The following is a 57,671-nucleotide window of genomic DNA, read 5'->3' as shown; positions in this document are numbered from 1 at the left end:
CCTCGACGGTGCCACGGCGGTCGCCGTCAGTGCCGACGATGCCCACGTCTACGTCGCCTCGCGAGTCGATTCGGCGGTGGCGGTATTCGGCCGCGATGGCTCCACCGGTGAGCTCACGGCTATCGAGTTCCAGAGCCTCGCCGGCGGCCCCATCACCGGCCTCGGCGGCACCAGCTCGGTGGCGGTCTCCGGCGATGGCGAGTTCGTCTACGCCACCGGTGCTTCGGAAGACGGCCTGGTGGTCTTCCGGCGCGACGACGCCAGCGGCGCCTTGACTTGGCTGCAGACCTTGCTCGACGACGTCAACGGCGCCGACGGACTCGACGGCGCCACCGAGGTGGTGGTGTCCTTCGACACCCGGGTGGTGTTCACGGCGGCCCTCGAAGACGATGCCCTGGGAGTCTTCCTGCGCGATCCGTCGACCGGCTCGCTGTCGCCCATCGAGTTCCACTTCGATGGCTCCGGCGGTGAGGACGGCCTCGATCGAGCGCTCCATCTGGCGGTCTCGGCCAACGACTCGAGCATCTACCTGGTGGGCAGCAACGACGACGCGGTGGCGGTCTACCTGCGCGACTCGATCCAGCCGACGGATCCGGTCACCCTGGAGAGCACCAGCCACACGGAGAACGTCTGGTCGAACCTGTCGCAGATCGTCATGGAGTGGTCCGGGGCGGTGGACAACGCCGGCGGCACCGGCGTGCTCGGCTACTCCTTCCTGTTCGATCTCGAAGCGGTGACCATGCCGGACCTGATCCTCGATCTCACCCACACCGTCGACGCCCATACGACCCAAAGCGTGGCGTTGCCGGACGACGACGGCTTCTACTTCCACATCCGGACCTGTGATTTCAGCGCCAACTGCACCTCGGCGATTCATCGCGGGCCCTATCGCATCGATGCCACCGCGCCGGCGGCGCCGGCGGACCTCGCGTCGCCGAGCCACGGCAGCGGTGCTCCGGAGGCGGACGACACCATCGACGTCACCTGGACGGCGGCGAGCGACAATCTGAGCGGCGTGGCCGGCTATTCGGCGGTCTTCGACCGCCTGTCGGACAACACCTGCGGCGAGTCCGAGAATCTCGGTCCGGTGGTTTCCTGGACCAGCCCGGTGCTCGCCGACGGCACCTGGTACTTCCACCTCTGCGCCGTCGACGAGGCGGGCAACTGGAGCGATCCGATGACCCTCGGGCCGCTGGTGGTCGAAGCCTCGGCGCCGCGCTTGGTGAACGTCGACACGGTGGCCGGTACCGGCGACGGTGAGCTTTCCGACGGCGAGATGGTCGACACCTACTCGATCACCCAGCTCCTGCTGGCCTACAGCGAGGAGATGGAAAACGGTGGCGGTGGCACCGGCGGTGCCGACGTCACCAACCCGGACAACTATCTGCTGGTCCACGGTGGCCCCGATGGTGTCCTCCAGACCCTCGGATGCGGTCCGCTGGCCGGTGACGACCTGCAGGTGCCGGTCGACAGCGTCGCCTTCGACAGCATCACCTTCGGCGCCGTCGCCGGGATCAACGGTGGAATCCCGCTGCCGGCCGGTGCCTATGGCCTGTACTCGTGCTCCGCCCTGACCGATCTCTTCGGCACCGCCCTCGATGGCGATGGCGATGGCAGCGGTGGGGATGACGCCGCCCTGGGCTTCAGCGTCGGCATCGACAATCTGCTCGCCAATCCCAACCTCGACGGCGATCTCTCGCCCTGGGTGCGCTTCCCGGACACCTCTTCGGTGGTCGACTTCGCGGCCGATGACGCCGACGAGGCGGCCTCCTCGGGCTCGGCGGAAGTCACCTTCTCGGGGCTCGATCCGGTGGCTTACGTCAGCCAGTGCGTCGCCATCGACGCCGCCCTTCCGCACGAGCTGCGCGGCCGGGCGCGGATCGACGGCGGCAGCGGCAGCCTGCCGATCGTGTCCGCCCTGGTGCGTTACTTCGCCTCGCCGAACTGCACCATCGACCAGCTCGATGAGGAGTCCTCGGCGGCGCTGGCGGGCGATACGCTGGGGGTATGGGAATCGTTCGAGCTTCCGGCCCTGACCATTCCGGCGACCGCTCAGTCGGCGCGCGTCTTCTTCCTGGTGGACGGCACCGGGGCGACGACCTACGAAGCCTTCCTCGACAACCTGGTGTTGGCGGCGCGGCCGAACGGCGAAATCTTCACCGACGGCTTCGAGTCGGGCAACGTCTCGGCCTGGTCGGCGGCGGTGGAGTAGGAACCATGAGGATCCTTCTGGGCGGCCTGCTGCTGGTGCTGGCCGCCTGCAGTAGCGGTGCCCCGCCGGCGCCGGAGACGCCGGTGACGGCGTCGGCAGCGGCTCCGGCGCCGACGGTCGAGGAAAAGCCGACGAGTGCGCAGATCGCCTCCAATCCGGAGGTCTTGGCGGTGGTCGAAGGCACTGCCATCACCCTCGAAGACTTTCGCCTGGCGATGGAGCTGCGCGGAGGGGCGGCGCGCTACCCGGACCGCGAACGCCGCCAGGCTCTCCTCGATGAGCTGATCCAGAACCGCATCTTGCTGGTCAAGGCCCTCGACGAGGGCTACGACCACCGCGAAGATGTCGTGCGGTCCTTCGAAAAGATTCTGGTCAATCTCTACCGGCGCGAGAACCTCGAGGAGTCGGCGGCCGTCGAAGTCACCCCGGAGGACATCGCCGCCTACTACGAGGCTCATCCGGAGCGCTTCATGAGACCGGCCCGGTCGCGTTTGGCGATGCTCCTCATCGAGCGCTCGCCGCGGCTCGACGACGAAGGCAAGGCGCGCCTGAAGGCGCGCGCCGCGGAGGTCTACGAGCAAGCCGCTGCCCTCGGCGACGATGTCAAGGGCTTCGGTCCGCTGGCGCGCAAGTACTCGGACGATGCCGCCACCAAGTACGTCGGGGGCGTCGTCGGCTGGCTCTATCCCCGCCGGGTGGAAAGCTACAAGTGGGCCGCCGAGGTGCTGGCCCCGGCCTTCGCCCTCGAGGAGCCCGGCGACATGAGCACGCTGATCGAAGGTGAGGATGGCTACTACTTGTGGCGTCTTCTCGAGCGTGAGCAGGCCGAGCCGCGTCCCCTCGAGCGGGTGCAGGACGGTATTGCCGGGATCTTGCGCAAGGAGAGGCAGGACGAGCGTCGCCGCGCTTTCGCCGCCGAGCAGCGCGAGGGCGTCGATCTGTGGACCGGCTACGAGCGCCTCGAGGCGCTGCCGGAGGTGGCTGCGGAGGACAAGTCCGCCGGCCCACCGCCGCTCCCCGGTGGCTAGGACCGGCCCCCCACCCCTCGCCACCGCCGAAGCCCTGACCCTGCCGGCCCGGCGATCGGCGCCGGCGGCGGAGAGCTGGAGCCTGTGGCGCTATCGCCATGCCGTCTCTTGGCTGCGCCGCCAAAGTCCCCGGCCACGCACTCTGATCGACCTGGGCTGTGGCACCGGCAACGGCACCTGCCATCTGATCGCCGAGCTCGGACTGCGCCGCGCCCTCGGAATCGAGGAGGATCCAGTGCAGCTCCGGGCGGCTCGCGCTCGCGGGTTGGCGGTGCGCGCCGGCTCACTACTCGACGTGTCGCTCGCGACGGATCTCGAAGAGCGTTTCGACGTCGTCCTGCTGGGTGACGTGCTGCATCACCTGACCGGCCCCGGAGCCGAGTCCCGTCGTTCTCTCGCTCGGCGCGCCTTGGTGACGGCGCGCCGGTTGGTGGCGCCGGGCGGCTCGCTGGTGGTTCTCGAGCCGGTCTACCGCTCGCGCCTCCTGCGCGCCGGTTCTTTCCAGCTCAAGCGACTCACCTCGCGCTGGCTGCGGCGCCGTTGCGAGCTCGGGGCTTCGTGGCTCAACGTTGGCCCGCCGGTGGTGAGGTTCTTCGATCGCGCCGAGCTCGTCGCCCTGCTCGCCGAGGCCGGCTGGGAGATCGCAGCGCTGATCGAGAGCGACCAGGACCGCCTCGGCGGGATTTGGCGGCGCGGCCGGTTGACCGCGTTGGCCCGGCCTCAGTCGAAGCGCTCGACGTCGACCGCGATCAGGTCGCCGGAAAGGCGATGAAAGTTCTCCGACGGATGCTCGCGACCCACGACCTGGAACAGGGTCGGCGCTTGATCGTGTCCGAAGAGGGCCATCAGCGCTCCGCTCTCGGGGTCGGCGATGGCGGCGCGCAGAGCGTAGGTGCCGCCGAGCAGCGGCAGGCGGGGCACCCGGCAAGAGAACGTGCCGGCGCCGGCGGCGAGGCAGAAGGCCGGGCCTTCGCCGGCATGGAGCAGGCCCGAGGTGATCTGCACCATCAGGTCGGCGGTGGCGACGCGGAAACCCCAGAAGACCTCGCCGCTGCTCTCCAAGGAGCGGTAGTGCAGGTCCACCCGGGCGGCCTCGCCGGTGCGCAGCGGCCCGCCGTCCTCGGCCCGGATCTCCACCTGGTCGATGATCAGGGGCTCCTCCTGGCTCAGCGGGCGCTGGGTGGGGCCGGAGGGGGACTCCTCGCTCGTCGCGTCCTCGGTAGCGTCGCGGCGGGTGGCGAGGTAGGCCTTCACCACCCGGTCGCTGGGGCCGTAGTCGACCACCTGGCCGGCTTCGAGGTAGAGACTTCGCTGGCAGAGGTTCTGGACCGTGTAGAGGTCGTGGGACACCAGCAAAAGGCCGGTGCCTTTCTGCATCAATCCCATCATGTGACGCACGCACTGGCGCCGGAAGTGCAGGTCGCCGACCGCCAGCAGCTCGTCGAGCAGCAGGATGTCGGGCTCGAGGTGGGCGGCGATGGCGAAGCCCAGGCGAGCCCGCATGCCGGTGGAGTAGGTGAGCAGGGGGGCGTCGACGAAGTCGCCGATGCCGGCGAAGGCCAGAATCGCCTCGAGTCGCTCCGCTGTCTCCTCCCGGGTCAGGCCGAGGAGGGCCGCCTCGTGCTCGATGTTCTCGCGGCCGGTGAGCACCGGATCGAAGCCCACCCCGAGCTCCGAGATGGCCCGCAGCCGGCCCTCGACGACGATGCGACCGCCATCGAGGGGAAGGCGGCCGTTGAGCAATTTGAGGAGGGTGCTCTTGCCGGCGCCGTTGGGGCCGATGACGCCGAGACATTCGCCCCGCTGGAGGGCGAAAGAGACCTCCTCGAGGGCCCAGAATTCACCCGCTCGCAGGGCGTCGCGGCGCTTCGGCCGGCCCCAGGCGCTGCGCCACAGATCCTGCACGCCGTAGCGCAGCGAGCGGTCGAGGCGGCGGCAGAATTTCTTGCTCACCCCGGTGGCTTCGAGGAGAGCGGTTTCGGAGGCTTCGGGCACGGCGGAAATCTATCAAGGCCGAGGGCGGATTCCGGATCTGGACGCTTGCCCGTCGCCGAGGTGCCCCGGTGTTGAGCTGGTGGCGGCGGTGGCGACAGAAGGGGGCTCCGCCTGTGCCGCCTTCCGCCCTCTCGCCGCAGGCCGTCAGCGACTACTACGACCGCTGGACGGAGCGCTATGAGGCCGCTTTCGGCGACACCTTCCAGTCGAACCGGACGGCGGATCTCGACGTTCTCTTCGAGCACATCGCCGGCCAGGCGGAGCTCGCCCCGGGGCAGCGGGTGCTGGATGCGGGCTGCGGTGTCGGCGGTCCTGCCCTCTGGCTGGTGCGGCGCCATGGCGTCGCGGTCGATGGCGTCACCATTTCGGTGCTGCAGGCGGAGAAGGCCCGCCGCAAGGCGAAAGCGACCGGCTTGGGCGACCGGGCGAGGTTTTTCAGCGGCGATTTTCACGATCTCGCCGCCCTGAACGGCGAGCTGGCCCCTGCCGAGGGCTACGATGCCGTGCTGTTCCTCGAGTCCCTGGTCCACTCCCATCGCCCCGAGATTGCCCTCGGCGAGGCGGCGCGGATGCTGCGTCCCGGCGGGGTGCTCTACGTCAAAGACCTGTTCCGTCGGCGCGAGCCGCTCCATGGCGAGGAAGAGCGGCGGGTGGAGCGGGCGGTGCGCAACACCAACCGCCACTTTCGTCTCGAAGTCCAGTCGACCGGTCGCATCGAGCGAGGACTGCGGCAGGCTGGTCTCGAGCTCGAGTCCTTCGGCGAGCTACCGATCGCGACCCAGCACGATCTCGGCAACGCCTTCTGCCAGGAGCACGCCATCGACATTTACGAGGGCGAGCCGGTGACCTATCTCGACTGGCTCGAGCTCAAAGCGAGGAAACCGCGATGAACCGGCGCCGGAGCGCTATTCGGAGGACGACATGCTGAAGGATGCGGCGGCCCGCGAGCAGCTCGAGCGCGATGGCTGGGTGGTGATCGAGTTCTTCACCGACGCCGAGTTCGACCGCTTGGTGGCGATCCACGACAACCTCCATCAGGATGCGGTGGACGAGGGCATTTTCTTTTCCAACCGCAGCCCGGACGAGGCCTACAAGGCCCGCGTCCAGGAGCTCTTCCGTGAGCACTACCGGTCGAAGCTCGACGAGCTGTTCGTCGATGCCGAGTGGATCGATGGTGTCTTCATCATCAAGGCCCCGGGAGCCGGCGAGTTCTCGAATCATCAGGACTGGTCCCTGGTCGACGAGGCCGAGCACCGCAGCCTCGGGATCTGGGCCCCGCTGCTCGACGTCGACGCCAAGAACGGCACCTTCTGCGTCCTCTCTGGCAGCCATCGCTTTCACGAGACCTACCGCAGCCCCACCATTCCGTCAATCTATGCCCGCGACGACCTCGACGCGCTGATCGCCGAGCATCGCCAGGTGCTTGAGGTGCGCCGCGGTCAGGCGGTGATCTTCGACCACGCCCTGATCCACGCCACCACCCCCAATCGTTCCGATCGGCGGCGCAGCGCCGCCTTCTGCGGCATCAAGCCGCGCCGCGCCGAGATGCGCTTCTTCTGGCTCGACCCGCAGGCCGAGCGGGTCGAGGCCTTCCGTATCGAGCGCGATTTTCTCTATCGCTACGACTACCAGTCGCGCCCCGAAGCGGAGAGCCTGGGGCACCTGCCTTGGGAACCGCCGGAGGTCACCGTAGAGGGGCTCGAGGACGCCATCCTGCGGCACGGCTCCCCGGAGGCGAGCTTCGCGGCGGCGGACCTGGTCGCCGACCAGGCGGCACCTCGCAGGCCCTGGTGGCGCCGGTTGTTCGGCTAGCCCGGGTTAGCGGTACAGGGCGTCGCGGATCTCTTCGCCGCGGGCGAGGAGGGCGGCGAACTCACCCTCGTCGATCTGGCGATTGCGGTTCGGGACGAAGCCGCGGCTCGGTAGCTTGGGACGACCGGCAAAGAGCCCCGGGCCGACCTCGACATAGAAATCGGAATCGGCCGCCAGTACCTCGAAACGGTCCGGCGCCGCCGGGTCGAGCCAGTGGATCACCGTTTCCGCCTCGCGCGGCACCAGCTCGATCTGGATCGCCACCCGCGGCGCGGCGCTGCGATTGTCGGCCGAGTAGTGGAGCAGGCTGTCGTCGAACAGCACCGCTTCGCCGGCGGCCATGGTCAAGGGCTCGAAATAGCGCTCCTTGAGGGTGTCCTCGAAGTCGGCGAAGTAGGGGCGGCTGGCGAAGTTGGCGACCTCCGGCAGCAGCTTGTGGCTGCCGTCGATCACCTGCAGCGCGCCGTTGCCCTCGTCGACATCGATCAGCGGGCACCAGGCGGTGATGGTGGTGTCCGCCAGGCTCGCCGTCGTCGGCCAGTTCTGGTGGATCATCAACGCTCCCTGCCCCGGCGGCTTGACGTGGATGTTGCTGGTCAGAATCCGGTAGTCGGCGAGCAACCGCGCCAGCGGCGCGGCGAAGAACTCCCGCACCAGGGCATCCGAAGCCCGGCGATACTCCACCTTGGGATCGAGGTAAGTGCAGTGGTAGGTCGGCTGCGCCGGGTCCTGCGCCTCCGGCGCGAAGCCATCGGAAGGCTGCAGCCCTTCCACCCGAGATCGCAACGCCGCGACCCCCGATTCATCGAGCAATGGCGTACGAATCCAGCCGCGCCGGCGGAGGATCTGGTCTTGGTCCGGCTGCTGAAGGATGGGGCGCATGGTGGGACCCGCAGGAGGTCATTTTGGAGGGCCCAAAGATAGCACGGGATCGATCTCCGGTCGCTCCTTCTTCGGCTGCCGAAACCGGCTCCCGAGAAGTGTCGTCATGGCTATTTGACAAACCCTCGGCCACTTAAGAGAGTTCCCAAAATCGCAACTGGCCAAGGTGATTTCGGGGCATCCCGAAGACGTGGGGAGTTTCGCTATGTCGTTGCCTAAGTTCGAGTCCGAAGAGCTGCTTCGTCAGGTCCTGGCGAAGCTGTTCATGCGAATGCCGGAGATCTCCGAAGTCCAGATCCTCCATGGACAGATGGAGTACGGCAAGGACATCGTCTTCTGGACCAAGGGGGCACTTGGGGAGCCAGTGGCCTGCGCCTGCGTCGTCAAGAACTCGAGAGTGAGCGGGTCCGTCGGCAAGGCCGGTGGACTCAGAGCCGTCTTCGATCAGATCGAGCAGGCCTTGGATACTCCTTTTCTGGATCAGTATGGCCAGGAACAGCGGATTCACCATGTCTACGTGATCTCACCCGAAGTCATCACTCAGGCGGCGATCGCGTCGTTGCAGGGAAAGCTGGCTTCTCGTGCCGGCCAGGTGGTCTTCGTGCCGGGAGAGAAGCTGTTCGATCTCCTGAGAACCTATTGGATGGATTTTTTCGTTGATGAGTTCACTCAGCTCGAAGAGAGCCTTCGTCTTCTCGAAGAGGAGGGGCAGAAAGATGATCTTCGGGAAGTCGCAGCCAACTACGGACTGAAGCCTCCGGACGACTTCGAGCGAACAATCTATGTCCTCCGTAGTCTGCATCTCGAAGTCGGTCGCTGGGATGTCTCGTTTCTTCGAACGCCGGTGCCAGAGTTTAAGACCGACGGAGATGAGGAAGATCTCGAACCGGCTCTTCAGTTTCTGAAGGCTCTACGCCGCAACTTGCCGCATCTCCATCGCTGGCGTCTCATTGACGCCGACCATTTCTCGAGCGCGAATCGCGACGACGGCGTCGAAGCTCTCGCGAGTGAAATCGGTTCCTTCGTCGGTGAGGTTGAGCGAGCGTTGCGAAGCCGTCGAAGCTCGGTGGAGCAGCTTGCCGGTAAGGCTGATCGCCTGCGCCCTCGAATCTTCCTGGCGGTCAGTCCGATGAGGGCCGCTGCTCGCACGAGCTCCGAGATCGGAGATCTCGAGTCAGCCTCGCTCGAGGATTTCCGAAGCCAGTCGGCACAAATGGCTCAATGTCTGACCGATTGCTTGTCTTCGGCTCCCTACGCGATGCTCGATCGGGTGGGAGTCGCCGGCCTTGGGACCCAGGAATCGCAGGTCCGGGAGTCTCGACAATCATGGATGATCTTGGGGCCTGCCGGTTACGGCAAGACCTCTTTCTGTCGTTGGAATGCGCTGATCGATACGGAGAGATACCGGTCCCGTGCCTCCGAGGTCTTCCCGGTCTTCATTCCGCTCAATGTTCTTGCTCGCAGAGCGTTTTCTAATTATCGAGATGCGTTTCTCAAGGGCATCGGCCGTTCGGCCCTGCTTCCGGAAGGACCAACCGTTGACGGGGGCAAGGGCATGTCGGTACGCCTCTATCTCGATGGTTTGGACGAAGTTTCTTCTCTGGAGACTCGTCGCCAGATCTGCGCCGCAGCTCGTGACGCACACGAAAACGGTCTGCAGGTGATCTTGACCGCACGCGACTACGTTCGCATGCCCGAGCTCGCCTGGTTGCCAAAGCTCCAGCTGAGTCTCTTGGATCGAGAGTCGCAGAGAGATCTAGCCTTTCGCGTTCTCGGTTCCGAGGCCGAATGCGGGCGGTTTTTCGAGCAATTGAATTCGACCGCAGCGCTGAGGGATCTGTTCGGTGTTCCGCTATTGGCCCGTTTGATCTTGCTGACTTACAAAGAGACCCGGGAGGTACCTGAGAATCGCTCTGGGCTCTATAGAACCTTTGCCGATCTCCTTGCGGGTGGCTGGGACTTTGCAAAAAGAGTGGCGCGCGATTCGCAGTTCAGTCGACGAGAGAAGAAGAATGTACTTTGTCGACTCGCGCGGACCGCCCAGGAGACTCGTGTGCGTCATTTCAAGGTCGACCTGGTGAAAGAGGCCGTCCAGAGGTCCGCAGGCGTGTTCTCCGACGACGAAGTCGAACAGATCTGTGTCGAGCTGGTTCGGGATGGCCTGCTCGCCCATTCGGCGAACGTCCTCTACTTTCCGCACCTGTCTTTTCAGGAATTCTTCTGCGCGTCCTACTTCATGGGGATGCCGGCGCAGGCGGTCGATCCCTCCTACCTTGAGCTCTCGAGGAGGTCGGATTCGAAGCCCGGAAACTCGTCGGTATCGATGGCACTGAGAGAGTACTTGAAGGGCGATGACTGGTGGCGAGAAGTTCTTGCTTTCTACATCGGACTCTCCGAGAGCCCGGAGGAGATGGCTGAGTGGTTGGTCAAGTCCATCGCCGGCAACGACCGTGGAGATCGTCTCCTGCGTGACTTCGTCGATGCCTTCCCTCGCTACGACCTGGCGGCCTCTTTTCCAACCCTGAGACATCACTCGGTTCTGCGCTGACTCCCTAGTAATTCCCGCGCCGGTTTCTACATCTTCTTGACCTTTGCCAGCACTGAGAAGTCCGGGTTGAGTTCGACCTTTTTGGGCTTTTCCGCCAGCGGCACGGTGAGGGTGACCTGTGGGGCGTCGACTTTGGCGAGGTAGGAGCCGGTGCGGTTGCCGCCGTAGTCGAAGCGGATGGGGATGAGGGAGAAGAAGTCCTCCGGGACGTCTTCCTGGTGGATCTCGACGATCATTTGGAAGGGTGTCGCGGAGCCCGCCGGGGCGGCTTCGATACGGTGCTGCCAGCGGTAGGTGGGGATGTCGTTGCTGCACAGCCACTGGTCGAAGAACCACTGCCAGTCGCCCGGGGCGTGGCGGTTGACGGTGGCGATGAAGTCGGCGGTGCTGGGGGCGGAGCCGCGGTGGGTGCGCACGAAGTCGCGCAGGATCTCGATGAAGAGGTCCTGGTCGGGGCTGATCAAGCGCAGCAGCGAGTGCAGGCTGTGCAGCACCAGGGGGCCGCGGTGATAGACCTGGATCTGGTAGCCGCGCGGGATCTCGACCGTCGAAGCGCGGTAGCCGAGGCAGATCGGGCCCATGCGGCGGCGGTCGGCGAGGTTGGTCTCGACCAGCCAGGGACGGGCGAAGCGGCCGAAGGCGCCCTTGCGCGAGCCGTTCACCAGGTTGGTGTAGGCGGTGAGCACCTCGTCGTAGAGCTTGTCGCCGTTCTTCAGGGTGTTCTTGATGAACAGCATCGCCGAGTACTCGGCCAGGGCCTCGCTGAGCCACTGATCGCGGTAGCTTTGCCAGCCGACTTCATGGCCCCACCACTGGTGCGCTGCTTCGTGGGCGCGGAACATCTCGGTCGGTCCCGATGATTCGTTGCGGTAGGTCGACTCGCTCATGTGGATGAAGCCGTCGAAGGCTTGTCCATGGAAGGCGGCGATGCCGGTGAGCTGGATCTCGTCGACCGGGAGCGGCGCATCGAGCAGCCACTGGAAGTAGCGCAGGCTGTTGGCGACGTCGATTCCGACGTTGCGGATCATCTCGCCGCCGGCACCGCCGCGCAGGCGCGGTCCGAAGGAGTGGACCTTCGGTACCCCTTCGACCTCGAGGGTGGCTTCGCGGAACTTCTCGCCGTAGGAGAAGCTCACCATCTTGGTGGGATCGTCGACGGCCCAGGTCTCCTGCAGATCCTCGGCGGCGCGGCGGGTGCCGCAAGCGCGCACCTCCTGGCGCTTGCCGCGGGTGAAGGTCATGGTGGCGGTGTGCAGGTCCTCGAACTGGTCCTGGACCCCCGGATACCAGCCCCGGCCGGGGGCGTAGTTGGCGATCTGCAACTCGTAGTCGAAGGCCAAGGTGCGGGTCTCGCCCGCCACCAGCGGCCTGGACAGGGCGACCAGAACCTGACCGTCCCAGGTGTTGTTGCGCACGTCGTTGGTCCAGGCGCTGATCTCTTCCCGGGCGAAGGCCAGGATGTCACCGTCTGGGGCGCCACCGTCCGGGGCGCGAACGGCGCTCAGGCGGGCCGTCGAGGTGAGCCCGAAGAGTAGGGCCCCGGCGCCACCGGTTTGCGCCGTGAAGCGCACCTCGGCGGTGACCGGCACCCAGCGAACCGGCGTCTGGGAGAAACCGACGTTGCGGCCCTGACGCGGTCCGGTGAGGTCGATCTCGAGGTCGACGTGCTCGATGTCGATGAGCGCCTCGCGACCGCCGCTCGGTTTGCCCTCGGCGTCGCGGGTCTCCGGGCGGTCGAGGCTGACCCAGGTCTCGGCCCAGCGGTTCAGGGGCACCGTCGAGAGGGTGATCTCCTCGCGCGCGAAGGGATCGTACTGATAGGCCAGCCAGCCGAAGGCCTCGGTATCGAACTCCACCCACAGGTAGTCGGCGGCGGGGGTGGCGAGGGCGGCGGCGATCACCGCATCGACGTCGAAGGCGCGCTTCTTGAGATAGTGCTCGTGGCGGTTCTTGGCCAGTGGAAAGGAGGTGTGCGTCGGGCATTCCCCGGGTGTCGCGCCGGCGAAGGCCGTGGTGAGATCTTCGGAGGTGCGCAGCACGGCGCGACGAAAGGTGACGTCCACCGGCGCCTCGGCGCCGGACATGCGCTGCCACTGACGCCGCTCGCCGACGTCCGGCAGGGTCATCTCGAACCGCCCGGCGCCCTCGAACACCAGGCCGGTGGGATGCCCTTCGGGGGTCGCCTTCTGCCAGCGGAAAGTGCCCGACTCGAAATGCCAGCGAGCGGTGTCCCGGGTCAGGTTCACGCCGCCTGCGGGGAGGGGCACCGGGCAGACCGAAAACTGCCAGCGGTGGATCTCTTCGTAGATCTCGGGGCCAGCCGCCGTGGTGGCCAGCCCAGCGCCGGTGGAGGCGGTGATCAGGGTGGCCAAGGCGAGAGTCGAAAGAACGGGTCGAGCGGAACCCATGGACAGGCCTCCTCGCAAGCGATGAATGCGCGAAACTCCAGATGCGCAGTGCCGGCTGGTTCTTGAAGGGTTTACGAATCAGCCGAGAAAGTTGTTCTGCGGCTGCTTTTCATCGCTGGTCGAGGAGGGAGTTGGAGGCCCGGCTGGCGGTTGGATAGCATGCCGGGATGAGCCTTCCCGTCTTTCGTCGCTATGTCGCCCTCGGCGATAGCTCGACCGAGGGCCTCAACGATCCCGATGGCCAAGGTGGTTTTCGCGGCTGGGCCGATCGGCTGGCGGATCGGCTGGCGGACCATCTGTGGCAGCAGCATGGGGAGCCTCTGCGCTACGCCAACCTGGCGATTCGGGGTCGGCGGGCTGGTCCGATTCGGGCCGAGCAGCTCGCCCCGGCCCTCGCCATGGAGCCGGATCTGGCGACGGTCTTCGCCGGTACCAACGACGCCATCGGCCGCGAGTTCGACGTCGAGGCGGTCGCCGGCGAGGTGCGCGCCATGCAGCGGGCGTTGATCGACCGCGGAGCGACGGTGCTGACCTTCACGATGCCGGATCTGACCGCGGTGATGCCGCTGGCTCGTCGCTTCGCGCCGCGTCTCGAGGTCCTCAACCAGGCGTTGCGGCAGGTGGCCGGCGAGACCGGTGCTCTGCTGGTGGACTTCGCGCACTTTCCCACGACTGGTGATCGGCGCTTCTGGAGCGACGATCGCATGCACGCCAATGCCCTCGGCCACGAGCGCATGGCGGCCGCCCTCGCCGACGCCCTCGGCCTGCCCGGCAGCGATCGATCCTGGGCCGATCCCCTGCCGCCGTCACCGCCGACGGGTGCCGTCGAGCGCTGGACCGACGACGCGCGCTGGGCACGCGATCACCTTTTGCCCTGGGCCTGGCGCCGCGCCCGCGGCCGCTCGCGCGGTGACGGACGTGGACCGAAGCGGCCCGAGCTGCAGTCTCTCGCCCCTCCGATCGCCGATTGATCCTGAGGCTTCGCCGAGCCCGGGTGTGCGGAGCGTCTTCCTGGTGGCGGCGGCTAACTGGCGCCGTCAGTAATGGACGACGGTTGCCAGGAAACTGGTGAGAAGCCCGGTCTGACTCCGGCTCTCGTCGCGAAGTGGCATCGGAGATCGCCGATGCTCGGTTGATCCATTCTGCAGGAAGTTGCCGCCTCCAGAAATGAGTCAGCCGCGTGCAAGGTCAACATTCTCCACTTGGATTGCGTAGCTTCCTTGACGGCTGATCTCGGTCACGAATCCTGGGTTCGCGCCGGGGACGGAATGCGGGCCCTGCGAAAGGAGAGGTCATGAAGATCAGAAAGACCTGGGGAAGGCCGATCATCATCGTCGGATGTCTCGTGTTGGTCGCCTTGGCGGTGGTGCCGACGACCCTGTCGGTGCCGATGCACGACACGGTTCAGGATTGGCTGGTGACGCCCGAATCGCAATTGCGATCGGATCTGGGACTCGAAGACTGTCCGGCTCTCACCGTGTGCATGGAGCTTTGCATCATCAGCGACAGCGGTTCGGTGAGGGGCCTCGGAATCTTCGACTGCCGTACGAAATGAGGAGCTCGGCCCGCTCCCTGGCGGGTGGCTTGGGCTGAGCCCGATGGAGTGCTCGGCGGCGGCGGATCTGGGCGACTCTCCAGGCTGCCGCCGCGGTGGTTTCGAGGGTCCGATTCGTAGAGGGGCCATGCTGGGAACGGACGCCTACAACATCACGGGCCTGCTGCTGGCCTGGCGCCAGGGCGACGACGACGCCCTGAGCGAGCTCATGCCGCTCGTCTACCGCGAGCTCAAGGGGCTCGCCGGGAGACTGCTGCGGGGCGAGGAGCGGGGCCGGGCCTTGCAGCCGACGGAGCTGGTTCACGAGGTCTACCTGCGGGTCCTCGAGCTCGAACGCATCGACTGGAAGGATCGGGCCCACTTCTTCGCCATGTGCGCTCGTCTGATGCGGCGAATTTTGGTGGATCACGCTCGACACCGCCGGCGGCTGAAGCGCGGTGGTGACCAGCAGCAGGTCACCACCGGGGTGATCCGGCGGGTCCCGGTCGAGCGCTCTCGGGAGCTGATCGCTCTCGACGAGGCACTCACCGAGCTGGCGGCCAAGGATCGTGAAATGGCGCGGCTCGTCGAGCTGCGTTTCTTCGGCGGGCTCAACCGGGAAGAGATCGCTGAGGTCTTGGAGCTGTCGAGCGCCACGGTCACTCGGCGTTGGCGTACCGCCCGCGCTTGGCTGATTCGCTACACGAGGGTCGAACAGTCGTGAGCCACGATGCCTGGAGCCGTGCCTGGGAAATCTTCGAACAGGCGGTTGGCCGGCCCGCCGGTGAGATCGAGGCCTTTCTGGACAAGGCCTGCGCTGGTGACCCGGGGCTCCGCCGCACGGTGGAGGAGCTGATCGCCGCCGATCGCGAAGAGGGCGCCTTCATCGATCAGTCGCTCGGGCTCTCGGTGGGGGTGGATGGTCTCACCGAGCGTTTGGGCTCGCAGCCGCTTCGGCGCTCCCTCGAAAAGGGCTCGCGGGTGGGACCGTACCGGATCCTGCGGCGGGTCGGCGAGGGCGGCATGAGTATCGCCTATCTCGCGGTGCGCGCCGACGACACCTTTGAGCGCCGCGTCGTGCTCAAGCTGCTGCGACCGGGAATGGACTCGCAGTCCATTCAGCAGCGTCTGCGGACCGAGCGCCAGATTCTCGCCAGCCTCGAGCATCCCTATATCGCCCGTCTCTACGACGGTGGCACCACCGAGGACGGCTTGCCCTACTTCGTGCTCGAGTTCGTCGAGGGCGTGCCCCTGGACGACTACTGCGATCAGAGCCGGCTTTCCGTCGACGAGCGGCTGGTTCTCTTTCGCAAGGTCTGCTCGGCGGTGCACTATGCCCATCAGAATCTGGTGGTGCATCGTGACCTCAAGCCATCGAACATCCTGGTGACGGCCGACGGTGAGCCCCGCCTGCTCGACTTCGGGATCGCCAAGCTGCTCAATCCGGAGCTGCAGAGCGGGGCGGTGGAGGCAACCGCGACCTGGCATCAGGCCTTGACTCCCAACTACGCCAGTCCAGAGCAGGTGCGAGGCAAGCTGATCACCACGGCGAGCGACGTCTACTCGCTCGGTGTCCTTCTCTACAAGCTACTCACCGGCCATCTGCCGCATCAGCTCGCGGGGCTGACGGCCGCCGAGATCGAGCAGGTTCTCGACCAGGAAGAGCCGCTGCCGCCGAGCGTTGCGGTCACTCGCCGGACGCTGTCCAGCGGGCCGGCCGGTGATGACGGTACCGACGAGGGAGCAGTGGACCAAGATCCGCGCCGGCAGCGGCAGAGGCTGCGTCGCAGCCGGCAGCTCGGTGGCGATCTCGACGCCATCGTGCTCAAGGCCCTGCGCAGCACGCCCCATCGGCGATATGGCTCGGTGGAGCAGATGGCCACCGATATCGAGCGATTTCAAGACGGTCGCCCGGTGCTGGCGCGGGCCGGCTCCTGGCGCTATCGGCTGGGTAAGTTCGTGCGCCGGCACCGACGAGCCGTGACCGCCGCGGCAGCGGCCGCACTGGTGTTGGTGAGCTTCGCCGTGGCCCTCGCCTTGCAGTCCGCTCGGGTGACCCGGGAACGGGATCAGGTGCAGCGTGAGAGGGACAAAAAGGCCCAGGTGCTGGCCTTGATTCTCGAGGTCTTCGAGTACAGCAATCCATTCAAAGTGCCGGGGAGCGACCTCACCGTGCGCCAGGCCCTCGAGCGCAGTCTCCCCAGGCTCGACGAGGGACTGCGGGAAGAGGCCGAGGCGCGGGCCGAGCTGCTACACACCACCGGCTCGATTCTCGGTGTGCTGGGGCATCATGATGTGGCGCGGGCGCAGCTCGAGGAGGCCTACGAGATCCGTCGCCAGCGCCATGGCGAGGATCATCCGGAGTCGGCGGCTTCGCTCGCTGCCTTGGCTGCCGCCAACAAAGAGCTGGGAGATTTCGACCTCGCCGAGGAACAGGCTCGAAAGGCGGTCGACATCAGTCGCCGGCTGCAGGCCGAGGGCCATCCCGCGAGCGCTGCCGGGGCGCTGGTCGAGTCCCTCAATCATCTGGTGTCGGTGTTGTGTTTCCGCAATGAATTCGAGGCCGCCGACGAGCCGGCCCGCGAGGCTCTTCAGTTGGCGCGCGCGTTGCCGGGCGGTAGCCTCCAGGAGTTGGCGGCGCTCGAGCACCTGGCGCGGATTCGCAGTGCCGAAGGGAGCTACCGCGAGGCGATCCAGCTCAATCGCGCCGCGCTCGAGCGCCGACGGCGGCGTGATGGCGAAGACCATCCGGGGCAGATTCCGACCCTCAACAACCTCGGCCTCAGTCTGCGGCGCCTGGACGATCTGGAAGAGGCCGAACGGGCCTACCAGCGGGCGCTCGATCTGACCATCGAGAATTTCGGTCGCGAGAACCTCAATCCCTACGTCCTCAACAACCTTGCCAGCGTGCGCTTGCTACGCGGCGAGTTCGAAGGAGCGGAAGAGCTCTTCCGCCAGGCTCGGCAGGTGATTCTCGACATCGACTCGCAGCACTGGATGGTGTTTCACTTCGAGGTGCGCATCGCCATGGCCCTGATTCCCCAGGGACAGGCGGTAACGGCCGAGTTGCGCCTGCGTTCGCTTCTGGAACGCTGGCGGCCCCGTCTCGGAGACCACTGGCGCTTCGCCGAGGGGCGCGGCGTGCTGGGCGAGAGCCTGAGCGTGCAAGGCAAATGCACGGCGGCGGAAGCCATCCTCGTCGACAGCTTCGACTCGCTGTTGGCCGTGGCGAAGGAGCGCACCAGGCAGGACGCTCTGTCGCGGTTGCGCGGTCACTTCGGTCGCTGTGGGGACGTCGCCGCGATCACCCCCTTCGAAGCTCGCCTCCGCGAAAATTCTTGATCCCCTTTTCTCCTCGACGTCGCCGCTCAGGGTAGAGGCGCTCGGGGCCGCCGAGATTCGTCGATGGAATGCCCTCTCGGACCGGCTGCCGCGAGCTCATCAATCACTGCTCTGAGCAAGGAGAAGTCGAGATGAAAACCAGAAACATCCTCCTCGCCGTCGGACTCTTCGCGCTGGTCGCCGGGATTGCGGTCTTCGGCCCTGGCGAAACCGATGCGCTGCCTTCGGTCGAAACCGACATCATCTGGCTGGATGCCAACGGTAACGAGGTTGGTACCTACTTCCGGGGTTGCGACGGTCAGCGGATCACCACCGGCACGCAGTCGGCCTACAAGATCCGCAACGTCACTCCCTGCACCTCAGGTACCGGCAGCTCGGGCTGTTACATCAATGCCTCGCCGGCGGACTGCAACAGTCTGCCGTTCCGCTGTATCTTCTTTCGTGACGGCCTTTACTGCAGCTGACGCGCAGCGCTGAAGCGATCCGGCGGGGTGGAGAAGAGGATTCGATTCTTCCCTCCGTCGGTTTCGCCGGCAGGGGCTCTGGTCGCCCTCTCGCAGGGCCTCGGGGCGCTCCCGGGTGGCGAGACCGACACCATTTCCAAGGTGTCGAGATCAGCGGTCGCTGGGTCTGTGAAGGAGCCGATTGGCGACCTCCGAGCTTCGATCGCGAGTCTCGGAGGTCGCGAACCGTCAGAACGGGTTGGTGGCGAAGACCGAAAACTCCGGAATGAAGCCGCGATGGTCGATCTTCAGGGCGCCGACGATGGCGTCGGCGATCTCCTGGGCGCGCAGCTTCTTCTCCGAGGGCTGCTGCTCAAAGCCGGCGGTGGCGGCGAAGTCGGTGAGCACCTCGCTCGGATTGACCAGCATCACCCGCACGTTCGACCGTCGCAGCTCGTCGCGCCAACACTCGGTCATGCCGCGCAAGGCGAACTTCGACGACGAGTAGGCGGTGCTGCCGCGGCCGCCCTTTAGGCCCGAGGTCGAGGAGATGTTGATCAGCTCGCCGGACTCCTGGCGCACGAAGTGGCGCGCCGCTTCGCGAGCCATCAGGAAGGCGCCGAAGACGTTGGTGCGGTAAACGCGCTCGAAGTCGGCCAGCTCCATCTCGACCAGCGGCGCGAAGTGGCCGAATCCGGCGTTGTTGACCAGGATGTCGATACGACCGTGGCGCTCGACGAACTCGGCGACGGTGCGTACCGCGTCCGCCTCGACGCCGACGTCCGCCTGGATCCAGTCGACTCCGAGCTCGGCGGCGGTGGCTTCGAGGCTCTCCTGTCGCCGGCCGGTGATGGTGACGGTCGATCCTGCGGCGACCAGGGCGGCGGCGATGCCCTTGCCGATGCCGCCGGATCCGCCGGTGATGAGGGCTTTGGCTCCGGATAGCTCCATGAGAGATTTTCTCCTCTAGCTGGCGCGCCAGCGTGATGCGGTCTTGGTCGATTGCCGAGCCCCTCGGGGGGTCTTTCGGTCAAGCTCTATACATTTCCTGGAAGGCGAAAATTCCCGCCGCCGAGGATCGCTATGATCACCGGCGATGGGTGCTCCCGAGGACCGCGCCGCCGTTCGCATTCCGCCGCCGCTGGTGTTCGTGGCGGTGGCGGGCCTCGGTGTTCTGCTGGGGCGGGTGCTGCCGCTGCCCGGGCGATTTCCCTTCGCCGGCTGGCTGTGTCTCGCCGGGGGAATCGTCTTGCTGGCGGCGAGCCTGACGTCGCTGCTGCGCTCGGGCCAAGACCCGGAGCCCTGGAAGCCGAGCCCGAGCCTGGTGGCGCGGGGGATCTATCGCTGGTCGCGCAACCCGATGTACGTCGGGATGGCCCTGCTGCAGGCAGCCGGCGGATTGATCAAGGGCTATGGCTGGCTGGTGGTGCTGGTGCCGCTATCCCTCGGCCTGGTCTACCGCACGGCGGTGCGCCACGAGGAGGCCTACCTCGAGCGCAAATTTGGAGACGCCTACCGCGACTACTGCGCCCGGGTCCGCCGCTGGCTGTGAGCGCGGCGACGGACCCCGAGGACAAGGTGTCCGGGAGGGGCTGAGGCTCAGCGCGGCAGGCGCCGCAGGCGGAGCTCGGCCTCGATGCCGTCGCCCAGGGTGAGGGCCACGGTGCGCTGCTCGTCGGAGCCGTGCACCAGCCGCCAGTGCTGGATCTCGCCATCGGCGGTCTCGACCATGACGCCGCGGCCGCTGCGCCGCCAGTCGAAGGCACCGACCTGCGGCAGCGATTGTCCGCCGAGCTCGACCGAGTAGCTCGAAAGGCCGCGGCCATCGGCGTAGAGGAGGACGCGGCCGGAGGCACGCAACGGCTGCTCGCCGAAGCGCGCCGACTCCACTTGCCAGCCGCCGACCCAGGGATTGCCGGCGACGGCGGCGGGAATCTCGAGCGCCTCTTCGGCGATCTCGCGACTCGCCGCGGCGACCTCGCCGAGGGTGCCGGCGAGGGCTTCGAGGCCGCGTTCGAGGTCGCCGAGAGATCCTCCGAGATCGCCTCTGGATCCTCCGCCATAGGTTGGTGTCGCGCCGGCCGCCACCGAAGTGTCCGCCGAGCTGCCCGTGACGCTGCTCTTGGCGCCGCCGGCCCAGCGCGCCCCGGAGTTGCCGCCGCCGTCGAGCAGGCGCGCCGGGCCGTCGGCCTCGATGGCACCGCGCAGCTCGCTGCCGGCGACGTGCACGGTGGCGCCGTCGGCGAGGCCGAGGCGGCCGCGCACCACCGAGTTACGAATCCGCAGGCTGCCGTCGTCGCGCACCTCGATGGCGGCCGAGGCGGCGAGTTGGCTGTCCGAGAGCAGCACCTGACACTCGTCCTCGATGAGCAGCGGTTGGCTCAAGTCCTGACCCACCAGGTCGAGGGTCTGGCGGCCCGCACAGCGCGTCGGCTCGTCCTCACGCGGTGCCGCGCTGCTTCCGGGGATCGTTTCCACGGTGTTGCCACCGCGGTCGAGGAGGTCGCCGATGCCGGGGACCTGGAGGCCGCCGCGCAGGGTGCTGCCGGAGTAGGCGACGTCACCGTTGCCCTCGATGCGAACCGCTCCGCGGTCGCCTTGGACGAAGCTGTCGACGATGGTGACGTCGGCGTTCGAGCGCACCCGCACGGCGACGCCCCGGGCGACCAGGTAGCTGTCGATGATCTGGACGTCGCAGTTGCCGAGCAGCTCGACGGCGTCGCCGTCGGTGATGATCGCCTTGCCCCGGATGACCAGGTCGTTGTTGCTGGTGCAGCGCACCGGGCCGATCACCGGCTTGTCGGTGGCGCGGACCTCGAGCGCGGCGGCGGCGCTGGGCAGCAGGGCCGAGAGGCAGCCGCAGGCGAGGGACTGAACGATCAACCGGCGGAGCCGGCGGAATGGGAGAAGCTGTTGGCTCATGGTCGAGAGACTCCTTTCGTAGGGCTTGCGCCTTTTCCGGCCTTGACGGCGCGATCGCCGCCGCAGCGGTGACGAAGGTGCCATCGCCGGGGGGAAGGAGTCTTGACGACGGTCTGAAGATTTCCCACGGAGTCGTGATGACTGAGTTCCTGCCGGGCAGCGGAGCGCCGGAGCCAGGTCGGGCTAAGATCACGGCGTCCCGGTTCCTTCTCGCCATGGCGCTCTCCGATGTCTCCTCGTCCCGCCCCGTGAAATTCGGGCCGTGGTGCGTCGATCCCGAAGAGCGCATCCTGCGACGCGACGGCGCGGTGATCGCCGTCGAGCCGAAGGCCCTCGACGTGCTCTGTGTTCTGCTCGCTCGACCCGGGCGGCTGGTCACCAAGGACGAAATTCTCGAGGCGGCCTGGCCCGGGACCCTGGTCTCCGAGAACTCGATCGCCCGGGCTGTCGCCCAGCTGCGCAAGACCCTGGAGGACGATCCCCGCCGGCCGGCGATCATCGAAACGGTTCACGGCCACGGTTACCGATTGCTGCCCCCGGTGACAGTGGTCGATGAGCGGCCTGCCAAGGCAGTCGGCCTGCGGCGCCTTCTCGCCATCGCGGCGGCCGGCGCCGTGATCCTGCTCTCGCTGGTGGTTTTCCGCAGCGCCCGGCTCCTCGAAGATCCGGCGCCTCCGGCGGTGCCCTCGACGGAGGCGCGGCTGGCGGTGCTGCCGCTGGTCGATCTCGGGGCGAGCGACGGTCGCCTCGCCGGCGCCGTGACCGAGCAGCTCACCTCGCTGCTCGCCCGCATCGATGGATTGACGGTGATTCCCCGATCGACCGCCGCAGCGCTCCACCGCGGCGACCGCCGCGCCCGTGAGCTGGGGGCCGACCTCGGGGCGCGCCATCTCCTCGAAGGCAGCGTCCAGCGGGAAGGGGATGGTCTTCGCATCAGCGTTCAGCTGATCGACGCGCCGCGGGAAGAGATCTTGTGGTCCGGCGAGTTCGACCGCACCGTCGACGATCTCTTCGCGACCCAGAGCGATGTCGCCCTGCGGGTGGCCGAATCTCTCCGTTTGACCCTCACCAAGAGCGAGGTCCACCGTCTGCGGGCGATCCCGACGCGCAGCTTCTCGGCCTTCGACTACTACCTGCGGGGGCGCGAGCTCTACCGGCAGCAGACCCGCATCGGCAATGAGCAGGCGATCGGCCAGTACGAGCTCGCCCTGGCCCAGGACCCGGACTTTGCGGCGGCCCATGCGGGGCTCTCCAATGCCTACGCCATGCGCGCCGTGCGCTACGGCTTCGGCGAGGACGCCATCGCCGCTGCCGGCGCCAGCGTGGCCCGCGCCCTGGCCCTCGATCCGGCCCTGCCGGAGGCCTACAAGGCGCAAGGGCTGCTGCACGATCTCGCCTTCGAGCTCGATGCCGCGCTCGCGGCCTACCGGCGCGCCATCGAGCTGCAGCCGAACTATCAGGAGGCGATCTACAACGCCGCCACCGTCGCCTTCGAGCTCGGCCGCTGGGCCGAAGCGGTGGAGATTCAACGGCGCGCCGTCGAGCGCCCGGTGGGGCGAGGCGCCCTCGCCATCTATCTGCTCGAGATCGGTCTTGACGACGAAGGGCGGCAGCTGGCCGACGAAGTCTTGCGGCAGGAGCCCTTGACCGGCTACCTCAATCGCTACCTGGCGCTGCGCGAAATCCGCGACGGCGAGTTGGAGGCGGCTCGCCAGCGCCTCGAGCGCCTGCGGCGCTCGGACCCGACCTGGATCCGTTTGTGGATGACCCTGGGGGACCTGGAATGGAAGGCGGGCCGCCCCGCCGAATCTCTGGCCCACTATCGCCAGGCGGCGGAGCTCGCCGACGAGGCGCTGCCGGAAGTGGACCTACGGTTGGCCTTGGCCCTCGCCGGGGTCGGCGATGCCGCCGCTTCCGAGACCACTCGCCGGCGGGCCGAAAGCGAAATTCGGCGCCAGCTCGAAGACGGCAGCCAGTGGCATGGACATCGCGCCTTCCTGGCCCAGGCGGCGGCCCTGCGGGGGGATCCGGAGGCGGCCTTGCAATGGCTCGAGCGTGCCGTTGCCCTCGGCCGCCGCTCGAGCCGCTGGGATCGCGTCGATCCCTTCTTCGCCGAGATCGCCGCCGATCCCCGCTTCGTGGCGCTCCTCGAAGGCATGGAGCGGGACGTCGCCGGGCAGCGTCAGCGCCTGCGGTCGGCGCGCGCCGTCGAGGCGGCCCCGACCAGCTAGCCCAGAAAAAGACCGGGTGCCTCGCCGGTGGGGGGCCTTCCACCGTTGAGAGCACCCGGCCTCCCGCGGACTAACCGAGGCGCAGGCGGCGTGCCGCCAGGCAGGCCAGACCGAGGGCCATCAGCAGCAGTCCCCACTGCGACAGGGTCGGGATCTCGAGCACCGCGATGGTGAGCTCCACCGGCGTCGGATCCTGGTTGTCGCTGGGGTCCTGGTTGCCGTCCGGATCGGCGTCGTCCCCGTTGTGGGACATGTCCTCCACGGCCTGGCCGTCCACCGACTCACCGCTCACCAGCGTCGAGCACAGATAGGGACCCGGGTTCGGCCCCGGCTCGACGATCACCGCCAGCTCGATGAATCCGATGCTTCCCGGAGCCAGCGTGTTGCCGGTCACCAGCAGGGCGGTGTCGCCGCTGCCGTCGAAGGCGCCATTGACGGTGAAATCGGCGCTCAGCGGCGCTTCCGCCGTGAAGCCGACGGCGTCCGCGAAGGCGGTCGCCAGGTCGACCGTCGCCTGCACCTCCTGCAGGGTGACGTTGCCGAAGTTCTCGATGCCGACCTGGTAGACCACCCGGAAGCTGGTCGGGCTCAGACGCTCGACGGAGGTCACCTCCTTCGAAGCTCCGATCGCCGGCTGGGCTTCACCGAGCAGCACCTGGTAGTCCTCGACCTCGCCATCGGCGGCGAGACCCGTCGGGGCGAGGCCGCCGGCGGTCGAGATGCGGAAGCGAGCGCAGGTGCTGCCGGCGGCGGCATCGGCTGGCACACCGACCACCAGCGGTATCGTCGCTCCGGCCGCTACGGCGAGACCGGTCGCGATCTGTTCGCCGGCATCGAGCCAGTCGCCGTCGCGGTTCCAGTCGATCCAGGCGTCCACCAGGCCGCCGGTGGCGCCGCCGGTGAGGTCGAAGGTCGCCGCCTTGCCGGGCAGCAGCGAGGCAGGGAGCTGGACACCGTCTTCGTCGTCCGGGCTACCGGCCAGGTCGTCGCCGTCGTGGGTAGCGCTCGGTTGACCGTCCGGCTCCGTGTCGACGGTGGTGCCGAGGGTCGGGTTACCGGTCGGTTGCACCACGTGGCGCCCGCCGTCCGATGCCAGCAGCACCGGGTAGGTGGGGTCCGGGGCGTCACCGTAGTCGAGGCCCTTGAGCAGGAAGGTGTAGTCCTCGACTTCGCCGTCCGCCGCCGGGCCGCCGCCCGGTGCCAGGCCGCCCGCCGAGCTCAGCCGGAAGCGGGCGTAGCTGGTGCCCGCCACGGCGGTGCAGGGCACGTCGTAGGTCAGGCTGTTGGCCCCCGTCGTCAGCGCTGCGCTGGTGCCACCGAAGAGGTGCTCCGCCGGGTCGTCGAAGACGTCGTTGCGGTTCCAGTCGATCCAGGCGTCGAGGAAGGCGGTGCCCAGGCCGGCGGCGTTGTCGAGGGTGACGGTGAGGCCGTTGCCATTGCTGCAGGCCGCCGCCATCGCCATGCCGCCGGCGAAGGCCACGCCGTCCTCGTCGTCGCCGTCCGCGTCGCTATCGTCGCCGAGGGCGTCGGAGGTCGGCTGTCCGTCCGGCTCCGTGTCGTTGGCCGAGCCGAGGGAGAAGCCCGGCACGATGGTGTGACTGGCGCCGCCGGAGCCGGTGGTGGCGTAGGTGTCGGGGGCATCGCCGAAGTCGACTCCCTTGATCTGCAGGGAGAAGTCCTCGACTTCCCCGTCGGCCACCGCGGCGCTGCCGGTCGGCAGCAGGCTGCCCGCCGAGCTCAGGCGGAAGCGCGCGAAGGTGACCGCCTGCGGCGTGGCGTCGCAGGGCGCCGAATAGGTCAGCGGGAAGGTGCCCGAGGCCGGCCCGAGGGCGGCGCTGGTGCCGCCGAAGAGGTGCTCCGCCGGATGGTCGAAGGAGCCGTTGCCGTTCCAGTCGATCCAGCCGTCGAGGAAGGCGGTGGCGAGGCCCGCTTCGTTGGTCAAGTTGACCATCAGCTGATTGCCGCTGGTGCAGGCCCCGGGCATACCGCCGACGATGTCGACGCCGTCTTCGTCATCCCCTTGGGAATCGCCGTCGTCACCCAGGGCGTCGGCGCTGTCCTGGCCGTCGGGCTCCGCGTCTTCGAGGCTGCCGAGCCGGAAGCCGGTGACGATGCGATGGTTCGGGCCGTTGGCCGCCAGAGTGGTGCCGTAGGAGTCCGGCGCGTCGCCGAAGTCCTCCCCGGGGTCGAGCGGCGTGAGGGTGGGATCGGCGCTGCCAGTGGCGTCGTCCGGGTCGTCCGTCGGCAGCGAGATCCCGCCGCCGGCCGTGACGCTGCCCTGGCAGGTGAGCTCGGAGGCGTTGGCCGGCAGGGGCGCGTCGACGGTGACGTCGAAGGTGATGGTCACCGAGCCGCCGGCACCGGCGAGGGTGCCGACGTCGACGGCGACGCTCGAGTCGCCGCCGGTGTTGCCGGTGGTGACGGTTCCTTGGCTGGTGGTGACGGAGCCGACCACCAGGCTGGTGAGGTTGTCGACCAGCGAGCTGAACTCAACGCCGCCGGCGTCTTGGTCGCCAGCGTTGCTGATCACCACCGTGTAGCGCACCGTATCGCCGGGGTCGACCCGGGCGTCGCCATCGTCGACCAGCAAGGTGTCGACCTTGGTCGCTGCCAGCATCGGTTCGGCATCGACCGGCGTGGCGGTCGGATCGGTCGAGTTGGCGACGTCCGGGTCGTCCGTGCTGACCGTCGGATGGTTGGAGGCGTCCACCGTGCCCTGACAGAGGATCTCGTCAAGGCCCACGGGCGCAGGGTTGTCGAGGATCACGTCGTAGGTGATGGTGACCGTGGCGCCGCCCATCGCCAGGGTGCCGATGTCGACCGCCACGGTGGTGTCGCCGGCGGTGTTGCCGGTGGTGACGGTGCCTTGGCTGGTGGTCACCGAGGCGACCACCAGGGAGGTGGCGGCGTCGACCGAGCTGGTGAAAGTGGTGGCGGTGGCATCGGCATCGCCGCTGTTGGTGATCACCACCGTGTAGCGCAGGGTGTCGCCGCCGTCGAGCTGGCCGTCGAAGTCGCCGTCGACCTGGACGATATCGGTCTTGGTGGCGGTGAGCAGGGGGATTGGCGGAATGCGCAGGCCGAAGTCGAGACGGTGATCGTTGGCGCCCGGGCCGCCGACCTGGATGGTCGCTTCGAGGGTGCCGTCCATGTCGAGGTCGGTGCCGTCCGAGTCGCGTAGGTCCTGCCCCGGATCGGCGGCGCTGCCGGCGTTGGCGAAGGTGGGATCGGTACAGGTGCCGAGGGCTCCCTGGGAGGTGTCTAGGGAGACGGTGCAGGTGGCCCCTGGCGGAATGCCGCCGGTGACGTTGGAGTCGTTGAACAGGTAGCTGCCGTCCGCCGCGGTCATGGTGGTGCCGGTCACCGTCCCACCGTTGCAGGACAGACTGAGGGTGACCCCGGAGAGGGGGGTGTCGATCACCCCGCTGGCGCCCGGTGGATCCTGGATGCCGTTGGGCATGTCGCCGGCCATCGGGGCGTCGCACCACACGCGGTTGCCGATCTCGATCGGCGCCGGCGCACAGAGCAGCTCGACATCGCCCAGTCCGGCCGCTTTGCCGAAGGTGCCGACCTGATCGGTGCCAAAGATCTCGAAGCTGCTGATCAGGCTGCCGTCGCTGTTGTCGAAAAAGCTGGTGCCGGCGGAGCGGAAGGCGAAGGGATCGAAGAGGGTCGCCAGGATGCTTGCCGCGCCGGCGTAGTGCGACAGGCCGCCGAGGATGGTCTCCTTGTGATTGCTGAACCGATCCTGGTCGTAGTACTCGCCGCCGCCGGGACCGTCGCCGGCGGTGGTGCCGGAACCCTGACCGTCGCAGGTGCCGGCGTCTTCCAGAGCGAACGCTCCGGCGCCGTTGCGGCAGACGTGCAGAATGTCGCCGGCCGAGATGGTCTGAACGCGGGTGGTGCCGTCGGGAGTGAGGGTCAGGGCGCCGGTTTGCAGGCCCTGGCGATCCAGGAAGGACAAAATCATCGAGCCGTCGGTGCTGTCGAACTCGATGTCCGAGAGGATCGGTTGAGGATAGACCGAGTTGACGTCGGCACCATCGAAGCCGGGCGGTGGATCGGTGGTCATGAAGGTGTCCGTCCAGGCCTGCCAATCGATGTCGCCGGCGGTGGCGTTGAAGGCGTTGGTGCGCGGGTAGTCGAGGGCGATCGGGCCGAAGAAGTTGGTGAAGGCCCCGCCGCTCAGGCGGCGCACATAGGCGGTCAGGTCGCTGCGGTTGCCGGTCGACTCGGCGGAGCACACGACACCCACGAAAACTTCACCGTCGATCACCTTGAGGCCGAAGGGCCGGGCATCGGTGGCGGCGGCGCAGCCGGGATCGCCGATCGGGGTGGCGGTTCCCTCGCTGGCGCCGGCGATGTCGATCTCGACCAGGCTGCGGGTGTTGAGATTGACGACGTAGAGGGTGGATTCATCTTCCGAGATCTCGAGGTCGCCGAGACCGCGCTTGGCGGTGGCGGCGAAGGCCAGCACATCGAGGGAGTCGGCCGAGGGGTCGGTGGGCAGAGTCGATCCCTCCTCGGTGCGGGGATCGAGGCCGGTGTTGCTGAGGGTCAGGAAAGTCGAGACCACCGGCGTCGCCGGATTGCTCATGTCGATGGCGTAGACGCCACCGGTCGAGAGCGGCCCGAGGCCGGAGTGGCGGCGCAGGGTGGCCGAGGCGTAGAGCACTTCTCGACTGCGTGCCCAGGCGAGGCCCCAGAGGGTGCCGACCTCGCTGGCGAGGGCGACCTCGTCCGGCGGAATGGTGTTTCCGGTGCGGGAGATCGGCCAGGAGACCAGGGCGTCGAGGGCGCCGGCGGCGCTGCCGACGGGAAGTGGATCACCGCTGACGAAGCAGGCCGAGGCCGCCAGGGGGTCCGCTTGGCAGTACTGCGCCGGGTTGCTGAAGCCGATCTCTGGGCTGGTGCCGTCGGCGGTGAAGATCACCGTCGTCGAGCCGGCGGCTCCGGGGAAGAGAAAGGCCAGGCTGTCGTCCGTTGGCAGGGTGAGCTCGAGACGGAGGGGGCCCGTCGGCAGACCGGTGAGTGTGAAGGTGCCGTCGCTGGCGGTGGTCTGAGGTGAATTGCCCACCGCGGTGCCGGCGCCGCCGAAGGCATTGACGACGACTCCGCCGATGCCAGGCTCGAGGGCGCCGCGGCTGCCGCTGGCGTCGAAGTCGCGAAAGGCGTTGCCGGTGATGTCTGCGAACGCGAGGCTCGGGGCGAAGAGAAGGCACCCGAGGGTGGCGGCGAGGAGCCAGCCAGCGAAGGGCGGGGATTTCGGAAGACGACGAGGGGTGGCGGTGGCAGGCATTCATCTCTCCTCGATCGCAACTTCCGGGGGAGGTGGGCCTCGAGCCAAGGCGTGTCGAGCCTTCTCGACGGAGCGCGATCGCAATTTATTTATCATTCAGAAACTACATTCAAGCAGAGAGACTATATTTTCTTGAAATCTGAATTTCAAGTGCCTTCGGAGCGCAAGGCTCGTCGTAGGCGGATCGGCCCACGGGCAGTCGAAGGATCGACGACGCGGCCCCCTTGGAGAATTTCCAGTCGACCCACGGCGACCAGCCGCCGGGCGGCGCGCCGGGCTGGCTCCATCAGCTCGCGCCAGGTTTCGGGAGCCACGGCACGGGCCGCTTCGGAGGGGCAGATGGTGGCATGCCGGGCGCGTCCTTCGAGGAGCTCGAGGATCGCTCCTTCGAGGGCGTGATCGATTCTGTTGACCCTGCGGCGGCGACAGGCCGGGGAGCAGTAGCGCGTCGGCTGAGGTTGGCGCGCCCAGCGGCGCCGCGGCTCCATCCGGCGGCCGCAGGAAGCGCAGGTCGGGTGGTCTCCCGACGTCACTCGAAGAGGAGGCCTTGGCTCGGGATCGCGGGCCGGCCGAGGAGGCGGCCGGCGGCGGCGCAGCCGGAGAGAAAGGCCTGCTCGACGCGTTCGCCAAGGCACCAGTCGCCGGCCGCCGCGAGGCGTAGGTCGGGGTCGAAGAGACAGGCCTGGCCGACGGGGGTGACGGTGCGGGCATAGCGCCAGCGGTGAGCGACCAGGTGGGTGCTGGCGACCGCGCTGCCACCGACGGCCTGCCAGAAGGCGTCGACCAGCGCCTCGGCCACCGCCTCGGGGTCTCCTTCGAGGTGGCGCTGGCTCCATTCCGGCGAACCGTGGAGGACCCAGGACTGGCCCGCCGGCCGCTTGGCCTTGGAGCCGTTGTCGGCGAGCCAGGCCAGCGGCGACCCTTGCACGAAGGCGGCGTCGAAGGGCAGCTCGAGGGGCGACTCGAAGGTCGCCATGGCAGCCCAGCAGGGGGCCATCTCGGCGCCCTCGACGGCCGCGGCGAGGGTCGGGGCCACAACTGCCAGCAGCTCCGCCGTCTGAGGGGCCGGCGCGGTTACGATGGCGGCATCGAACTCCCCCATCTCGCCACCGCTGGCATCGCGGGGAAGCCAGCGGTCGCCGCGGCGCTCGAGGGTCGCGACGCGACGCTCGAAGTGAACTTCGAGATCTTCCGCCAGGTGGCGGCACAGGGCGTTCATGCCGGGCACCGCGATCCAACGTCGGGCGGCGGTTTTCGGCTGGGGCTCGGCATCGGCATCGGCTTCCAGGGTGACCAGACGCCCGCTCCAGGGAGCCACCAGGTCGTCCTCGAACCAGGTTTCGACCCAACGGCGAAAGCGGCGGTCCCGGGCGGTGAAGTATTGGGCCCCGTGATCGAAACGCAGCTCGCCGCGGCGGCGGGTCGACATGCGGCCGCCGGGTCCGCGGCCCTTGTCGAGCACCGTCACCCGGTGGCCGTGGTCGTGAAGGGTGCGGGCCGCCGCCAGGCCGGCGATCCCGGCTCCCACCACCAGGACCTCGAGGCACTGTCCATTCTCCAGCGGCGTCACCTTGCGCCGAGGGCGCTTGCGGTCCTCAGTGCTCACGACATCTCTCCCTGGCAGGCCGGACACCAGAAACAGTTGCGACCGCCGACGGCGGCGGTGGCGATCACGGCCTGGCATTCGCGGCAGCCTTCCTCGCCGCGGCCGAAGACCCAGTGGCGGCGGCGCGAGCGGGTCAGGCCGGCGGCCTCGAGCTCGGCCGAGATCTCCGCCGGCAGGGTGATGCCGCGGGTGTCGTAGGCCCGGCGAGTGATCGTGATCATGCGATCGGCGAGCAAGCGTAGCTGGTCGAAGTCGCAATCGACGGCGCGACGGCGGGGATGGAGCCCGGCTTCGAACAAGATCTCGGCGCGCAAGTAGTTGCCGAGGCCGGCGACGAAGCCCTGATCGAGGAGGAGGGCGCCGAGCTGGCGGCCGCGAAAGCGTTTCTCGAGAAGGCGATCCGTCAGGCCTTCGACGGTCGGGGCTTGGGACAGGATGTCCGGCCCCAGCCGCTGCAGGAAGGGATGGTGGCGCTCGCCCTCGGGGTCGAGAACCTCGATCTCCGAGGCCGAGTAGAGGAGGGCGCTGCGGCGCTCGCCGTGGACCGCGAAACGCAGCTGGCGATTGGTCTTCGGCAGGCGCCCCGCCGGCATGGTGTACCAGCGGCCGTAGAGCTGGTTGTGGCTGTAGACCGCGAGGTCGCCCTCGAAGCGGGTCAACATCGCCTTGCCGCGGGTGGTCACCTCGACGACGCGGCGTCCGCGCAGCTCGCCTTCGAAGGGCTTGAGGTCGGTGAAGGCGAAGAACACCTCCCGCGCCACCCGACCAGCGACGGCGGTCGCTACGCGGTCGGCGGCCAGGCGAATCTCGGGTCCTTCGGGCATCGGCACGGCTCCTTTGGTGACGGCTACGGATCATAGCTTTCAACGCTGAAACTGGCTTCGCCGATCCGGCGGCTTCGGATGACCCATTCCGGGCGGCCGATCCGGGCGCTGTCGTCACCTGTCGCCGACTGGGCGGTACTTGGTTCGAACCTTCTGGCCTCGAACCCTCTGGAGGAAGCCGTCCATGAAGAAACTCCTGATGATTGTTTTGCTAATTCTCCTGCCTTCGGCCTGCCTCGCCGACGTCGGCTCGCGATTCGATTCCTGGGTCGCGCCCCTGGTCGAGGATCGGCACCTGGCCGGCGCGGTGCTGGTGAAGCATCGCGGCGAGGTGCTGCTGCATCGCGCCTATGGCGAGGCCGACCGCGAGCGGCGACTGGCCAACCGCGTCACCAGCCGGTTCGCCGTCGGTTCGATCAGCAAGCAGTTCACCGCTGCGGCGATCTTGCGCCTGCGGGATGGCGGCCGGTTGCGCCTCGACGATCCCGTCGCCCGGTACCTGTCCGTCGAGACGGCGACGGCCCGGGCAGTGCGGGTGATCGACCTCCTCAACCATCGTTCGGGGATCCGGCGGGATCTGCCCGAGGACTGGCCGGAGAAGTCTCGCCTGGAGACCTGCCGGCGGCTCCTCGACGCCGAGCCGGAGTTCGATCCGGGATCGCGGACGTCCTACAGCAACGGCGGCTTTGTGGTGCTGGCCTGCGTCGTCGAGGCGGTGACCGAGGAGTCCTTCGAAGAACACCTGCGACGCACTCTCTTCCGTCCCCTCGGGCTCTCCGGCACGGACGTCTGGGATGGCCTCGAAGGGCTCGCCCAGCAGGCCGTGGGGTACGATCCCGGGGGGCCGCGAGGCGAGCTCCGGCCGGCGCCGCGGCGCCGGTTGCGGCATCCGGGGGCCGACGGCGTGGTCTCGACGGTGGCGGATCTGGCCCGCTGGACCGAGGCCCTGGTGGCCGGTGAGGTCTTGTCCGAGCGCTCGACCGCCGAGATGCTCGGCGATGCTGGCAACGGTCGCGGCTTCGGGGTCGCCTTTTATCGCCGCGCTGGACGCTCGGTGATCGGCCATGACGGCGTGACCACCGGCTACACCGCCTTCCTCGAGTGGTATCCGCAGGACGAGCTTCTGGTGGCCTATGCCGGCAACATCCGGACGTCGGGGTTCGAGTTCCTCGAAGATGCACTGCCGCGATTGGTGCTCGGCGGCGAGCTGCCCGAGCTGGATCACCCTCGGCGCGGTCTGAGCTGGGGACGGGATGATTCCCTGACGGGGAAGTATCCGGTCCATGACGGGCTCGAGATCGACATCGTCCGTCATTCCCGGGGCCTCGAGCTGAAGGGCACCGGAGGCTACTTCACGCCCCTCCTGGAGGTCGGCGAGGATGCCTATTGGTACCCTGCGCTGTTCGCCCGAGTACGGCCGCTGCGCAATGCCCACGGAGAAGTCACCGCACTGCAGTGGCGCAGCGTGCACGGCCAAGAGTTCGAGATTCCGCGACGCCCGCCATTGCAGCCATGAACCCAGAAGCCAGCGACGAGGCCTTGATGGGCGCCGTGCGTGCCGGTGAGCTCGATCTCCTGGCGGTGCTTTTCGAGCGCCACGGCAGGCGTCTCTTCGGGTACCTGCGCGGCCTCCTGGGAAGCCCGTCGGAGGCCGAGGACCTGGTGCAGGAGACGTTCCTGCGCCTCCTCCGGGCGCGGCGGCGCTACCGCCGCGGGGCGGCCTTCGTGCCGTGGATGCTGGTGACCGCCCGAAACCTGGCGTGGAATCGTCTGGAGAAGGGGCGGCGCCGCGGCGAGGAAGAGCTGCCGACGGCCGGCAGCCCTGGGCACGAGGACACCTCGGACGGGCCCGAGGCCGAGCTGGCGGCGCGGCAGCGGGCCGAAGCCCTGACCCGCGCCCTCCAGGAGCTCGGCGGCGGCGAGCGCGAAGTGCTGCTTCTGTCCTACTTCGAAGGTCTCGAACATCGCGATATCGCCGCTTTGCTCGACATCTCGCCGGGTGCCGTCAAGGCCCGGATTCACCGGGCGCGGGGCAAGCTGAGAGGAATGTTGACCCAGGAGGACGACCGATGACGAAGCGCGATCGCGAAGAGAACCTGCTCGACGCCCTGGCGGCGGACGCTCCGATGGAGCGTTTGCAGGCGAATTTCGAAGAGAGATTGCGGAGCAGCCGTCGGCGGTCGCCGCGGCAGCGCTGGATAGGGCCATTGGCGGCGGGCATCCTGCTGGCCGCCGGACTGGTGATCTGGTGGCCGAGCGCCCCGCGACCCACCGGTAGCCCGCTGGTGGCTCGCATCGAGGCGCCCACCACCTTCGAGCGGCTCGCGGGGGTCCATGGTGCTTCGCCGCTGGCGGAAGAGCGGCCCGAGCTGCGGGCGGCGCTGCTGCGCCGCCTCGACGAAGATCCCAGCCTCAACGTTCGTCTGGCGGCCCTCGGGGCGCTCTTCGAGCTCTCGGACGAGCGCCTCGCCGAAATGCGCTGGGTGGATCATCTGGCCAACCAGCAGGCGGCGATCGTCCAGGCCCATCTGGGTTTGCGCCTACGGCAGCGTGGGTTGGTCTCCGAGGCCGAGCTCGAGCGCTGGCTCGCCGGGCCGGGAGTTCACGGCGAGGTTCGACGGGTCCTGGGGGGAAGGTCGTGAGCCGGCGCGCCGTGACTCTGCGTGACCGTCTGGCGGCGGTCCTCCTGGGGATGATCGGCCTCGGGCTGACGATGCCCGCGAGCGGTGAGATCCTGCGCCTCGAGCTGGCCGACCCCACGGCTCCTCTGACCCTCGAGGTCGACGTTGCTTGGGGGCAGGTTCAAGTCCTCGGTCAGGAGGATGCCTCGGTGGTGGTCGTCGAAAGCCTGCCGGAAGGGAACGGCGACCTCGCCGCGCTGCCCGTCGAAGTGGAGCGGTTCGCTCTCGAGGGTGGAGAGCGCATTCATCTGCGGCCTGCGGCACTGCCCTCGGGGGCCATGCGCAGCGCCAATCTGCGTCTTCGCATGCCTCGTCGCGGCGCGGCGGTGGTGCGCATCGAGCGCGGCGGCGACGTCTCCGTGGCCGATCTCGAGGGTCCCGTGGAGGTCACCAATCTCAACGGCTCAGTACGCTTGACCGGCTTGAGCTCGGCGGCCGCGGTCAACGCCTCGAACGGCTCCATCGTCGCCGAGTTCGCGGCCGTCGATCCCGCCCGCGACATGATCTTCACCTCCCTCAACGGCAGCGTCGAGCTTTGCCTGCCGGCGACCTTTTCGGCGCGGGTGCAGCTGCAGACGGCGGGCGATCCCATCCATCTCGGGTTTCCCATCGCTGTCGAGCCGGTGGTGCGCACGCTGGCTCCGGGCGAAGGCCGCCAGAGCACCGAGGTCGAAATCCGCGGCCAGATTGGCGAGAGTGCTCGCTTCTTGCGAGCCTCGACCCTCAACGGCGAGATCCGCCTCGAGCCTTGCCCGCGCCCAGGGGACAATGAAGAACGGGATTTGCCAGCACGGCCCTTCCCCCATTCCGAGATGATCCTGGCGCCGACCGCTGGCGAAGGAGTGGCCGTTTCGGGCGAGCCAGAAAGCGTTGGGCGAATCGCCGACGGAGTCGATCCCGAAGGTTGATTCTCCGGTGGTGGGAGGGCCGCGGGGAGCTGTGAGAGCGAGTGGCCGAAGAGGTCGCGCCTGCCGGGTCGGCGGCAAACGAGGCCGGCCTTCGACCACCCGCGCCAGGGAACGCGCCGAAAAAGAGAAAAGTCCCCAACCGAAATGCGGCAGGGGACTCGAGAGAAATGCTTCGACCCAGGTTTCAGGCGGAGGGGCGGAGCGGGAGAGGGGGGCGGTCTAGGGGAGCACCGGGCTCCAGAGATCGAATTCATCGAGGACGAGGGTGCCGGCGATTCCCTGGCGCAGGGCGAGGGCGCCCAGGCGCAGGGCTTCGAGACCGAAGGCGTGGTTGTCGAGGGCGCGGATCTCGCCGACCAGCTCACCGTCGAGCCACAGGCGCAGCCAGCCATCTCGGCTGCCGGTTTCGATGGCGCGCTGCCAGCGCACGTCGACTCGGCTGCCCGGCAGGAGTGGCGCGGAGTAGGGGGTGCGATGGGGTGTGCCGTCGTCGTCGAGGCCGGTGGCCTGAATCCGGATGCCGGACTGGCTGTGCCAGAGTCGCAGGCTGAAGCGGTTCCCCGGCAGCTCCGTGTCGGCTCGGCGCCCGTGGGCGATGGCCATGACCTCGCCGGGGGGCAGCCGAAGATGGTCGCTGTCGATCAAGAAACCGAAGCCGGCGCCGTCTTCGTTGGCGGGGGAAGCCTGGAAGAGCCAGTCGCCCCAACCGGTTCCGAGGTCGATCGCGAGGCCGGAGTCGCCGGCGAGGGCGGCGGCAGGGTCGACGGTGAGGGCCCCTCCGCTGCCGGTGGAGCTGTTGCTCCAGCCGGACAGGTCGTCCTCGAAGGAATCTCGGGAGAGCACGCCCAAACCCGCGGCGGCGCCGCGTGAGTAGACCCTCAAGCCGTCGAGGGCATAGGCCGCGACCGGTCCTGCTGGTGCCTCGCTGGCGCCCAGCCGCAAGGCGCTGACGGCCGGGACCGACGCCGCGACCTCGAGGTCCGAGACCGCCAGGCCGTCGACCCACAGGCGCAGGCCCTCGGACCACCAGTCGAGGCGCAGGGAGCGGTCTTCGTTGCCGACCTCGATCCAGGGCGTCTCGGCTTTCTTGCCGTCGCTTGCGAGCAGCACGGCCCGAGTCCAGGAGGACGAGTCATCGAAGCGACTCTCGAGCCGGAAAACCGGGCTACCGAACGCATCGTGACCGCTCAAGATGGTCACGACGCAGGCGCTCTCCCCACCGATCGCGGGGACGCAGTCCGCCCAGCCGTCTCGGCCGCCGCCGCCGAGACCGATGCGCAGGTCAGCGCAGCCGGAATCGGCCGGGTCCGGTGATTCGGGAGTGTCGGGGGGCGATTCGACGGCATCCGGCAAGGGGATCTCGAAGTAGGCCGGCTCGCCGGAGCCGTCGAGGACGACCAGCGCGCCACCGTTGCCGTAGAGCGCTCCGCCCGGGCCGATCGAGAGCTGATCGCCCGGATCGACCTCCGCCGGCGGCGTGCTTCCGACCTCGAAGTCGTGAGCTGCATGCTGGTTCGGGATGACGGCGGCGGAGAGCTCGAGGTGATGCTCGTGGCGATTGCCGCTCGCGTCCTCCGTCGTCACCACCGCGCGGTCGCGGCCGACGCTCCAGAAATGGCTGTTCGGATAGAGGCTGTAGACCAGCTCACCCTGGGCCGAGAATTCGGTGAGCCGACCGTAGGTCGGTCCGACGACCTCTACCACCGGGTCGCCGGTCCAGGGGATCGTGATTTCGTGTTGCCACGGCTTGACGTGCAGCTCGAGGAGGTTGGTGCCGCTGGCTGGTAGGGCGAGGAGGAAACAGCAGCAGAGAACCACGCATGCAGTCTTCATCTTGGATGAGCTCCCATGGGTTCGTTTGCAGGCGCTCCACCGATGCCGACCCATCGTGGATCCTTGTGTACCTACTCCTATGTACGACTCGGCGATGATATTGCCTTTGCGAGGGTGTCTGTCCAGTCTCCGAAGCGGGGCGATCGCCGCGGAAGTCATAGAATCGAGCGGTGGATCAGTCTTCCGAAGGGCCCCTCGAAAGCGGTGCGATCACCGAGATTCTGCGGCAATGGAGCGACGGTGACGGCGACGCTTTGCACCGCCTGATGCCCTTCGTCGAGGCCGACCTGCGGCGGCGAGCTCGGCGGGCTCTCGCTGGCGAGCGAGCCGGCCACACTCTCGAGCCGACGGCGCTGGTCAACGAGGTCTATCTGCGACTCGTCGGTCAACGCCAGGTGAGCTGGCGCAACCGTGCCCAGTTCTTCGGCTTCGCAGCGCAGGTGATGCGTCGCATTTTGGTCGAGCATGCCCGTCGCCGACAGCGCGTCAAGCGCGGTGGTGATGCGGTGGTGATTTCCCTCGATCAGGTGGGGGAGCCGGCGGATCGTCCCCGAGACCTCGACCTGCTGGCCCTCGATCGCGCGTTGACCGAGCTGGCGGGCCTTGATCCGCGCCAGGGTCGCATCGTCGAGCTGCGCTACTTCGCCGGCCTGACCCTCGACGAGACGGCCGAAGTTTTGTCCGTCAGCGCCTCCTTGGTGAGCCGCGAATGGACCTTGGCGCGAGCCTGGCTCTACCGTCGGCTCCACTCGGCGGAGGGTTAGCCGGACCGTGGACTCTCAGCGTTGGCAGCGGGTCAAGGAGGTCTTTCACGCCGCCCGCGGCCTCTCGCCGGAGGAGGGGCGGGACTATCTCGCGACCCTCGGTGACGACGCCTTGGCGGAGGAGGTGGCGAGCCTGCTCGCCGCTCACCGACAGGCCACCGGCTTCGTCGATCGCCCCGCCTTCGAGCTCCTCGGTGACGCTCCACCGACGTGGCCGGACCAGATCGGCCCGTATCGCATTCTCGACCTGCTCGGCGAGGGCGGCATGGGGGTGGTCTACCTGGCGCTGCGGGACGATCAGACCTTCGAGAAGACCGTCGCCCTCAAGGTCCTCAGCCGCCATCTCGCGACCCCCGACCTCGCCACCCGCTTTCGCGCCGAGCGGCAAATCCTCGCCGACCTCGAGCACCCCGGCATCGCGCGCCTACTCGATGGCGGCACCACCGACGACGGTCTGCCCTACCTGGTGGTCGAGCACGTGGCGGGGCGCTCCATCGATCGCTACGTTCGGGAGGAGGGGCTCTCCCTCGATCAGCGCCTGGTGCTGCTGATCGAGCTCTGTGCAGCGGTCCACGCCGCCCATCAGCGGCTGGTCGTACACCGCGACCTCAAGCCCGCCAACGTCTTGGTCACCGCCGCCGGGGCGCCACGCCTGCTCGATTTCGGCATCGCCAAGCTCCTCGGCGCAGGAGCCGGCGAGGCCTTGACGGTAGCCGGGGACCGTCTGATGACACCGCCCTATGCCAGCCCGGAGCAGCTCCGCGGCGACGCCGTCACCACCGCCACCGACGTTTACGCCCTCGGCGTCCTGGCTTTCGAGCTGATCACCGGCGTCCATCCCCACGGCGGCGCCGAAGCGCCGCCCCATGAGCTCGCGCGATCGATTCTCGAGCGGCCGCCGCGCCGGCCCTCGACGGTCGTCGCGGAAGCTCCCGCCACTGCGCCGAAGCCTCCGGATCGCTATCTCGAAAGAGCCTTGCGGGGCGATCTCGACCGCATCGTGCTGAAGGCTCTGCAGGCGGAGCCGGAGCGTCGCTATGCCTCGGCCGAGGCTCTCGGTCGCGACCTCGAGAGCTATCGCCAGGGCTTGCCGGTCAGCGCTCAGCCGGACACCTTCGCTTACCGCAGCGCCAAGTTCGTGCGTCGCCACCGCTGGCCGGTGGCCCTGGTGACCGTCGCCGTGACCACCCTTCTGGCGCTCACGACGCTGCTGCTGGTGCAGCGTTCCGAGATCTTGCGCCAGCGCGACCGCGCCGAATCCGTTTCGAGTTTTTTGGTGCGGCTCTTCGAGTCCGCCGATCCCAGCCACTCCCGGGGCGCCGAGATCACCGCCGGCGAGCTCCTCGATCAGGCGCGGCGCGAGATCGAGCGGCCCGGTCTGTCGCAGGAGACGGTTGCCGACCTGATGCTCACCATGGGAGACGCCTACGCCGGCCTTGGGCTGTACGCATCCGCTGGCGAGCTTCTCGATGGCGCCGTCGCGCGGCGCCGGACGCTCTACCGCGAGCCCCACGGGGAGGTTGCCGAGGCGCTGGCTTCGCTCGGCCGAGTGCGCATCGGGGAAGGCGAGCTGGAGGCCGCCGAGGGAGCTCTGCAGGCGGCCTTCGAGCAGCGTCGCCGGCGCCTCGGAGGGTCTCACCCGGAGACCGCCGAGAGTCTCGCTGACCTCGGGGCTTTGCGGCAGCGCCAGGGACGCCTCGGGGAAGCCGAAGCCGCCTACCGAGAGGCGGCCGAGATCCTCGCCGGGATCGAGTCCGAGATCTTGGCGCGGGTCCTCCACCGCCACGCCGGTCTCGAGCGCGAGCGCGGGCGCTACGATCAGGCGGAACGGCTCGAGCGTCGTGCTCTCGAGCAGCTGCGCGGCCTTCGGGGCGAGGCACCGGATCCCCTCGCGGCGACCCTCACCGTCGCCCTCGGGACTATTCGTCGCCGCGCCGGTGACGACGCCGGGGCCGAAGTGCTCTATCGAGAAGCCCTCGCCGAGCAGCAGCGCCTGTTTCCCCAGGGGCACCCGGACCTCGCCGTCACCCTCAGCCATCTGGCCTCGACGGCCACCCGCCAGGGACGTTTCGACGAGGCCGACGAGCTGCTCGAAGAGGCCATCACCCTGCGCCTGCGGCTACTCGGCCCGGACCACCCGCTGGTGGCCAATGCGCTCAACAATCGCGGCAATCTGGCCGCTGATCGCGGCAGGCTGGAGCAGGCAGAAGACCTCTACCGCCGGGCTCTGGCCCTGCAACAGCGCGCCTTGCCGGCGAATCATCGCGACCTGGCGGCGACGCGCAGCAATCTCGGCCTGGTGCTCGACGGCCGTCAGAGGCACGGCGCCGCCGAAGCCCTGCATCGCCAGGCCCTCGCGACCTATCGCGGCCTCTACGGTGACGACCACGTGCGAGTCGCGGTGGTGCGCAACAACCTCGCCGAGAGCCTCAAGGGTCAGCGTCGCGACGCCGAGGCGCGCCATGAGCTCACCGCAGCGGTGGACGTCCTGCGCCGTCACCTCGGCGACGACCATCCCACCCTGGCGACCTTGCTCAGCAATCTCGCCGCCGTCGAGCGTCGCCTCGGCGAAATCCAGCGCGCCGGCGAGCTCTACGGCGAGGCCCTCACCATCGCCGAAAGTCGCCTCGGAGCGGACAACCCCACCACCCTCCGCATCGCCGCCAACCGCCTCATCCTGCGGCTCGCGCAGGCGCCCTCGCCGACTCTGCGCCAGGAAGCGCGCGATCTCCGCCAGCGATTGATCGCCGCCCTCGGCGCCGACCATCCGAGCGTCGGCGAGCTCGATCGGGCGCTGACAGGCCGCTGACGCAGTCGCGCCGTGATCGCTCTTTTTCCTCTCGATCGCGAGACTCCCGCGGCGTCCTTGCGGTGGTTTTGCACGATTCCCGAGTTTTCGTTTCAAAGCTCGTAAGTCCGTCGCCGCTCGCTGCGGCGCCTGAGGAACGGAACGATTTGATCGGGAGGGAAGTCCATGGGATTGCGATTTCGCAAGAGCCTCAAGGTGGGTCCCATGAGGTTCAATTTTTCGACAGCAGGGATTGGAGTTTCGGCCGGTGTCCCAGGCTTCCGGGTCGGCATGGGGCCTCGAGGCAACTACGTTCGAGTGGGCCGCGGCGGCCTCTCCTATCGCGTCTCGGTTCCATCGCCTAGCCGACCTGAACCAACGCCGGCGACTCCTGCGTCGGTGGTGGAAGAGGTTGCGATGCAAGACATCGATAGCGCTGCGGTGTCGCAACTGCGGGATTCTTCATCGGAGGAGCTGCTTCGTGAGATCGAGCGCAAGAAGAAAGTGTGGCGGTGGGCTCCATGGGTGGGTGGCGCTGGCTTTCTCTTCTTGCTTTGGCTGGTCCTGGCTGGGGCGCCAGATTTCGCTCTCATCGTCTATTGCCCTTTGCTGGCGCTTGCGACTTGGGGGGCCCACCAACGGGACGAGCTCGAGAAAAGTGTTGTTCTTTTCTATGAGCTCGATTCCGAAATGGAAGCGATGTTCTCGCGCTTCTGCGACGCCTTCGACCGCCTCAAGAGCTGTCGTCGTGTCTGGCATGTCGAGGCTCAGGGCGATGTCGAAGACTGGAAGCGGAATGCGGGCGCTGCGAGGCTCCTGCGTCGCAGCGGAATCACGCTGAGGCTTTCGACACCATCATTTTTGAAGACCAATCTGTCGGTGCCGGTGATTCCTGTCGGTCGGCAGAAGCTCTTCTTCTTCCCGGACCGCATCTTGATTTTTGACTTTGCCGGGGTCGGGGCGGTCGGCTACGGCGATCTCAGGCTTGAACGGCGCGCCACGCCCTTCATCGAGGACGGCGCGGTCCCTTCGGACGCCCAGGTCGTCGATCACACCTGGAAATTCGTCAACAAACGAGGTGGTCCTGATCGCCGATTTCGAGACAATCGAGAGATCCCGATCGCCCTCTACGAGCAGCTGCACTTCTCCAGCAGGTCAGGTCTCAATGAATTGGTCCAAGTTTCCAGCCAGGGCGCAGGACAGGGATTCGAGCGCGAGCTCCGAAGGTTGGCGGAGAAGATACCGGCTTGATTTAGGTCGCTCTATAGGCCGTAGAGACAAGCCCTCGATGCTTGCCTCTACGGTTCTGTTGTCCGGCGGCAGAGGAGAGTTTGATCAGCAGTCGTCGAGGCAGTCGTCGAACTCGAGATCGCAGCCCGTGTTGCACATGTAGGCGTCGTAGTCCCAGTAGCAGAAATCGACCTGGCAGTCCGCGTAGTCGCGGGCGCAATCGTCCTCACAGGTCGGCGGTGGGGGAGGGGTGTAAAGCATCAGGTTGACGCCCAGGCAGTTGACAAAGTTGATCGGCATGTAGAGTCGCCGCTGATACCGCCTTTGAGGACGCCGTAGGCTTCATTGCCGGCGTAGTACGGCGCACCGCTGTCGCCGCCCGACGCGAGGGTGCCGGAGCCGCTGACCCGCACGAAGGTGGCATTGGCTCCGGGTTGGATCGAAGTGTTGGGACGGAACGAGATCGAGGTGATCGAGGCGCAGGTGAAGCCGGTGGTCTTCCCGTGTTTGCACACCCAGGTGCCGATCGCCTGGGCGGTGCGGGTGCGGGTGCTGTTGACGGTGCGACTGCCGCTGCCGGCCTTCATCCAGGGCAGCGGGAAGTGGTGCACCGTGTCGTCGTGCCACTGCACATCCTCGGAGCCGCTGAAGCACTCGCCCTGGAAGGGCAGGTTGCGGCCGCCGTGAGACTGGGTGTTGCCGCAGTGGCCGGCGGTCAGGACGCCGGTGGCGCCGCCGGCGTCGCGTACCGAAAAGCCCATCGTGCACGTGGTGAGGTTGAGGCCGGCATAGACCTGCGCGAAGTCTCCGGCGACGGCCGCCACTTCTTCGACATGGAGGGCCGCCGGTAGGCGGAAGCTGCTGCGCTCGACGGCGAATGCCAGCTCGAGGGCGTCGACCACCGAGGCCACGACGCGGTTGTTGCGTACGTCGATGTCGAGGTCGACCAGCGATGCGACGCGCGCCCGTTCGAGCACGAAGGCCGCCTGGGTTTGCTCCGCCTCGAGGTCCCTTAGCGAGCGCGGTGCGCCGAGGATCCGCACCGGCACGCCGCGCAGCCGGTCCTTGAGGCTCTCGATGCGGCGCAAGCCGGCTTCCGGCGAGGTGAAGCGGGCGGTCACCTGGAAGCGGGGGCTGTGGTCGATCCAGAGACCGGCGAAGGTGGAGTCTTGGTAGAGCTCGGCGGCGAGGTCGCCGATCGCCGGTTGACGCTCGAGGCGACGAATCGCGTCCTCGAGCGGAACGTCGAAGTGCAGGGCGTAGGCCTCGGCGTCCTGTAGCAGAGCTTCCTCCGGGGAGAGGGGCTTCGAGTCTTGCGCCAGGGCGCTTCCCACAAAGCTGACGAGCAGGAGGGCGGTGAGTCCGAAGAGCAGTGAGATTCGCGGTCGGTACATGGGAGAGTCTCCGTGAATGTGAATGTTAATTCGAACATTCACACATTTATCACAGCAAATTCAATGGAGATGTGACATCTCGCCGTCGGACGTGCCCTCTCGGCCCTGAACCCTCGTCGCGCCCACGGTGCCTCGGGGCGTGAAAGAATGCCGCCCGCTCGGCGGCCATGGGGGTCGGCCGAGGACGAGGAGCAACGCCATGGCGCCGCCATTCATCTACACCATGAAGGACCTGCGGAAGGTGACCCCGCAGGGCAAAGAGATCCTCAAGGGCATCTGGCTGTCCTTCTACCACGGCGCCAAGATCGGCGTGCTGGGCGCCAACGGCGCCGGCAAGTCGACGCTGCTGCGCATCATGGCCGGCGTCGACAGCGACTTCGCCGGCGAGGCCTTTCTCGCCGATGGCCGGACGGTGGGTTTTCTGCCCCAGGAGCCGGAGCTGCCCGCTGGGGCGACGGTGGGTGAGTGCGTCGACGCTGCGGTGGCCGAAACCCGCGCCCTGCTGACCCGCTTCGACGAGCTCTCGATGCGTCTCGGGGAGGAGCTTTCGGACGACGAGATGGCCCAGGTGCTCGAGCAGCAGGGCAAGCTCCAGGACGCCATCGAGGCTGCCGGCGCCTGGGAGCTCGACAGTCGGCTGGAGCTTGCCATGGAGGCCCTGCGCCTGCCGCCGGCGGACGCCATTGTCGACGTCCTGTCCGGTGGCGAACGGCGGCGCGTGGCCCTCTGCCAGGTGCTCCTGCGCCAGCCCGATCTGTTGCTTCTCGACGAGCCCACCAACCATCTCGACGCCGAGTCCGTGGCTTGGCTCGAACGCCACCTTCAGGACTATCAGGGCACCGTGGTGGCGGTGACCCACGACCGCTACTTCCTCGACAACGTCGCCGGCTGGATTCTCGAGCTCGACCGCGGATCCGGCATCCCATGGGAGGGCAACTACTCGTCCTGGCTAGAGCAGAAGGAAGCGCGCCTCGGCAAGGAGGAGAAGGAAGCCTCGGCGCGGCGGCGCACGCTGCAGCGTGAGCTCGAATGGCTCCAGATGACGCCGCGCGGACGACAGGCCAAGAGCAAGGCGCGCATCTCGCAGTACGAGAGCCTGCTCGCCGAAGACCAGGCATCGGAGGCGCGTGCCCGACGCGCCGAGATCTTCATCCCACCGGGACCTCGGATGGGGGATGTGGTGGTCGAAGCGGAGGGTGTCAGCAAGGGCTATGGCGACCGGCTGTTGATGGAAGACGTCGACTTCCTGCTGCCGCCCGGCGGCATCGTCGGCGTCATCGGTCCCAACGGGGCCGGCAAGACCACCCTCTTTCGCATGATCGTGGGCCGGGAGGAGCCCGATGCTGGCACCTTGAAGACCGGCGAGACGGTGGTTACCGCCTACGTCGACCAGGGCCGCGAGGGCCTCGAAGGGGAGCGCAGCGTCTGGGAAGAGATCTCCGACGGCGGCCGCGACACGATCCAGCTCGGTCGTCGCGAAGTCAGCTCACGGGCCTACGCGTCGTCCTTCGGTTTCCGTGGTGCCGACCAGCAGAAGCAGGTGGGCAAGCTCTCCGGCGGTGAGCGCAACCGGCTGCATCTCGCCAAGCTGCTCAAGAGTGGCGGCAACCTGCTGCTCCTCGACGAGCCCACCAACGACCTCGACGTCGACACGCTGCGGGCCCTCGAAGAGGCGCTCCTCGCCTTCGGTGGCAGTGTCGTGGTGATCAGCCACGATCGCTGGTTCCTCGACCGCATCGCCACCCACATCTTGGCCTTCGAGGGGGACAGCCGAGTGGTGTGGTTCCAGGGCAACTATCAGGACTACGAGGCCGATCGGCGCAAGCGCCTGGGCGCTGATGCCGACCAGCCGCGGCGCATCAAGTACCGGCCGCTGGTGCGCTAGGGCGAAGGCCCGGGCCGATTTTCGCGGCCCGGGGTTTTGTGGCAGGTAGCTCGCCCCTTCAGGCCGCTGCCCCGCCGGCTCAGGCGGCGCGGCGGTTGAGGAAGGCCACCACCAAGCCGAGCAGCAGGATCAAGATGGCGTCGAACACGATCTGCTTCACCACCACCATGCCGGGCATCGGCTGGACGGCGTAATAGATCATGTAGGTCGGCACCACCGTCATGCAGGCGATGGCGGCGCCGTAGCGCAAGCCCTGACCCGGCCAGTCGCCGGGCTGCACGCCACGCTGGTAGATCCAGGTGAAGGCCGCCGCCATGATGACGTGGGCGATCAGCATCCAGATCGAGTACTGCTGCGAGTCCTCCGGCGAGCGGAACATCGAGCCGAGCTCGCCATAGTCGCTCATCAGCAGAGCACCGTGTACCAGCCAGCTTCCCAGCATCCAGAGGACGAACAGGACGACGCAAGAGATCAGAAATTTCTTCATGGCTCCTCCCAGGAGAATCGTGCGCTGCGAGGCTCGCAGCATGGCTCGGGACCACCGGCCCCCGGTGATCGAATCAGCCTCCAGCGCAAATTTCGGATGAGACCTTCCTTCAATATATCGAGGCGGTAACCAGGCGGTCAAGGAGCCCCGAGGAGCAGACGGATATCGCGGGCCCCTTCCGACCTGCTCCTGGGGAGACTCCCGCTGGCTACTGCGACATGTGTTCGAAAACTCGGTCATCGAATGGCGACGATCGCGCGTCCGAGCTGTTCACGACATCGTCTTCAATGCCGTGGCCATCGCCACAGGGATGCCACAAGTTCAGCGGATTCAGGCCGCAGCCTAAAGCCAGGCTCGCGCCATGCGGCTCTCAGAGAACTCCAGGTTCTATGTCGACCTCGTAGCTTTCGTCGGGTTGTTGGCTGTCTTCTCGTGGCTGGCGTTGTTCGGTCGCTTGACCCTCTACTGCGATTGGGGAGTGCCGGTTCTGGGCCTTGGCGCTCTCGGGCCCGGACTCGTGCTGGCCGCCTTTGCGGCCTATCGGCGCTCCTGGCCAGCCGCTGCGATCGCCCTCGGATTCCTCGCCGGCGGTGCCGCCGTCTGCCTGAGCTTCTGGACCCTGGGAGAGATGCTCTATCGCCTCCTCAGCCTCCTGGTGCTGGCGCCGGCTCTGCCCTTCGCAGCGGCTTGGGCTGTCCGTCCGTCGAGCGCCAACCGGCGCCGCGCTCTGCGAGTTGCCGTCTTGCTGGTGCTGCTTCTCGTGCCTCATCAGCTCTGGCTCGGCACGCGTTGGTTCCTGCTGCACCGAGAAGCCGTGCGCATCATCGACCATGCCGAGAGCATGCGCGCCTTCACCGGCGAGTACCCGGCCGACCTCGACGCCTTCGACTGGAACCATCCCCGCTATGCCGAACGGGTCGCCTACGGTCCGGGTGGGGACTGCGCCAGGGTCACCTATTGGCTGGTGTGGCCGGGCATTTCCCACTGGTACTCCCAGGCCGGAGGTCACGGCTACTACGCCGACTGATCGGATGTGGTGACCGCGGGCGCGTCCCGACAAATGGCTGAGCTGAAAGCTGCGGGGAGGAAGAATTCACCTCTTCCTCGGCCTCCCGGAAAGTCCGCGCGGAGCGCATCCGATGACCCGGGCGAGACTGCTTTCAGGTGCTAAAGTAGATATGTCTATGGCGGCCGAAGAAGCTTTCGGCCGCCAGTTTTTTCAAGACCGTTCATCGACTCGATCGGATCCCTTTGAAGACCAATATGACCCATACTGCTATCTCCCGTCCGAGGTGCGCCTCGGCGGACCCCGCCGCCGCCGCTGGACGTGTGCTCGCGAAGCCGTCGGCGGTGACCTGGCTGCGCCTCGGTTGGGCGTCGGCGGCGCTGTGCGCCCTGACCGCCTGTGCTCCGGCGCCAGCTCCCGAACCGGAGCCCGAAGCGGCGCCCGCCGGCACTATCCGATTCGCCGAAATCGCGGCCGATGCGGGCCTCGAGTTCCGCCATTTCGACGCCGTACGAGCCGCCCTGCTGCCCGAGGACAACGGTTCCGGCTTGGCCTTCGGCGATTACGACAACGATGGCTTCGACGACCTCTACCTGGTCAACTTCGCGGGCCCGGCTCTCGCCGAGCGCTCTGCCCTCGAGGCGGAGCGCCAGGGCGGGCGCCTGTTCCGCAACCTGGGCGACGGCACCTTCCGTGACGTCACCGAGGCCAGCGGCACCGGCCACGTCGGCTGGGACAACGGTGTGCTTTGGCTCGACTTCGATGGCGATGGTTGGCTCGATCTACTGATCACCGGCATCGACAAGATCGTGCTGTTGCGCAACCGCGGCGACGGCACCTTCGAAGACCGCAGTCGCGCCGCCGGCCTCGGGGTCATCCCGTGTGAGGCGATGGGCGCCGCCGCCGCCGACTACGATCGCGACGGCGACCTCGATATCTACATTCCCTGTTATGTCGACTTTCCCTGGGAGCGGGCCCGCAACCGGCCGCTGGTGGGCGGTCGTCCGGGCACCATGACGACGCCGGCCAACTATCCGCCGCAACCCAACCTGCTGTTGCGCAACGAAGGCGACGGTCGCTTCGAGCAGGTCGCCGCCGAGGCCGGCGTCGACGATCCCCAGGGACGTGGTCTGCAGGCCGCCTTCGCCGATCTCGACGACGACGGCTGGCCGGACCTCTACGTGGCTAACGATCAGAGCTTCGACCGTCTGTTTCGCAATCAGGGCGGCACCTTCGTGGACGTCACCGAGAACGCCGGCACGCGCGATCCTCGCGCCGGCATGGGCATCGGCCTGTCGGACTACGACGGCGATGGCCGGCCGGACCTCTTCTTGACCCACTGGGTGGGCGAGGAGAACGCCCTCTATCGCAATGCCAGCGACGGCAGCGAGCTGCTCTTCGAGGACCTGACCTTCGAAGAGGGGTTGGGACCGATCACCCGCGACCTGGTGGGTTGGGGGACCGGCTTCCGCGATTTCGATCTCGACGGCGATGCCGACCTCTTCCTGGTCAACGGCTCGACGGTGGAGGACGAATGGACTCTCGAGGTCCTGACCGAGCCCAAGATGATCCCCCAGCGACAGATGGTCTACGCCCGCGAGGCGGAGGGATTCCGGGAGGTGTCGGAGAGCGCCGGCGAGATCTTCGAAGAGCTCTTCGTCGGCCGCGGCATGTCCTTCGCCGATATCGACCGCGATGGTCTGGTGGACCTCGCTGTGCTGGTCCACAACGGTGAGCCGCTGCTGTTGCACAACCGTTCGGAGCGACTCGGCAACTGGCTGGCGGTGCAGCTCGTCGGCACCGGCTCGAACCGCTGGGCGGTAGGGGCCAAAGTGGTGGTGCGGGCGACAACGGCGGACGGCCAGGAGCAGGTTCACACGGCTTGGCGGATGGTCGGCGAGAGCTATCTCGGCACCCATTCGACGACCCTCCACTTCGGCCTCGGCGAGGTCGCCGCGGCGGATGTCGAGATCATCTGGCCGGACGGCTCCGTCGCCCGCTTCGAATCGGTGCCCCTGGACCGCAGTTTGATTTTCGATCAGGCCTCTGAGAGCTGGCGTGAAGTGCCGGCCGAACCCGTCGCCCCGCAGCCCTGGGGTGAGAGCTTCTTCAACCAAACCGGAGATTGACCGTTGAGATATGCAACCTCGCGTGGATCCATCCTCGGAGTGACCCTGGTCGCCCTCTCGGCGCTGGCCTGCTCGTCGGGCGAGCCCGAGCCCGCGGTCCAGGCCAGCGAGCCCCACGGCTCCGCCGCCAAGACCGTCACCGGCGGCAAGCCCTTCCATGGCTTGCTCGAATACCGCGCCAAGGACGCCAAGCTGGCGCTCGTCCGACCGATTTTGGTCGCCGCTGACGAAGCCCCCCTCGCCGGCGGCGTCAGCGTCGTCGGAGTGAGTGCCCAGGGCGAGTCCCGGGCCTATCCGCTCTACATCCTGAAGAACCATCAGATCGTCAATGATCGTGTCGGAGGACAGCCCATCGCGGCTTCTTGGTGACCATCCGAGCAATCGGTCGTGGTCCACGACCGCCGTGTAGGAGACAAAGAGCTGACCTTGGGGGTTTCCGGCAAGCTGATCGACGGCAACCTCATGATGTACGACACCGACACCGATTCCCTGTGGCATCAGGCCTCCGGTGAGTCGAGAGAAGGGGCTTTCACCGGCGAGCAGCTCGCCGAGCTGCCGGATGATGCCTGGGCGATCCACCGCTGGAGCGACTGGCTCGAGGATCACCCTGAAACGCTGGTGCTGACCTGTGCCCACTGCGAAGGCCGCGGTGAAGCCACCGGCACCATCGACGAGCTGCACCGCGAGAAGGAAGAACGCGAGAATGCCGGAGCCGATGGCGACTGAGCGACCGTTTCGACGGCGGCTCGATTGGGGCCGGCGCGGCTTACCGCTTGTGCTTTGCCTGGTGCTGGCGGCCTGCGGGCCGTCGGCGCCGGTCGATTCCGGTCCGCTGGCGATCGATGTCGCCCGCACCATGCCGGGGCCCGACTTCGAGCTCCTCGGGCTCGACGGTGAGCGTCACCGCCTGTCGGCCTTCCGGGGACAGGTTCTGCTGATCAACTTCTGGGCCACTTGGTGCGCCTCCTGCCGCGAGGAGCTGCCGGTGCTCGAGCAACTGCATCGTGACCTCGCCTCCGAAGGCGTCGCCATCGTCGGAATCGCGACCGATAAGGAGGGGCGCTCGAAGGTGCAGCCCTATGCCGAGGAGCTCGGCCTGACCTTCCCGACGTTGCTCGATCCTGGCGAGGTCAGCACCGCCGTGTTTGGCGGTCTGACCGGCTATCCCAGCACCTTCATTCTCGATCGCGAGGGCCTGATCTACTCCTCCTACCTGGGGGCGCAGAAGGAAGAGACCTTCGCCGAAGATCTGAACTATCTCCTCGCGGCGGAGCCGAGCGCCGGCGCAGCTTTGCCGGAAGGGGCCTTGTCGGAGCCGTCTTCCGAGGAGGAAGGCGATGACTAGAAGAGATCGATTGGAAGCCATAGGCTTCCTTCGCAGCTCTCGACATGGGAGTATGTATGCATTGCCCGGTCGTGAGGCCGGGGGGAATGCGGTCATCGGAATCGATTTTGGCTTGCCGGATGATGAGTTGCCGGCACGGCTTCGGCGCAGAACGGAGAACCCATGTGGGATCTAATTCTCGAGCTTCTAGGGTTGGGAGATCGGACTTCGGATAGAGACGACGAAGGCGATGTCAATCCCGGAGCGGACCCGGACGGCTAAGGGCCGTTTGCTCCTCTAGAAGGCTCATAGAGATCGCTGTGACGTGAGACGGCCGGCCGCGGCCGTCGATGTCCGCCTGTCGGGATACGCGGCTCCCGAAGTGCCGCTGTCGGCGATCTGAGGTCGCCGCCGAACCGACCCAGTCCTTCTTCGCAGGCTGCCGCCGCGAAGAAACTCCCTCCGAAGTATTGAAAAGGCCCTGCGCGTGCTAGAGGCTCTGCGCCCGGCGCCGCGCGGTCGCGAACAGCGCGAGCAGCTCGCTCGCCGCCTTGTGGCGCTCCAGGCCCTGGCGCAGCAGGAGGATGGCTGCCAGTGCCTCTTGCTGGCAACCCGCCGCTTCGAGGGTCGCGTGGGCCGTGGCGACCGACTGCTCCGCTTCGTCGGAGCTTCCCAGCAGATAAAGCAGCTCGCCGCGGTCGAGCTCCATGCGCCCGGCAAAGTGCACCAGCCCGAGCTCGAGACTCCGGGAACGTAGGAACCCGAAGACGTCGGCCGCCTGCTCGAGGTGTCCTCGGCCGGCGAGGATGCGGCCGAACAGCCAGTCTCGCAGCACCAGGAGCTTGGGGTCGTCGAGCTCGTAGTACCAGTGCTCGAGGGCCGCCAGGATGCGCGCTGCCTGACCGAAGTGCCCGCGCTCTACCTCGCAGTAGGCCAGGTTGTGGTGAGCGACCAGGAAGAGCCGCAGATCTTCGACCGGGTGAAGGCGAGTGCTCGCCCGACCCAGGGTATCGGCGGCACTGCGAAACTCCTCGAGATGGACCAGGGCGAGGCCGAGCTTGACCTCGAGCACCGACTGGAACGAATCGGAAGCCAGCCCGCGGACCTCCTTCAGACCATCCCGCAGCAGGTCCGCCGCCTCGCGGTGCTCTTCCATTTCGAAATGCAGCGACGCTCGCAGGGACCACACCTGGGCCAGGTCGAGGGGGTCGGCGATCTCATCCTCGAGCTCCGCCGCGTAGTGGAAGGCCGAGAGGGCGGCCCGGAGCTGGCCCTTGAAGCGCAGGGCGTTGCCCAGACGGGCCCAGGCCAGCGGTAGCAGCTCGCGGCAGCACAGGCGGTCCTCGCTGCTGGCGGCGGCGACGGCGGCCTGCCCCCAACCGATGGGGTCCACCGCGCCGGGGCCGGTCCGGCTCATGGCGAGCTGAATGAAGGCGCGGGTCCGGCAGCGGGGATCGCGCCGTGCGGCCTCGACCCGCGCTTCTCCGGAAAGGCCGGAAAGCTCGACCTCGGCTTGCCGGGCCTCGAGCTCCTCGGAATCGAAGTCGGGCAGCATGCTCTCCATCAGGTGCCGTCCTTTCTGCCCTCGGCCGGGGCCTCGGTCGAAAGCGATGGCCCTTCCTCGTGCATCGTCTCGAGCCGTCGCATCACCTTGGCGACGATGGCGTCGACCTCTGGGTCGTCGTCCGGCTTGACCTCGAAATTTCCCAGTCCTGAATCGCTCATCTCCACAGCCCTCTTCAACGCTTCCCGCGTCGCGGGGCGCCGTCCGGTCATTCCCATCATCAATCCAAGGTCGACGAGGTCGACATCCAGCACCTCGAGAATCTCCTCGAGAGTCTCCAGCGAAGGCGATTCACCGCCCTCACAGTCCTCGATCGACCGCAGACTGCAGCTGGTGCGCTCTGCGAGCTCCTGCTGTGTCAGATTCGCTTCGGAACGAAGCCTGGCAAGTGTAGACCCCATTTTGCCCATGTACATCCTTGATCAATAGTACTCCTCGGCCGTCATTCTGTCTAATGCTGCTGCAGCAAGACGGGCGAAGTGCGCGGAGCAGGTCGCGAATCGCTGGCTCGAGTCGCTGGGTTCGGCGTCAGCGGACGGTGACGCTGGCAGGTTTTTCTAGGGCGGAGAGGGCAGAGCCGCGTTTTGGCTCGGCTCGAGGGAAGCCTCTAAAGGGGGATCGGTTCACGCCCGAGGCGATCTACCGAGGGTGAGCGGGCGACTTGGGGAGGGAAGAGGCGCCCAGACTCGCGAGCGAATCGCTGCCGCGATTCGCCGAGGTGCGCTTCAGCGATTCGCCAGCTTCGCGCCCACCAACTGGATGTCGATGAGGCCGCGACCAGCCCGACGGGCGGCGTCCGCGGGAAGCTTGACCGCGCCGTCCTTGCCGAGCTCGAGTCGCTCGACGAACTGGCTGGCGCGGGCCTTCTCGCTCATCAGGTGGTCCATCCAAAAGACATCGACGCTCGCGGACTCGCCGCGCAGCCCGATATGCGACGCCTTCAGGCCCAAGATCGGACCGCCGCGGGTGAACCGAATGGTGCCGTATTCCCCCTCTCGGACCAGGATCTCGGTGTGCGGAAGGTCCGGGCCGGTGACCGCGATCACGATGGCGTCGATCTCCCCGGTGTCCTTGTCGAGGTACCACAGGCGTGCCTGCTCATTCGCGAAGGCCGGGCCGAGGGTGACCACCGCGAGGATTCCGATTACCAGAGGAGAGAAAATTTTCATCTTGAATTGGCCTCGTCGGTGGTCCTAGTTGCGGATGCAGCACGATCCGCAGGACGTGCTAACGCAGTGACCACAGCTAGTTACGCCGTCACAGGTCACGCAGCATCGAATGGGACGAAGAGTTGCCTCGAGAGACAACTTGGTGAGCTTAGCATACTCGACTTCCAGGCGGAGACCGGCTCCGACCATGGCGAGCGAGCGGTTCTTGCCGAGGGTTCCGGTGGTCACCGGGTGGCGATGAGGGATGCCGGCGACTTCCTGCACTGCCTCGACGGCGAGATGGATTCCCTTGGAGCCGGGAGCGACGGTCGGGGTCAGCACCAAGTAGCGGGACTCGTCGGCGATCAAGCCGACGGTCGCCTGCTCGCCCAGGGGGACCTCGATCTCTGAGATCTCGCCAGCGACCTCGACTCGAAGGGTGACCAGCGACGTGAGGGAGTTCGAGCTCATGGCTGCTACCGGGCTCGCCAGTGCGATGAGTCCAAGGGCGAGAACGGCTAGTGCTTTCATGGGCTGATCCATGTCGAAACTTCCTCGTCAGGGAATATATTGGGGAGGTGCTATGAGTTGCGGAATCTGGGACAAGACATTGCGCATTGCCTAGGGTTTCCACGTCTGGCCGGTGGCCGGAATCTCGACCCGGACCCAGGGGTCGCCGTCCCCGAGGTCGACGTAGGCGGAATCGCCGCTGGCGACCCGGACCGTCGACAAGTGAATCGGGGGAGTCTGCGGCTCGGTCGTTTCGAGGCGGGAAAAAGTCAGGCTGACTTCGGGCAGGGCTCCGCTCGCCGGTGGATGCAGCTCAGGGACCACCTCGAGCACCCATCCGCGCTCGTCTTCGATGTGGGTCGGTTGGCCGGGGGTGAGCTGGAGGTCGACGCGAAATCCCTCGGCCGAGAGGACCGCGAGAATCTGCGTCCCGGGGTCGATGGCGGAGACCGCCGCGACCGTGGCCGAGTCGCCGCCGCGTGGAGTGGAGGGGGCGACGCTACGGTCGATGGTGAGGAAGTAGCCGATCAAGAGGACGGCGCCGACCGCCGCGATGAGCACGGCGAGGCGGGGCCCAGCATCCGTCCAGCTCATGAAAGAACCCTTGAGAGGTTCGGTAGCCTCGGCACCGGATTCCGGCCTTCCCGTGGGCACGTCCGTTGAAGCCCCGACCGTGCGCCCGCGCACGACCAGAGATTGCCTGTGCGGCATCGACTGAGTACCGACCATCTCCCTCCCAGCGGATTCCACGCCTCACGGACCAAGCCCGACGCGGCGATGGAGAAATCCCTCGATAATGCGAAGCGAAATTAAAGCTTGCAGGGACTTATGGATTGTAGAGGAACGGGTCCTGGAATTCAATAAACCCCGGGATTTCCCTAGGTTGCGAGGGCTGGAAGGGCGGCGGAGAGGGTGAGGATCGTGACGAAGAAGGGCGCCGTCGTCACCGGCGCCGCCGTCACCCGCTGGCGGTGCTGCGATCGACGTCGACGATCTTGATCTCGATCGGGCCGTCGCCATCGTTGAGGTCGACATAGCCACTGTCGCCGTCTTCGATGAACAGGCTCGACAGCGGGATCATCTGCTGGTTCTCGGTGCCGATCGCCTGGGCGCGAAAGACCTGGATCTCGACCAGCTCGAGGCTGCGGCCGGCGACCATCTTCTGAACCAGCTGCGGGCGTAGACCGATGCTCTCGCCGTCTTCGCCTTCGAGGAACGACAGGGTGCCGGCTTGGAGGGACATGTCGACGGTCCAACCCAGGGAAGGGCTCGACAGCTCGACGTCGATGCCGGCCGCAACGTTCTGTCCCGCCGGCGTGCCCCAGGCGCCGCTGTCGCCGGGACCGTTGGAGGTCGGGAGTCGAGACATGATCGACCAGGCGCCCCAGACGAGAGCGACCGCCAGCACAACGATGGCCACCGTCCGAACGACGTGGAGCTGCGCCTTCGGTGCGTCGAGCGTCGGGGTGGATCGTCCTGGGCTCATAGGGTAGGAGTTTGTCATGTCCTGGTTACCCTACGGTACATTCCGCCGGTAGAACTAGATCCGCAGGAAGTTGCGGTGGCGGATTGGGATAGGCCTTGGCGCTGCAAACCTGATCCGGCTTCAAACCTCGCACATCGCGCAGGTCGGCCCCGGAGAGATCCGCCCTTCGCAGGACGGTGTCGGTCATGTCGGTGCCCACGAAGGTGACCCCTTTCAGAATGGCGTCGGCGAGATTGGCGCTGCCCAGGTTGACGTTGGCGACCGGTCCTTTGGGAAACTTGGCGAAGCGCAGGTCGGCCCCGAAGAAGTTCGACCCGTCGATCGGCGACAGCGAGAGGTCGGCGTTGTAGAGGTCGGCTCCGGTCAGGTTGACGCGCGACAGGTCGACCTCGTCGAGCGGGATTCCTTCGAGAGGGGCATGGACCAAGCGTGCAAGACCCTCCGACATGGTGAGACGGTCCTCGTCGTCGCTTTTCCGTTCGAGGTGCAGAAAGGTGATCACCGCCGCCCGGCGAGCCTCCGTCGGGGCGGTCACCTGGCACGGCGTCTCGAGGTCTCCGGCGCCATGACTGATGGCCTCGCCGGCCGGAGCGCCGGCGGCGTCGGTCGGGCCACACTCCCCGTAGATGATCTCGAGCATTTTCGCCCTCTGCGTCAGGTAGGCGTTCTCACTTTGAAGACGGTACGCCTCGGTCTGGATACTAATTTCCTTTCTGAGAAAAGAGACCTGCCAGGTAAGAAGGGCGACGGTCAGGATGGAGGTCCAGGCAACCACCGTCGGTTGCCACCGGGCTTTTCCCCGGGGTGGCGCCGAGGGCGGCTCCGAAGGGTCGCCAGAAAGCAGCCAATCGAGCCGTTCTGCCGCTGGCTGAACTCGCGCCAGAGCATCATCCAGCGCCGCCACCTGCTGTTGGACCTCGGCGAGATCCGCGTTCAGGGTTCCCAGCGCCCGTTGCGGGGCACCGTCGGAATCTTCGAAGTACGATTCGATCTGCGATCGAAGCGACTCCTCCAGTTCGGAGTCACGCTCATCGGAACCGCTCACTGAACCCTCCCTATTCCCAGAATCACCAATTCGAATCGACTCTGGCGAAAGAACGACCGTAAGAAAGTACGACGATACCGGGTCCGGGAGCCAGCCGTCCACCCGACGAGATCACCGCGGCCGGGAGGTCCATCCCGCGGGGCTACGCCCTCGGGAAAGCCCTGGCCGGGCCCACGGCAACGCCGATGAGAGCCATGCCGCTCAAGGAGTCCTGAGAGCTTGTTGTTTGGATCTCCTCGACGGGCTGACCTGCGGCTGTTGTCGAGCGCCAGGATCCTCGAGAGATGGGGAGGCCTCATCTCTCGAGGTGAATCCCGACGGACTGCGTGCGGGCGGAAGCGCCTTCGGCGCTAGTGCTCGCCGACTTCCGGGCCGGTTTGAAGGAGCGGCCCTCCACCTCCTCCTCCGCCGCCTCGACGGCACTGGGGTGAGAACTCTGACAGAGTGCGGAAGGAAGAGCTCACCCAGCCGCTCGCCGCGCCGCAGCGGTTGGTCGCTCGAACGCGGATGGTGAAGTTGCCCGGAAAGCCGACCCGGCTCGCCGAGAAGCTGTAGAAAGGACCGCCGGTTGTGCCGCGCACGGAGGTGCCGACCACTTCCCATTCATAGCTGCCGGCGCCCGCGATGGCCTGCGTCGAGAAGCTGGCCGTGTAATTGCGGTCGTTCGGGCACAGATCACGGCCAGGTCCCAAAATGCCTCCGGGCGTCGCGAGCTGGCTTCGCAACAGAGTGAGAGTCCTGCGCCGACTGGGGCTCGATCCACAGTTCGGGTAGTTACCTCCGCTGGGATAGTTGGCGCTCGCTTCGACGAAGACCGGAGCGATGACGTTGGGCGGGGGACCGGTCACCGAGACCTGGGTCGCCGCAGTGTTCGCCAGGACCGTGCCGCCACCGTTGATGCTCATGGCGGCCCCGGCGCCCCAGGTGTAGGAGGTCGCATTGGCGAGCGGCGCGATCAAGAAAGTTCGCGTCTCACTGGGGCAGATGTCCGATGGCCCGGAGATGGTCAGCGGAGGCACCGGACCGACGGTGATGTCCATCGAGGTACTGCCCGAGCCGGTGAAATTGCCGCAGTCATCGACATGGACTTCGATGCGCGCCATCCCGTGCTCGTTCCAGGCTCGCGAGACGATCTCATCGGAAGAGTTCGACTGGAACTCCGTCACATTGCCGTTCTCGATGAACCGCCATTCCACGTCGGTGCACGTCCGCTCACCGAGAAAGGTACTGCGGACAAGAAGAGAGTAATTGTGAAAAATCGGGCGGGCGGCAAAGTTGCAGATCTCGCTGCTCGTGCCGTTGAAGCGGATGATGTCCACCTCCACCGCCAAAACGGTTCGAGGTGATGCGAGAACGCTGAGGAGAACCGAGGCGAGCAGGAAGAGCACGGAGTGCGGGCGGCGGAGAATCATGCGTGGCTCCTTGCGATGACGTGTCAGCAATAGATCTAGCGAAAATCAAGACATCCGCATGAGTGTATGGCTGCGGATGTTTAATTGTCCAGGCGAGTTTCGGCCCGATTTCGAGGCTAGGCCCTCATTGGTGAGGTAGGGAAGCCCTCGAGCGAGGTGCCGGGCTGGGTGCCCTGGGCTGGGCTGGTCTGGCGCTGACGGTGGTGCTGCGGTAGGAGCGATAGCGAAATCTCGCAATCGCCGGCCGGCGGTATACTCCGCCCATGAACACCTCAATGCACTTGACGGGCGGGCATATTGACCCGAATGGAGCCCCGGTTCCCGGCGGGCCCACGGTCGACCCCTATGGCTCTGCTGCCGTCTGAGGCATGCCCGCCGACTCTCTGAGCAGGTCCTCATCCGCGGCCACTCTCCTCGCCGTTCTCCTGGCTGTGGTCTATGCCTCTGGGCACTATGACAGTTGGGACGTTGCTATCGCTGTGGTCGCCCTCATGTTCATCCGATCCCATCGGGAGGCCATCGTAGGCGACCGCTTCAGTCGCTTGATGTCCGCCTGGGGCTGCGGAATCGCCCTCTCCATCATTGGGTGCTTCGTCCTTCGTCTAACCCCTTGGGAGCCGATCCTTCGCTGGCCCTACGGTGGCCTCCTTGAGCTTCCGTTCGCGAGCCTCGTCCTGGGCGCCGTGGTCTTGGGCTTTCTTCCGGACTCGCCATCTCCGGACCGGCGCGGTGAAGGTTCAGTCGAGCGCCACGGGGGCGGTGAAAGCTCCTGAAGATGACTCTGCCCTCCTGAGCGGAGGGCAGTACGACCCGAACGACTAGTCCAGGGGGGCGATGTCGAGGGCGAAGGTGGAGTTGCCCCGATTTTGTGGACAGAAACCGTGCCTATGAGAATAGGCCTGGAGGAGTTCACAAAATGGTTGAGAAGCGTCGTCGTTTCAGTGAGGAGTTCAAGCGCGAGGCGGTTCGTCTGGCGTACGAGAGCGGTCGT

The 57,671-nt window shown here is 67.2% G+C and carries 46 protein-coding genes (1 of these 46 running past the window's edge); 25 read left to right on the top strand and 21 right to left on the bottom strand.

All coding sequences use genetic code 11. The features are described 5' to 3' along the window. The 3 genes in view from AAF604_09465 to AAF604_09455 are tightly spaced (at most 5 nt apart) and all read left to right on the top strand, a layout consistent with a single transcriptional unit that may run on beyond the window. Positions 1-2,212: the 3' portion of a beta-propeller fold lactonase family protein gene (locus AAF604_09465; GenBank protein MEM7049878.1), read on the top strand. Its footprint begins 1,628 nt before the window's first position; the window shows 2,212 of its 3,840 coding nt (coding positions 1,629-3,840); its start codon lies off the left edge, out of view; it ends in the stop codon at positions 2,210-2,212. A 5-nt stretch (positions 2,213-2,217) separates the two neighbouring features. Continuing rightward, entirely contained in the window at positions 2,218-3,240 is a 1,023-nt protein-coding gene (locus AAF604_09460; GenBank protein ID MEM7049877.1) for a peptidyl-prolyl cis-trans isomerase, read from the top strand. Next, entirely contained in the window at positions 3,233-4,012 is a 780-nt protein-coding gene (locus AAF604_09455) for a class I SAM-dependent methyltransferase (protein ID MEM7049876.1), read from the top strand. The genes AAF604_09460 and AAF604_09455 overlap by 8 nt, the downstream gene beginning before the upstream one ends. Here AAF604_09455 and AAF604_09450 read toward each other — a convergent pair. Further along, on the bottom strand, positions 3,961-5,235 hold the full coding sequence (locus tag AAF604_09450) for an ABC transporter ATP-binding protein (protein ID MEM7049875.1): 1,275 nt from the start codon (positions 5,233-5,235) through the stop codon (positions 3,961-3,963). The genes AAF604_09455 and AAF604_09450 overlap by 52 nt on opposite strands. A 113-nt stretch (positions 5,236-5,348) precedes the next feature. Here AAF604_09450 and AAF604_09445 point away from each other — a divergent pair, with 113 nt between their 5' ends. Both AAF604_09445 and AAF604_09440 read left to right on the top strand, forming a co-directional pair. Then, entirely contained in the window at positions 5,349-6,125 is a 777-nt protein-coding gene (locus AAF604_09445; protein ID MEM7049874.1) for a class I SAM-dependent methyltransferase, read from the top strand. A gap of 31 nt (positions 6,126-6,156) precedes the next feature. After that, the gene (locus AAF604_09440; GenBank protein ID MEM7049873.1) at positions 6,157-7,047 is read left to right on the top strand and encodes a phytanoyl-CoA dioxygenase family protein; all 891 of its coding nucleotides are present in this window, start codon (positions 6,157-6,159) and stop codon (positions 7,045-7,047) included. A 6-nt stretch (positions 7,048-7,053) separates the two neighbouring features. Here AAF604_09440 and AAF604_09435 read toward each other — a convergent pair whose 3' ends face one another. Next, positions 7,054-7,929, bottom strand: coding sequence for a phytanoyl-CoA dioxygenase family protein (locus tag AAF604_09435; GenBank protein MEM7049872.1), 876 nt, complete (start codon positions 7,927-7,929; stop codon positions 7,054-7,056). A gap of 205 nt (positions 7,930-8,134) precedes the next feature. Here AAF604_09435 and AAF604_09430 point away from each other — a divergent pair, with 205 nt between their 5' ends. Next, positions 8,135-10,477: a hypothetical protein gene (locus AAF604_09430; protein MEM7049871.1), complete on the top strand. Its 2,343-nt coding sequence runs from the start codon at positions 8,135-8,137 to the stop codon at positions 10,475-10,477. Between the two features lie 26 nt (positions 10,478-10,503). On the opposite strand, the gene AAF604_09425 is transcribed toward AAF604_09430, so the two are convergent. Then, positions 10,504-12,885, bottom strand: coding sequence for a M1 family aminopeptidase (locus AAF604_09425; protein ID MEM7049870.1), 2,382 nt, complete (start codon positions 12,883-12,885; stop codon positions 10,504-10,506). 167 nt (positions 12,886-13,052) lie between these two features. Between AAF604_09425 and AAF604_09420 the strand changes: the two genes are divergently transcribed. The 5 genes from AAF604_09420 to AAF604_09400 all read left to right on the top strand — a co-directional run bounded on the left by AAF604_09420 (position 13,053) and on the right by AAF604_09400 (position 18,225). Continuing rightward, on the top strand, positions 13,053-13,856 hold the full coding sequence (locus AAF604_09420; GenBank protein MEM7049869.1) for an SGNH/GDSL hydrolase family protein: 804 nt from the start codon (positions 13,053-13,055) through the stop codon (positions 13,854-13,856). A gap of 323 nt (positions 13,857-14,179) precedes the next feature. Continuing rightward, the gene (locus AAF604_09415; protein ID MEM7049868.1) at positions 14,180-14,440 is read left to right on the top strand and encodes a hypothetical protein; all 261 of its coding nucleotides are present in this window, start codon (positions 14,180-14,182) and stop codon (positions 14,438-14,440) included. A 127-nt stretch (positions 14,441-14,567) separates the two neighbouring features. Then, a complete protein-coding gene (locus AAF604_09410; GenBank protein ID MEM7049867.1) occupies positions 14,568-15,143 on the top strand; it encodes an ECF-type sigma factor in 576 nt (191 codons plus the stop codon). Next, positions 15,140-17,761, top strand: a complete 2,622-nt coding sequence (locus tag AAF604_09405; GenBank protein MEM7049866.1) for a serine/threonine-protein kinase — start codon at positions 15,140-15,142, stop codon at positions 17,759-17,761. The genes AAF604_09410 and AAF604_09405 overlap by 4 nt, the downstream gene beginning before the upstream one ends. Before the next feature lie 131 nt (positions 17,762-17,892). Further along, entirely contained in the window at positions 17,893-18,225 is a 333-nt protein-coding gene (locus AAF604_09400) for a DUF6289 family protein (GenBank protein ID MEM7049865.1), read from the top strand. Between the two features lie 228 nt (positions 18,226-18,453). On the opposite strand, the gene AAF604_09395 is transcribed toward AAF604_09400, so the two are convergent. Then, a complete protein-coding gene (locus AAF604_09395) occupies positions 18,454-19,155 on the bottom strand; it encodes an SDR family oxidoreductase (protein ID MEM7049864.1) in 702 nt (233 codons plus the stop codon). A gap of 145 nt (positions 19,156-19,300) precedes the next feature. On the opposite strand from AAF604_09395, the gene AAF604_09390 reads away from it, so the two are divergent. Continuing rightward, a complete protein-coding gene (locus AAF604_09390; protein MEM7049863.1) occupies positions 19,301-19,756 on the top strand; it encodes an isoprenylcysteine carboxylmethyltransferase family protein in 456 nt (151 codons plus the stop codon). Between the two features lie 47 nt (positions 19,757-19,803). On the opposite strand, the gene AAF604_09385 is transcribed toward AAF604_09390, so the two are convergent. Further along, the gene (locus AAF604_09385) at positions 19,804-21,126 is read right to left on the bottom strand and encodes a hypothetical protein (GenBank protein MEM7049862.1); all 1,323 of its coding nucleotides are present in this window, start codon (positions 21,124-21,126) and stop codon (positions 19,804-19,806) included. 137 nt (positions 21,127-21,263) lie between these two features. Here AAF604_09385 and AAF604_09380 point away from each other — a divergent pair, with 137 nt between their 5' ends. Continuing rightward, entirely contained in the window at positions 21,264-23,357 is a 2,094-nt protein-coding gene (locus AAF604_09380) for a winged helix-turn-helix domain-containing protein (protein MEM7049861.1), read from the top strand. A gap of 70 nt (positions 23,358-23,427) precedes the next feature. On the opposite strand, the gene AAF604_09375 is transcribed toward AAF604_09380, so the two are convergent. The 4 genes from AAF604_09375 to nei all read right to left on the bottom strand — a co-directional run bounded on the left by AAF604_09375 (position 23,428) and on the right by nei (position 31,086). Beyond that, positions 23,428-28,656 carry an IPTL-CTERM sorting domain-containing protein gene (locus AAF604_09375; GenBank protein MEM7049860.1) on the bottom strand — a complete coding sequence of 1,743 codons (5,229 nt, stop codon included), beginning with the start codon at positions 28,654-28,656 and terminating at the stop codon, positions 23,428-23,430. Between the two features lie 146 nt (positions 28,657-28,802). Further along, a complete protein-coding gene (locus AAF604_09370; GenBank protein MEM7049859.1) occupies positions 28,803-29,189 on the bottom strand; it encodes a DUF3253 domain-containing protein in 387 nt (128 codons plus the stop codon). Then, the gene (locus tag AAF604_09365; GenBank protein ID MEM7049858.1) at positions 29,186-30,262 is read right to left on the bottom strand and encodes an FAD-dependent oxidoreductase; all 1,077 of its coding nucleotides are present in this window, start codon (positions 30,260-30,262) and stop codon (positions 29,186-29,188) included. Before AAF604_09365 ends, AAF604_09370 begins: the two co-directional genes overlap by 4 nt. Then, positions 30,259-31,086: an endonuclease VIII gene (gene nei / locus AAF604_09360; GenBank protein MEM7049857.1), complete on the bottom strand. Its 828-nt coding sequence runs from the start codon at positions 31,084-31,086 to the stop codon at positions 30,259-30,261. The genes AAF604_09365 and nei overlap by 4 nt, the downstream gene beginning before the upstream one ends. A gap of 184 nt (positions 31,087-31,270) precedes the next feature. Here nei and AAF604_09355 point away from each other — a divergent pair, with 184 nt between their 5' ends. From AAF604_09355 to AAF604_09340, 4 genes are read left to right on the top strand one after another with little or no spacing between them, the layout of a single operon-like run. Next, complete coding sequence (locus AAF604_09355; protein ID MEM7049856.1) at positions 31,271-32,602, top strand: serine hydrolase domain-containing protein; 1,332 nt, start codon at positions 31,271-31,273, stop codon at positions 32,600-32,602. Further along, entirely contained in the window at positions 32,599-33,159 is a 561-nt protein-coding gene (locus tag AAF604_09350; protein MEM7049855.1) for an RNA polymerase sigma factor, read from the top strand. Before AAF604_09355 ends, AAF604_09350 begins: the two co-directional genes overlap by 4 nt. Continuing rightward, a complete protein-coding gene (locus AAF604_09345; protein ID MEM7049854.1) occupies positions 33,156-33,728 on the top strand; it encodes a hypothetical protein in 573 nt (190 codons plus the stop codon). The genes AAF604_09350 and AAF604_09345 overlap by 4 nt, the downstream gene beginning before the upstream one ends. Then, positions 33,725-34,675, top strand: a complete 951-nt coding sequence (locus AAF604_09340; protein MEM7049853.1) for a hypothetical protein — start codon at positions 33,725-33,727, stop codon at positions 34,673-34,675. Before AAF604_09345 ends, AAF604_09340 begins: the two co-directional genes overlap by 4 nt. 219 nt (positions 34,676-34,894) lie before the next feature. Here the strand turns inward: AAF604_09340 and AAF604_09335 are convergent, their stop codons facing one another. Then, complete coding sequence (locus AAF604_09335; GenBank protein MEM7049852.1) at positions 34,895-36,508, bottom strand: hypothetical protein; 1,614 nt, start codon at positions 36,506-36,508, stop codon at positions 34,895-34,897. Between the two features lie 170 nt (positions 36,509-36,678). On the opposite strand from AAF604_09335, the gene AAF604_09330 reads away from it, so the two are divergent. The 3 genes from AAF604_09330 to AAF604_09320 all read left to right on the top strand — a co-directional run bounded on the left by AAF604_09330 (position 36,679) and on the right by AAF604_09320 (position 41,311). After that, positions 36,679-37,272, top strand: coding sequence for an ECF-type sigma factor (locus AAF604_09330; protein MEM7049851.1), 594 nt, complete (start codon positions 36,679-36,681; stop codon positions 37,270-37,272). 7 nt (positions 37,273-37,279) lie between these two features. Further along, positions 37,280-40,081: a serine/threonine-protein kinase gene (locus AAF604_09325; protein ID MEM7049850.1), complete on the top strand. Its 2,802-nt coding sequence runs from the start codon at positions 37,280-37,282 to the stop codon at positions 40,079-40,081. A gap of 396 nt (positions 40,082-40,477) precedes the next feature. Beyond that, a complete protein-coding gene (locus AAF604_09320; protein MEM7049849.1) occupies positions 40,478-41,311 on the top strand; it encodes a hypothetical protein in 834 nt (277 codons plus the stop codon). A gap of 84 nt (positions 41,312-41,395) precedes the next feature. Here the strand turns inward: AAF604_09320 and AAF604_09315 are convergent, their stop codons facing one another. Both AAF604_09315 and AAF604_09310 read right to left on the bottom strand, forming a co-directional pair. Beyond that, positions 41,396-41,590 carry a hypothetical protein gene (locus AAF604_09315; GenBank protein ID MEM7049848.1) on the bottom strand — a complete coding sequence of 65 codons (195 nt, stop codon included), beginning with the start codon at positions 41,588-41,590 and terminating at the stop codon, positions 41,396-41,398. Beyond that, a complete protein-coding gene (locus AAF604_09310; protein MEM7049847.1) occupies positions 41,551-42,684 on the bottom strand; it encodes a S1 family peptidase in 1,134 nt (377 codons plus the stop codon). Before AAF604_09310 ends, AAF604_09315 begins: the two co-directional genes overlap by 40 nt. A 199-nt stretch (positions 42,685-42,883) precedes the next feature. On the opposite strand from AAF604_09310, the gene ettA reads away from it, so the two are divergent. Further along, complete coding sequence (gene ettA / locus AAF604_09305) at positions 42,884-44,569, top strand: energy-dependent translational throttle protein EttA (GenBank protein ID MEM7049846.1); 1,686 nt, start codon at positions 42,884-42,886, stop codon at positions 44,567-44,569. 79 nt (positions 44,570-44,648) lie between these two features. Here the strand turns inward: ettA and AAF604_09300 are convergent, their stop codons facing one another. Then, a complete protein-coding gene (locus tag AAF604_09300; GenBank protein MEM7049845.1) occupies positions 44,649-45,056 on the bottom strand; it encodes a hypothetical protein in 408 nt (135 codons plus the stop codon). 361 nt (positions 45,057-45,417) lie between these two features. On the opposite strand from AAF604_09300, the gene AAF604_09295 reads away from it, so the two are divergent. The 4 genes from AAF604_09295 (at position 45,418) to AAF604_09280 (ending at position 49,536) form a co-directional block, all read left to right on the top strand. After that, positions 45,418-46,083, top strand: coding sequence for a hypothetical protein (locus AAF604_09295; protein MEM7049844.1), 666 nt, complete (start codon positions 45,418-45,420; stop codon positions 46,081-46,083). A gap of 236 nt (positions 46,084-46,319) precedes the next feature. Beyond that, positions 46,320-48,191: a CRTAC1 family protein gene (locus AAF604_09290; protein ID MEM7049843.1), complete on the top strand. Its 1,872-nt coding sequence runs from the start codon at positions 46,320-46,322 to the stop codon at positions 48,189-48,191. Positions 48,192-48,230: 39 nt separating this feature from the next. Beyond that, positions 48,231-48,917 carry a DUF3179 domain-containing (seleno)protein gene (locus AAF604_09285; protein ID MEM7049842.1) on the top strand — a complete coding sequence of 229 codons (687 nt, stop codon included), beginning with the start codon at positions 48,231-48,233 and terminating at the stop codon, positions 48,915-48,917. Then, positions 48,907-49,536, top strand: coding sequence for a TlpA disulfide reductase family protein (locus tag AAF604_09280; protein ID MEM7049841.1), 630 nt, complete (start codon positions 48,907-48,909; stop codon positions 49,534-49,536). Before AAF604_09285 ends, AAF604_09280 begins: the two co-directional genes overlap by 11 nt. A 469-nt stretch (positions 49,537-50,005) precedes the next feature. Here the strand turns inward: AAF604_09280 and AAF604_09275 are convergent, their stop codons facing one another. The 8 genes from AAF604_09275 to AAF604_09240 form a co-directional block, all read right to left on the bottom strand. After that, positions 50,006-51,079, bottom strand: a complete 1,074-nt coding sequence (locus tag AAF604_09275; GenBank protein ID MEM7049840.1) for a hypothetical protein — start codon at positions 51,077-51,079, stop codon at positions 50,006-50,008. Then, a complete protein-coding gene (locus AAF604_09270; GenBank protein MEM7049839.1) occupies positions 51,079-51,495 on the bottom strand; it encodes a helix-turn-helix transcriptional regulator in 417 nt (138 codons plus the stop codon). Before AAF604_09270 ends, AAF604_09275 begins: the two co-directional genes overlap by 1 nt. 309 nt (positions 51,496-51,804) lie before the next feature. Then, positions 51,805-52,248, bottom strand: a complete 444-nt coding sequence (locus AAF604_09265) for a hypothetical protein (GenBank protein ID MEM7049838.1) — start codon at positions 52,246-52,248, stop codon at positions 51,805-51,807. Positions 52,249-52,272: 24 nt separating this feature from the next. Then, positions 52,273-52,758 (bottom strand): hypothetical protein, encoded by a 486-nt coding sequence (locus tag AAF604_09260; GenBank protein ID MEM7049837.1) that lies wholly within the window; start codon positions 52,756-52,758, stop codon positions 52,273-52,275. A 90-nt stretch (positions 52,759-52,848) separates the two neighbouring features. Continuing rightward, on the bottom strand, positions 52,849-53,331 hold the full coding sequence (locus tag AAF604_09255; protein MEM7049836.1) for a hypothetical protein: 483 nt from the start codon (positions 53,329-53,331) through the stop codon (positions 52,849-52,851). 364 nt (positions 53,332-53,695) lie between these two features. Beyond that, complete coding sequence (locus AAF604_09250; GenBank protein ID MEM7049835.1) at positions 53,696-54,223, bottom strand: hypothetical protein; 528 nt, start codon at positions 54,221-54,223, stop codon at positions 53,696-53,698. A gap of 25 nt (positions 54,224-54,248) precedes the next feature. Further along, positions 54,249-55,268 carry a pentapeptide repeat-containing protein gene (locus tag AAF604_09245; protein MEM7049834.1) on the bottom strand — a complete coding sequence of 340 codons (1,020 nt, stop codon included), beginning with the start codon at positions 55,266-55,268 and terminating at the stop codon, positions 54,249-54,251. Positions 55,269-55,618: 350 nt separating this feature from the next. Beyond that, entirely contained in the window at positions 55,619-56,680 is a 1,062-nt protein-coding gene (locus AAF604_09240; protein MEM7049833.1) for a hypothetical protein, read from the bottom strand. Positions 56,681-57,671: the final 991 nt, after the last annotated feature.

It is taken from the genome of Acidobacteriota bacterium, from assembly GCA_039028635.1.
Classification (GTDB): Bacteria; Acidobacteriota; Thermoanaerobaculia; order Multivoradales; family JBCCEF01; genus JBCCEF01.
The sequence above is the reverse complement of the archived record's forward strand: the minus strand, read 5'-3'. Positions and strand labels throughout refer to the sequence as shown.

Excerpts from the sequence above, each read along its gene's own strand:
- AAF604_09460 (MEM7049877.1), top strand. The coding sequence starts at position 2,218 with ATGAGGATCCTTCTGGGCGGCCTGCTGCTGGTGCTGGCCGCCTGCAGT.
- AAF604_09440 (MEM7049873.1), top strand. The coding sequence starts at position 6,157 with ATGCTGAAGGATGCGGCGGCCCGCGAGCAGCTCGAGCGCGATGGCTGG.
- AAF604_09435 (MEM7049872.1), bottom strand. The coding sequence starts at position 7,929 with ATGCGCCCCATCCTTCAGCAGCCGGACCAAGACCAGATCCTCCGCCGG.
- AAF604_09430 (MEM7049871.1), top strand. The coding sequence starts at position 8,135 with ATGTCGTTGCCTAAGTTCGAGTCCGAAGAGCTGCTTCGTCAGGTCCTG.
- AAF604_09425 (MEM7049870.1), bottom strand. The coding sequence starts at position 12,885 with ATGGGTTCCGCTCGACCCGTTCTTTCGACTCTCGCCTTGGCCACCCTG.
- AAF604_09420 (MEM7049869.1), top strand. The coding sequence starts at position 13,053 with ATGAGCCTTCCCGTCTTTCGTCGCTATGTCGCCCTCGGCGATAGCTCG.
- AAF604_09415 (MEM7049868.1), top strand. The coding sequence starts at position 14,180 with ATGAAGATCAGAAAGACCTGGGGAAGGCCGATCATCATCGTCGGATGT.
- AAF604_09410 (MEM7049867.1), top strand. The coding sequence starts at position 14,568 with ATGCTGGGAACGGACGCCTACAACATCACGGGCCTGCTGCTGGCCTGG.
- AAF604_09400 (MEM7049865.1), top strand. The coding sequence starts at position 17,893 with ATGAAAACCAGAAACATCCTCCTCGCCGTCGGACTCTTCGCGCTGGTC.
- AAF604_09395 (MEM7049864.1), bottom strand. The coding sequence starts at position 19,155 with ATGGAGCTATCCGGAGCCAAAGCCCTCATCACCGGCGGATCCGGCGGC.
- AAF604_09390 (MEM7049863.1), top strand. The coding sequence starts at position 19,301 with ATGGGTGCTCCCGAGGACCGCGCCGCCGTTCGCATTCCGCCGCCGCTG.
- AAF604_09385 (MEM7049862.1), bottom strand. The coding sequence starts at position 21,126 with ATGAGCCAACAGCTTCTCCCATTCCGCCGGCTCCGCCGGTTGATCGTT.
- AAF604_09380 (MEM7049861.1), top strand. The coding sequence starts at position 21,264 with ATGACTGAGTTCCTGCCGGGCAGCGGAGCGCCGGAGCCAGGTCGGGCT.
- AAF604_09375 (MEM7049860.1), bottom strand. The coding sequence starts at position 28,656 with ATGCCTGCCACCGCCACCCCTCGTCGTCTTCCGAAATCCCCGCCCTTC.
- nei (MEM7049857.1), bottom strand. The coding sequence starts at position 31,086 with ATGCCCGAAGGACCCGAGATTCGCCTGGCCGCCGACCGCGTAGCGACC.
- AAF604_09355 (MEM7049856.1), top strand. The coding sequence starts at position 31,271 with ATGAAGAAACTCCTGATGATTGTTTTGCTAATTCTCCTGCCTTCGGCC.
- AAF604_09350 (MEM7049855.1), top strand. The coding sequence starts at position 32,599 with ATGAACCCAGAAGCCAGCGACGAGGCCTTGATGGGCGCCGTGCGTGCC.
- AAF604_09345 (MEM7049854.1), top strand. The coding sequence starts at position 33,156 with ATGACGAAGCGCGATCGCGAAGAGAACCTGCTCGACGCCCTGGCGGCG.
- AAF604_09335 (MEM7049852.1), bottom strand. The coding sequence starts at position 36,508 with ATGAAGACTGCATGCGTGGTTCTCTGCTGCTGTTTCCTCCTCGCCCTA.
- AAF604_09320 (MEM7049849.1), top strand. The coding sequence starts at position 40,478 with ATGCAAGACATCGATAGCGCTGCGGTGTCGCAACTGCGGGATTCTTCA.
- AAF604_09315 (MEM7049848.1), bottom strand. The coding sequence starts at position 41,590 with ATGCCGATCAACTTTGTCAACTGCCTGGGCGTCAACCTGATGCTTTAC.
- AAF604_09310 (MEM7049847.1), bottom strand. The coding sequence starts at position 42,684 with ATGTACCGACCGCGAATCTCACTGCTCTTCGGACTCACCGCCCTCCTG.
- ettA (MEM7049846.1), top strand. The coding sequence starts at position 42,884 with ATGGCGCCGCCATTCATCTACACCATGAAGGACCTGCGGAAGGTGACC.
- AAF604_09300 (MEM7049845.1), bottom strand. The coding sequence starts at position 45,056 with ATGAAGAAATTTCTGATCTCTTGCGTCGTCCTGTTCGTCCTCTGGATG.
- AAF604_09295 (MEM7049844.1), top strand. The coding sequence starts at position 45,418 with ATGCGGCTCTCAGAGAACTCCAGGTTCTATGTCGACCTCGTAGCTTTC.
- AAF604_09290 (MEM7049843.1), top strand. The coding sequence starts at position 46,320 with ATGACCCATACTGCTATCTCCCGTCCGAGGTGCGCCTCGGCGGACCCC.
- AAF604_09280 (MEM7049841.1), top strand. The coding sequence starts at position 48,907 with ATGGCGACTGAGCGACCGTTTCGACGGCGGCTCGATTGGGGCCGGCGC.
- AAF604_09275 (MEM7049840.1), bottom strand. The coding sequence starts at position 51,079 with ATGGAGAGCATGCTGCCCGACTTCGATTCCGAGGAGCTCGAGGCCCGG.
- AAF604_09270 (MEM7049839.1), bottom strand. The coding sequence starts at position 51,495 with ATGTACATGGGCAAAATGGGGTCTACACTTGCCAGGCTTCGTTCCGAA.
- AAF604_09265 (MEM7049838.1), bottom strand. The coding sequence starts at position 52,248 with ATGAAAATTTTCTCTCCTCTGGTAATCGGAATCCTCGCGGTGGTCACC.
- AAF604_09260 (MEM7049837.1), bottom strand. The coding sequence starts at position 52,758 with ATGAAAGCACTAGCCGTTCTCGCCCTTGGACTCATCGCACTGGCGAGC.
- AAF604_09255 (MEM7049836.1), bottom strand. The coding sequence starts at position 53,331 with ATGAGCTGGACGGATGCTGGGCCCCGCCTCGCCGTGCTCATCGCGGCG.
- AAF604_09250 (MEM7049835.1), bottom strand. The coding sequence starts at position 54,223 with ATGAGCCCAGGACGATCCACCCCGACGCTCGACGCACCGAAGGCGCAG.
- AAF604_09240 (MEM7049833.1), bottom strand. The coding sequence starts at position 56,680 with ATGATTCTCCGCCGCCCGCACTCCGTGCTCTTCCTGCTCGCCTCGGTT.